Source organism: Sphingobium sp. GW456-12-10-14-TSB1 (assembly GCF_059424385.1).
Map to the genome: position 1 here is coordinate 567,501 of NZ_JBWKZI010000002.1, position 57,435 is coordinate 624,935.

50 protein-coding genes, 1 tRNA gene, 2 rRNA genes and 2 pseudogenes (2 of these 55 running past the window's edge) are annotated in these 57,435 nt (G+C 60.0%); 18 read left to right on the plus strand and 37 right to left on the minus strand.

Annotation, left to right across the window (positions count from 1 at the left end; genetic code table 11):
• The 3 genes from AC07X9_RS19825 to AC07X9_RS19835 form a co-directional block, all read left to right on the plus strand.
• Positions 1-2,476: ribosomal RNA gene (locus tag AC07X9_RS19825) — 23S ribosomal RNA — on the plus strand; it begins 321 nt to the left of the window's first position.
• A gap of 157 nt (positions 2,477-2,633) precedes the next feature.
• Positions 2,634-2,748 (plus strand): 5S ribosomal RNA (rrf, locus tag AC07X9_RS19830).
• An 87-nt stretch (positions 2,749-2,835) separates the two neighbouring features.
• Positions 2,836-2,912, plus strand: a tRNA-Met gene (locus tag AC07X9_RS19835).
• On the opposite strand, the gene AC07X9_RS19840 is transcribed toward AC07X9_RS19835, so the two are convergent.
• Positions 2,869-4,545 (minus strand): recombinase family protein, encoded by a 1,677-nt coding sequence (locus AC07X9_RS19840; RefSeq protein ID WP_086486411.1) that lies wholly within the window; start codon positions 4,543-4,545, stop codon positions 2,869-2,871. The genes AC07X9_RS19835 and AC07X9_RS19840 overlap by 44 nt on opposite strands.
• 18 nt (positions 4,546-4,563) lie before the next feature.
• Positions 4,564-4,749 (minus strand): hypothetical protein, encoded by a 186-nt coding sequence (locus AC07X9_RS19845; RefSeq protein ID WP_086486112.1) that lies wholly within the window; start codon positions 4,747-4,749, stop codon positions 4,564-4,566.
• Positions 4,750-5,347: 598 nt separating this feature from the next.
• Between AC07X9_RS19845 and AC07X9_RS19850 the strand changes: the two genes are divergently transcribed.
• Positions 5,348-6,934 (plus strand): hypothetical protein, encoded by a 1,587-nt coding sequence (locus AC07X9_RS19850; RefSeq protein WP_086486111.1) that lies wholly within the window; start codon positions 5,348-5,350, stop codon positions 6,932-6,934.
• A gap of 448 nt (positions 6,935-7,382) precedes the next feature.
• Here the strand turns inward: AC07X9_RS19850 and AC07X9_RS19855 are convergent.
• The 3 genes and pseudogenes from AC07X9_RS19855 to AC07X9_RS19865 all read right to left on the minus strand — a co-directional run bounded on the left by AC07X9_RS19855 (position 7,383) and on the right by AC07X9_RS19865 (position 9,453).
• Positions 7,383-7,889, minus strand: a pseudogene (locus tag AC07X9_RS19855) (adenosylcobinamide amidohydrolase).
• Between the two features lie 262 nt (positions 7,890-8,151).
• Entirely contained in the window at positions 8,152-8,391 is a 240-nt protein-coding gene (locus AC07X9_RS19860) for a hypothetical protein (RefSeq protein ID WP_176342145.1), read from the minus strand.
• 39 nt (positions 8,392-8,430) lie between these two features.
• The gene (locus AC07X9_RS19865) at positions 8,431-9,453 is read right to left on the minus strand and encodes a fatty acid desaturase family protein (RefSeq protein WP_086486110.1); all 1,023 of its coding nucleotides are present in this window, start codon (positions 9,451-9,453) and stop codon (positions 8,431-8,433) included.
• Positions 9,454-9,989: 536 nt separating this feature from the next.
• Between AC07X9_RS19865 and treF the strand changes: the two genes are divergently transcribed.
• A complete protein-coding gene (treF, locus tag AC07X9_RS19870; RefSeq protein ID WP_254908124.1) occupies positions 9,990-11,582 on the plus strand; it encodes an alpha,alpha-trehalase TreF in 1,593 nt (530 codons plus the stop codon).
• A 255-nt stretch (positions 11,583-11,837) separates the two neighbouring features.
• On the opposite strand, the gene arsH is transcribed toward treF, so the two are convergent.
• The 6 genes from arsH to AC07X9_RS19900 are packed head-to-tail and all read right to left on the minus strand — an operon-like array spanning position 11,838 to position 15,529.
• Complete coding sequence (arsH, locus tag AC07X9_RS19875; protein WP_086486109.1) at positions 11,838-12,617, minus strand: arsenical resistance protein ArsH; 780 nt, start codon at positions 12,615-12,617, stop codon at positions 11,838-11,840.
• A gap of 2 nt (positions 12,618-12,619) precedes the next feature.
• A complete protein-coding gene (gene arsB, locus AC07X9_RS19880) occupies positions 12,620-13,690 on the minus strand; it encodes an ACR3 family arsenite efflux transporter (protein WP_086486108.1) in 1,071 nt (356 codons plus the stop codon).
• On the minus strand, positions 13,687-14,223 hold the full coding sequence (locus tag AC07X9_RS19885) for a GNAT family N-acetyltransferase (RefSeq protein ID WP_086486107.1): 537 nt from the start codon (positions 14,221-14,223) through the stop codon (positions 13,687-13,689). Before AC07X9_RS19885 ends, arsB begins: the two co-directional genes overlap by 4 nt.
• Positions 14,224-14,226: 3 nt before the next feature.
• Positions 14,227-14,661: an arsenate reductase (glutaredoxin) gene (gene arsC / locus AC07X9_RS19890; protein ID WP_086486106.1), complete on the minus strand. Its 435-nt coding sequence runs from the start codon at positions 14,659-14,661 to the stop codon at positions 14,227-14,229.
• A complete protein-coding gene (locus AC07X9_RS19895; RefSeq protein ID WP_086486105.1) occupies positions 14,658-15,179 on the minus strand; it encodes an arsenate reductase ArsC in 522 nt (173 codons plus the stop codon). The genes arsC and AC07X9_RS19895 overlap by 4 nt, the downstream gene beginning before the upstream one ends.
• Positions 15,176-15,529 carry an ArsR/SmtB family transcription factor gene (locus AC07X9_RS19900; protein WP_086486409.1) on the minus strand — a complete coding sequence of 118 codons (354 nt, stop codon included), beginning with the start codon at positions 15,527-15,529 and terminating at the stop codon, positions 15,176-15,178. The genes AC07X9_RS19895 and AC07X9_RS19900 overlap by 4 nt, the downstream gene beginning before the upstream one ends.
• Before the next feature lie 335 nt (positions 15,530-15,864).
• Here AC07X9_RS19900 and AC07X9_RS19905 point away from each other — a divergent pair.
• The 4 genes and pseudogenes from AC07X9_RS19905 (at position 15,865) to AC07X9_RS19920 (ending at position 22,116) form a co-directional block, all read left to right on the plus strand.
• Positions 15,865-17,168 (plus strand): annotated as a pseudogene (locus AC07X9_RS19905) (alkaline phosphatase).
• 110 nt (positions 17,169-17,278) lie between these two features.
• Positions 17,279-18,322 carry an ArsO family NAD(P)H-dependent flavin-containing monooxygenase gene (locus AC07X9_RS19910; protein WP_086486408.1) on the plus strand — a complete coding sequence of 348 codons (1,044 nt, stop codon included), beginning with the start codon at positions 17,279-17,281 and terminating at the stop codon, positions 18,320-18,322.
• A gap of 484 nt (positions 18,323-18,806) precedes the next feature.
• Positions 18,807-20,117 (plus strand): SIR2 family protein, encoded by a 1,311-nt coding sequence (locus tag AC07X9_RS19915; protein WP_254908123.1) that lies wholly within the window; start codon positions 18,807-18,809, stop codon positions 20,115-20,117.
• Positions 20,107-22,116, plus strand: a complete 2,010-nt coding sequence (locus AC07X9_RS19920; protein ID WP_086486102.1) for an ATP-binding protein — start codon at positions 20,107-20,109, stop codon at positions 22,114-22,116. The genes AC07X9_RS19915 and AC07X9_RS19920 overlap by 11 nt, the downstream gene beginning before the upstream one ends.
• A gap of 203 nt (positions 22,117-22,319) precedes the next feature.
• Here the strand turns inward: AC07X9_RS19920 and AC07X9_RS19925 are convergent, their stop codons facing one another.
• A complete protein-coding gene (locus AC07X9_RS19925; RefSeq protein WP_086486101.1) occupies positions 22,320-23,348 on the minus strand; it encodes a hypothetical protein in 1,029 nt (342 codons plus the stop codon).
• A 248-nt stretch (positions 23,349-23,596) separates the two neighbouring features.
• Here AC07X9_RS19925 and AC07X9_RS19930 point away from each other — a divergent pair, with 248 nt between their 5' ends.
• Positions 23,597-24,607, plus strand: a complete 1,011-nt coding sequence (locus tag AC07X9_RS19930; protein ID WP_086486100.1) for a hypothetical protein — start codon at positions 23,597-23,599, stop codon at positions 24,605-24,607.
• Positions 24,608-24,724: 117 nt separating this feature from the next.
• On the opposite strand, the gene AC07X9_RS19935 is transcribed toward AC07X9_RS19930, so the two are convergent.
• Positions 24,725-25,510 carry a Fic family protein gene (locus AC07X9_RS19935; protein WP_254908122.1) on the minus strand — a complete coding sequence of 262 codons (786 nt, stop codon included), beginning with the start codon at positions 25,508-25,510 and terminating at the stop codon, positions 24,725-24,727.
• A gap of 195 nt (positions 25,511-25,705) precedes the next feature.
• On the opposite strand from AC07X9_RS19935, the gene AC07X9_RS19940 reads away from it, so the two are divergent.
• A complete protein-coding gene (locus AC07X9_RS19940) occupies positions 25,706-25,843 on the plus strand; it encodes a hypothetical protein (RefSeq protein WP_495197996.1) in 138 nt (45 codons plus the stop codon).
• Between the two features lie 509 nt (positions 25,844-26,352).
• On the plus strand, positions 26,353-26,859 hold the full coding sequence (locus tag AC07X9_RS19945; RefSeq protein WP_176342142.1) for a hypothetical protein: 507 nt from the start codon (positions 26,353-26,355) through the stop codon (positions 26,857-26,859).
• On the opposite strand, the gene AC07X9_RS19950 is transcribed toward AC07X9_RS19945, so the two are convergent.
• The 22 genes from AC07X9_RS19950 to AC07X9_RS20055 all read right to left on the minus strand — a co-directional run bounded on the left by AC07X9_RS19950 (position 26,856) and on the right by AC07X9_RS20055 (position 48,723).
• A complete protein-coding gene (locus AC07X9_RS19950) occupies positions 26,856-30,566 on the minus strand; it encodes a conjugal transfer protein TraG N-terminal domain-containing protein (RefSeq protein WP_086486098.1) in 3,711 nt (1,236 codons plus the stop codon). The genes AC07X9_RS19945 and AC07X9_RS19950 overlap by 4 nt on opposite strands.
• Positions 30,567-30,588: 22 nt before the next feature.
• On the minus strand, positions 30,589-32,010 hold the full coding sequence (locus tag AC07X9_RS19955) for a conjugal transfer protein TraH (RefSeq protein ID WP_086486097.1): 1,422 nt from the start codon (positions 32,008-32,010) through the stop codon (positions 30,589-30,591).
• Positions 32,011-32,101: 91 nt separating this feature from the next.
• Positions 32,102-32,683, minus strand: a complete 582-nt coding sequence (locus tag AC07X9_RS19960) for a hypothetical protein (RefSeq protein ID WP_414711423.1) — start codon at positions 32,681-32,683, stop codon at positions 32,102-32,104.
• On the minus strand, positions 32,680-33,588 hold the full coding sequence (locus AC07X9_RS19965) for a conjugal transfer protein TraF (RefSeq protein ID WP_086486095.1): 909 nt from the start codon (positions 33,586-33,588) through the stop codon (positions 32,680-32,682). The genes AC07X9_RS19960 and AC07X9_RS19965 overlap by 4 nt, the downstream gene beginning before the upstream one ends.
• Positions 33,585-34,181 (minus strand): S26 family signal peptidase, encoded by a 597-nt coding sequence (locus AC07X9_RS19970; protein WP_086486094.1) that lies wholly within the window; start codon positions 34,179-34,181, stop codon positions 33,585-33,587. The genes AC07X9_RS19965 and AC07X9_RS19970 overlap by 4 nt, the downstream gene beginning before the upstream one ends.
• On the minus strand, positions 34,153-35,025 hold the full coding sequence (locus AC07X9_RS19975; protein WP_336969626.1) for a type-F conjugative transfer system pilin assembly protein TrbC: 873 nt from the start codon (positions 35,023-35,025) through the stop codon (positions 34,153-34,155). Before AC07X9_RS19975 ends, AC07X9_RS19970 begins: the two co-directional genes overlap by 29 nt.
• Positions 34,997-36,055, minus strand: a complete 1,059-nt coding sequence (gene traN / locus AC07X9_RS19980) for a conjugal transfer protein TraN (protein WP_254908179.1) — start codon at positions 36,053-36,055, stop codon at positions 34,997-34,999. The genes AC07X9_RS19975 and traN overlap by 29 nt, the downstream gene beginning before the upstream one ends.
• Positions 36,056-36,099: 44 nt before the next feature.
• Positions 36,100-38,031, minus strand: coding sequence for a hypothetical protein (locus tag AC07X9_RS19985; protein ID WP_086486092.1), 1,932 nt, complete (start codon positions 38,029-38,031; stop codon positions 36,100-36,102).
• Positions 38,032-38,278: 247 nt separating this feature from the next.
• Positions 38,279-39,295 carry a TraU family protein gene (locus AC07X9_RS19990; protein ID WP_140159620.1) on the minus strand — a complete coding sequence of 339 codons (1,017 nt, stop codon included), beginning with the start codon at positions 39,293-39,295 and terminating at the stop codon, positions 38,279-38,281.
• Positions 39,292-39,888 (minus strand): conjugal transfer protein TraW, encoded by a 597-nt coding sequence (locus tag AC07X9_RS19995; RefSeq protein ID WP_086486405.1) that lies wholly within the window; start codon positions 39,886-39,888, stop codon positions 39,292-39,294. The genes AC07X9_RS19990 and AC07X9_RS19995 overlap by 4 nt, the downstream gene beginning before the upstream one ends.
• Positions 39,889-39,938: 50 nt before the next feature.
• Positions 39,939-40,205 carry a hypothetical protein gene (locus AC07X9_RS20000; protein WP_140159619.1) on the minus strand — a complete coding sequence of 89 codons (267 nt, stop codon included), beginning with the start codon at positions 40,203-40,205 and terminating at the stop codon, positions 39,939-39,941.
• The gene (locus AC07X9_RS20005; RefSeq protein ID WP_086486090.1) at positions 40,202-40,561 is read right to left on the minus strand and encodes a hypothetical protein; all 360 of its coding nucleotides are present in this window, start codon (positions 40,559-40,561) and stop codon (positions 40,202-40,204) included. Before AC07X9_RS20005 ends, AC07X9_RS20000 begins: the two co-directional genes overlap by 4 nt.
• Positions 40,561-43,080, minus strand: coding sequence for a TraC family protein (locus AC07X9_RS20010; protein WP_086486089.1), 2,520 nt, complete (start codon positions 43,078-43,080; stop codon positions 40,561-40,563). The genes AC07X9_RS20005 and AC07X9_RS20010 overlap by 1 nt, the downstream gene beginning before the upstream one ends.
• Positions 43,077-43,742 (minus strand): TraV family lipoprotein, encoded by a 666-nt coding sequence (locus AC07X9_RS20015; protein ID WP_086486088.1) that lies wholly within the window; start codon positions 43,740-43,742, stop codon positions 43,077-43,079. Before AC07X9_RS20015 ends, AC07X9_RS20010 begins: the two co-directional genes overlap by 4 nt.
• The gene (locus tag AC07X9_RS20020; RefSeq protein ID WP_414711425.1) at positions 43,742-44,992 is read right to left on the minus strand and encodes a TraB/VirB10 family protein; all 1,251 of its coding nucleotides are present in this window, start codon (positions 44,990-44,992) and stop codon (positions 43,742-43,744) included. Before AC07X9_RS20020 ends, AC07X9_RS20015 begins: the two co-directional genes overlap by 1 nt.
• A 95-nt stretch (positions 44,993-45,087) precedes the next feature.
• The gene (locus AC07X9_RS20025) at positions 45,088-45,885 is read right to left on the minus strand and encodes a type-F conjugative transfer system secretin TraK (protein WP_086486087.1); all 798 of its coding nucleotides are present in this window, start codon (positions 45,883-45,885) and stop codon (positions 45,088-45,090) included.
• On the minus strand, positions 45,869-46,507 hold the full coding sequence (locus tag AC07X9_RS20030; protein WP_086486086.1) for a TraE/TraK family type IV conjugative transfer system protein: 639 nt from the start codon (positions 46,505-46,507) through the stop codon (positions 45,869-45,871). The genes AC07X9_RS20025 and AC07X9_RS20030 overlap by 17 nt, the downstream gene beginning before the upstream one ends.
• Positions 46,508-46,519: 12 nt before the next feature.
• Positions 46,520-46,786, minus strand: coding sequence for a type IV conjugative transfer system protein TraL (locus AC07X9_RS20035; protein ID WP_086486402.1), 267 nt, complete (start codon positions 46,784-46,786; stop codon positions 46,520-46,522).
• Between the two features lie 120 nt (positions 46,787-46,906).
• A complete protein-coding gene (locus tag AC07X9_RS20040) occupies positions 46,907-47,224 on the minus strand; it encodes a hypothetical protein (protein ID WP_086486085.1) in 318 nt (105 codons plus the stop codon).
• Between the two features lie 174 nt (positions 47,225-47,398).
• A complete protein-coding gene (locus tag AC07X9_RS20045; protein ID WP_086486084.1) occupies positions 47,399-48,199 on the minus strand; it encodes a DsbC family protein in 801 nt (266 codons plus the stop codon).
• On the minus strand, positions 48,196-48,471 hold the full coding sequence (locus AC07X9_RS20050) for a hypothetical protein (protein ID WP_278373517.1): 276 nt from the start codon (positions 48,469-48,471) through the stop codon (positions 48,196-48,198). Before AC07X9_RS20050 ends, AC07X9_RS20045 begins: the two co-directional genes overlap by 4 nt.
• A 54-nt stretch (positions 48,472-48,525) precedes the next feature.
• Positions 48,526-48,723: a hypothetical protein gene (locus AC07X9_RS20055; RefSeq protein WP_140159617.1), complete on the minus strand. Its 198-nt coding sequence runs from the start codon at positions 48,721-48,723 to the stop codon at positions 48,526-48,528.
• A gap of 60 nt (positions 48,724-48,783) precedes the next feature.
• On the opposite strand from AC07X9_RS20055, the gene AC07X9_RS20060 reads away from it, so the two are divergent.
• The 6 genes from AC07X9_RS20060 (at position 48,784) to AC07X9_RS20085 (ending at position 53,241) form a co-directional block, all read left to right on the plus strand.
• Positions 48,784-49,203: a hypothetical protein gene (locus AC07X9_RS20060; RefSeq protein ID WP_140159616.1), complete on the plus strand. Its 420-nt coding sequence runs from the start codon at positions 48,784-48,786 to the stop codon at positions 49,201-49,203.
• Between the two features lie 211 nt (positions 49,204-49,414).
• A complete protein-coding gene (locus AC07X9_RS20065; protein WP_086486082.1) occupies positions 49,415-49,837 on the plus strand; it encodes a helix-turn-helix domain-containing protein in 423 nt (140 codons plus the stop codon).
• Between the two features lie 8 nt (positions 49,838-49,845).
• Entirely contained in the window at positions 49,846-50,475 is a 630-nt protein-coding gene (locus tag AC07X9_RS20070) for a GntR family transcriptional regulator (RefSeq protein ID WP_086486081.1), read from the plus strand.
• A 171-nt stretch (positions 50,476-50,646) separates the two neighbouring features.
• Positions 50,647-50,781, plus strand: a complete 135-nt coding sequence (locus AC07X9_RS20075; RefSeq protein WP_254908118.1) for a benenodin family lasso peptide — start codon at positions 50,647-50,649, stop codon at positions 50,779-50,781.
• A 67-nt stretch (positions 50,782-50,848) separates the two neighbouring features.
• Positions 50,849-51,493, plus strand: coding sequence for a lasso peptide biosynthesis B2 protein (locus tag AC07X9_RS20080; RefSeq protein WP_086486080.1), 645 nt, complete (start codon positions 50,849-50,851; stop codon positions 51,491-51,493).
• Complete coding sequence (locus tag AC07X9_RS20085) at positions 51,493-53,241, plus strand: asparagine synthase-related protein (protein WP_086486079.1); 1,749 nt, start codon at positions 51,493-51,495, stop codon at positions 53,239-53,241. The genes AC07X9_RS20080 and AC07X9_RS20085 overlap by 1 nt, the downstream gene beginning before the upstream one ends.
• 28 nt (positions 53,242-53,269) lie before the next feature.
• Here the strand turns inward: AC07X9_RS20085 and AC07X9_RS20090 are convergent, their stop codons facing one another.
• Complete coding sequence (locus AC07X9_RS20090) at positions 53,270-55,339, minus strand: Atxe2 family lasso peptide isopeptidase (protein ID WP_086486078.1); 2,070 nt, start codon at positions 55,337-55,339, stop codon at positions 53,270-53,272.
• Positions 55,339-57,435 carry the 3' portion of a TonB-dependent receptor gene (locus AC07X9_RS20095; protein WP_086486077.1) on the minus strand. Its footprint extends 477 nt past the window's final position, so only the last 2,097 of its 2,574 coding nucleotides appear in the window; the start codon falls outside the window, past its right edge; its stop codon occupies positions 55,339-55,341. Before AC07X9_RS20095 ends, AC07X9_RS20090 begins: the two co-directional genes overlap by 1 nt.

Here is a 57,435-nt window from a genome sequence, read left to right on the forward strand (position 1 = left end):
CTGTGATTAAGCAAGCAGAACATTCTGGAAAGTTTGACCATAGCGGGTGACAGTCCCGTATGCGAAAGCAAGATCACAGGACTTGAGTAGGGCGGAGCACGTGAAACTCTGTCTGAACATGGGGGGACCACCCTCCAAGCCTAAATACTCGTACATGACCGATAGTGAACCAGTACCGTGAGGGAAAGGTGAAAAGCACCCCGATGAGGGGAGTGAAACAGTACCTGAAACCGGATGCCTACAAGCAGTGGGAGGGTCCTTGAGACCTGACCGCGTACCTCTTGCATAATGGGTCTGTGACTTAGTGTATCAAGCAAGCTTAAGCCGTTAGGTGTAGGCGCAGCGAAAGCGAGTCTGAACAGGGCGACGAAGTTTGATGCATTAGACCCGAAACCCGGCGATCTATGCATGACCAGGTTGAAGGTGCGGTAACACGCACTGGAGGACCGAACCGTTCAATGTTGAAAAATTGTCGGATGAGTTGTGCTTAGGGGTGAAAGGCCAATCAAGCCGGGAAATAGCTGGTTCTCCGCGAAATCTATTGAGGTAGAGCGTCGAATGATTGCCGTTGGGGGTAGAGCACTGGATGGATGCGGGGGTCGCGAGATCTACCAACTCTAACCAAACTCCGAATACCAACGAGTCTAGTTCGGCAGACAGACGGCGGGTGCTAAGGTCCGTCGTCAAAAGGGAAACAGCCCTAACCTACAGCTAAGGTCCCCAAGTCATCACTAAGTGGGAAAGCATGTGGGATTTCCAAAACAACCAGGAGGTTGGCTTAGAAGCAGCCATCCTTTAAAGAAAGCGTAACAGCTCACTGGTCTAAACAAGAGATCCTGCGGCGAAGATGTAACGGGGCTAAAGTGATGCACCGAAGCTTAGGGTTCAGTCTTTGACTGAGCGGTAGCGGAGCGTTCCGTAGGCCGTTGAAGCGATCTGGTAATGGGTCGTGGAGGTATCGGAAGTGCGAATGCAGACATGAGTAGCGATTAACAGTGTGAGATGCACTGTCGCCGAAATTCCAAGGGTTCCTGCTTAAAGCTAATCTGAGCAGGGTAAGCCGGCCCCTAAGACGAGCCCGAAGGGGGTAGTCGATGGGAACCACGTTAATATTCGTGGGCCTGGAGGTGTGTGACGGATGGCGTAAATGGTCTGGGCTTATTGGATTGCTCCAGGCTGTGAAGTCGTCCCAGGAAATAGCCCCTCCGTATAGACCGTACCCTAAACCGACACAGGTGGAATGGTAGAGTATACCAAGGCGTTTGAGAGAAGTATCCTGAAGGAACTCGGCAAATTGCCTCCGTACCTTCGGAAGAAGGAGGCCCCACATATGCGCAAGCACTTGTGGGGGGCACAGGCCAGGGGGTAGCGACTGTTTAGCAAAAACACAGGGCTCTGCTAAGTCGGCTTCAAGACGACGTATAGGGCCTGACGCCTGCCCGGTGCCTGAAGGTTAAGAGGAGGAGTGCAAGCTCTGAATTGAAGCCCAGGTAAACGGCGGCCGTAACTATAACGGTCCTAAGGTAGCGAAATTCCTTGTCGGGTAAGTTCCGACCTGCACGAATGGCGTAACGACTTCCCCACTGTCTCCAGGATATGCTCAGCGAAATTGAATTCTCCGTGAAGATGCGGAGTACCCGCGGTTAGACGGAAAGACCCCGTGCACCTTTACTGCAACTTCAGAGTGGCATTAGGAAAGAGCTGTGTAGCATAGGTGGGAGGCTTTGAAACTTGGGCGCCAGCCTGAGTGGAGCCATAGGTGAAATACCACCCTGCTGTTTTCTGATGTCTAACCTCGCACCGTTATCCGGTGCAGGGACCCTCTGTGGTGGGTAGTTTGACTGGGGCGGTCGCCTCCTAAAGAGTAACGGAGGCGCGCGATGGTGGGCTCAGGACGGTTGGAAACCGTCTGTTAGAGTGCAATGGCATAAGCCCGCCTGACTGCGAGACTGACAAGTCGAGCAGAGACGAAAGTCGGTCATAGTGATCCGGTGGTCCCTCGTGGAAGGGCCATCGCTCAACGGATAAAAGGTACGCCGGGGATAACAGGCTGATGATTCCCAAGAGCTCATATCGACGGAATCGTTTGGCACCTCGATGTCGGCTCATCACATCCTGGGGCTGGAGCAGGTCCCAAGGGTTTGGCTGTTCGCCAATTAAAGTGGTACGTGAGCTGGGTTCAGAACGTCGCGAGACAGTTTGGTCCCTATCTGCCGTGGGCGTCGAAATTTGAGAGGAGTTGACCCTAGTACGAGAGGACCGGGTTGAACATACCTCTGGTGTACCTGTCGTCACGCCAGTGGCGCAGCAGGGTAGCTATGTATGGACGGGATAACCGCTGAAAGCATCTAAGCGGGAAGCCTCCCTCAAGATAAGATTTCACAGGACCGTGGAAGACCACCACGTTGATAGATCGGATGTGGAAGTGCGGTAACGTATGAAGCTAACCGATACTAATTGTCCTATTCGCGCTTAAACGGTTCATAACGAACCGCAGAGTCCCACCATCAATGACAGCTCTGGACAACAGATGCCTGACAGACATGGTCGGTTATCAAGCCAGCCAGATACACATCTTACAAACAAACGTGCACGGTATCGATTGAAACCCCTTATATGCGCCTGCTTCATTGCTTGGTGACCATAGCGTCTGTGACCCACCCGATCCCATCCCGAACTCGGCCGTGAAACCAGTCTGCGCCGATGGTACTATTGCTCAAGCACTGGAAGAGTAGGGCGTCGCCAGGCATTGAAGCACGCGCATATCAGGACAAAAACCCATTCACAGTTCATCAAAGGGCGGACCCAAAAGGTCCGCCCTTTGTCCTTTGGTGACGCGGGATGGAGCAGCCCGGTAGCTCGTCAGGCTCATAACCTGAAGGTCGTAGGTTCAAATCCTACTCCCGCAACCATCTGAAATTGCGATACCCCACCGGAGGTCGCAGCCTTCGAAGAACCCGCCCTCGAGGCGGGTTTTTTGCGTTCCACCGCGATCGCGAGGATGCCCGCCAGATCGCCGCGCACATCGATCTTCAGTTCGCTGCCTTCAGGCACCAATATGATCGCCTCGATGAGCGAACGAATGACCTCAGCCGCCTCGAAGCGCTTGTTCTCGTCGTCATGCTCCAACGCTCGATAGAGATTGTCGAGTTGAGACCGATAATGGTGGGCCATGTTGGGATGGAGCAGGGGAGGGGGCTCCTGAGCCTGGGCGAGGTCGCGCTCCAGTTCCTTCTTGCGCGCTTCGAGCCCTACCATTTTGGCGTTGATCTTGTCTGCGGCACCGCCGCGCAGGATCAGGTTCACCAGCATGTCGAGATCACGGTCAATTTTGGCAATCTCTGCCCGCGCCGCTGTGATAGCAGCGCCAGCGTCGCCCCTCATGCGGTTCATCTCCCTGGTGAACTCGTCGCAAAATTCTGCGAACAGGGCCGAGTCCATCAAATGATGGCGCAAGGCATGAAGCACGCGCCCTTCCAGACGATCGCGCCGGATATTGAGGCGGTTGTCACAGGTACCCTTGTTCCGGGCTGCCGAGCAGCCCAGCATCATCGCTGAAATCATCGAATATCCACCGCCGCAGCAACCGCATTGCAACAGCCCGGACAGGAGATATTTCTGGCGACGGCGATCGCGGAAGTTTGCGGAGCCCACTGCGGGATTTAGTTGATCCACCTGGCAGGATGCTTGTCGTGCCTTAACCTGCTGCCAAAGAGCATCATCAATGATGCGCAGTTCGGGCACGTCCTGCATGATCCATTCGGATTCCGGGTTGGGCCGGGCTTGCCGTTTGCCAGTATCGGGATCCTTGATGAAGCGTTGCCGGTTCCAGATCAACTTTCCGATATAAAGCTCATTGTTGAGGATGCCGGTGCCGCGCTTGGGATTGCCATTGATGGTGCTAAAGCCCCAGGTGCCACCGGTTGGTGCCTCGATACCCTCTTTATTCAGCTCGGTTGCTATCCGTTTGGCCGATTTGCCAGCGACATAGTCGCGAAAGATGCGCTGGATGACGCTTGCCTGTGCGTCATTGATGGAGCGGTCGCCGCGGATCAGTTCGCCGTTGGCATCGAGCCGTTTGACGACGTCATAACCATAGCTGTTACCACCGCCCGACTTGCCTTGCTCGACACGGCCGCGCTGGCCACGCCGCGTCTTGTCGGCGAGATCTTTCAGAAACAGGGCGTTCATCGTACCTTTAAGGCCGATATGCAGATGGGTGATCTCGCCTTCTGACAGGGTGACCATCTTCACGTCGCCATAGGCCATGCGCTTGAACAGCCCGGCAATATCCTCCTGATCGCGCGACAGGCGATCCATGGCCTCGGCCAGCACGAAGTTGAAGCGGCCGCGATTGGCGTCTGCAATCAGCGCCTGAATGCCGGGACGCAGCAACGAAGCGCCTGAAATGGCATGATCGGTATATTCCTCGACAATCTGCCAGCCCTGCTTTTCGGCATGCAGGCGACAGATGCGCAACTGGTCGGCAATGGAGGCGTCACGTTGATTGTCGGAAGAATAGCGGGCGTATAAAGCAACCTTCACGGAACGGAACTCCTCGTCTCAGGAGCGGGTCGTGCGGCGCTCCTCCAGCATCTCCAGATACGCCTTCCGCGCGGCACGACGGGCAAGCAGGCGAACCAGCTTGACCAGACGCGGATCGGGGCCGCTGCCGCAGGAGGCCAGATTGAGCACCGGCTCATCAGGCCGGGATGACTTCTTTCGCTGCTGACGGCTACCGGTTGCCATCGTGAATCCGATTCCAGCAGATTGCAAGATGCTTTGGGTTCGGTTCGTCCCGCCGGACCGCTAAAGCTGGCCGGCGAAGCGGGATGCTTTCGTTTCGGGATAAATCTCGCCGAAACCCGGCGATCGATGAAAAGATAATCACTTGGCATGCCCTACATTGGGCCTGCCCGCCACGCTTCCGATCATGCCTTGGAATGCGGCGTTCTGCAACGGCCTCAGTTTTGCAAATTGTTGCTGACACCGACATCACTCGGATAATCCAGCGGGTGATGGTGGCGGAGTAGGGCAATCATCGACCCTTCCAAGACGTTCAGCCGCCGATTTCCTCTCATCAAGTTCAGACAGGCCGCTTTTCCATCCCGCTGGCGCAAGATGGCAGCTAGCGGACGGGAGCATCCGGGCGCTCCAACGAAGGAAGCAGTCATCACCTGCGGATCTTGGGGAAGGTTCATCCGGGCTGCTGACTGGCAATCGGCTGTTGACGAGGTGGCCTGTGGATCGAGTAGTATGATATCCCATCGGATACTGTGGGGTTGTCGTCGCGCCGCCGCTAGTTGTACCGGTCACGCAAACGCCGTGCGAGAAAGGAACATCAATCGTGACGCCACGTGCCGCCATCCAGCAGATTGCACGCATGGTTCGGGACGATATCCGCTCGGGTGAACTGTCGCCTGGAGCCCACAGCGTCGGAGATATGTTAGCGGCGCAACCCGAAGCCTTACTGCTGATCGTCGATCTCACCGGAGCCGAAGGTCGCAAGAAGCGCCCTGACGCAATGATGCATCACGCATATTCGTTCATGCTTGACCAGACTCTCGAGCAGCTACGTCAGCGAAGCGAAGCCGGCAACGGCCATGCGACCATGGCCATAAAGAATGTCAGAACCGCGATCGCTCAGCAGATGCGTATTGGCAAGCTCGTGCCGACCGCAGCGATGGCCCTTGTCTCGGCATTTTCACGGGCCGGGATCGAGGTGGGGGAGGAGATACGCAGCGCAATGGATCAGGCGATGATCCAGACCGGAGCTGGCCAGCAGACTCTCCCGACGCCCGATGTCGACGAGATGTTGCAGGACTTGGTGAAAGCCTGTGAGGGTGACCCGTTCCTGATCCAGAGCCAGTTCGCCGAAATGACGGCAGCCCTTCCTGCCGCGCTGCAACTCAGTCTGCTGGAAGGACTCGTCCTCGCCGACGATTCCAGTCTGCGCGAGGCCGCTATCGGTTGGCTTCTTGCAGAATCTGCGATCGCTACGCCGTTAGCCTCCATGATCGAAGAGACGGCCAGACAAGGGCTTGTATCCGCAATGTCGGTCACGAACCTCATGCTGATCCGTAACTGGGTATCGGAAGATCGTCGCCGTGCGATCGACGCGATCATCAGAGCCGCGCGCGCTGTCGGGTCGGTGCAAGAGAAGCGTCCCGTAATTCAGGTCAGGGAACTTCTTATATCCGAGCGCGATGGGGCGGGAGCGCAAAGCATATTCGCATCGATCAAGCAGGGCAGAAAGAACGCGTTGGTATCGATTCTGATCAAGCAGGGCCATGGTGTGCGGGACGCCTGGGTAGCGGGCTCACTAAGCAGGCCCGAGATCGAAGACATGCTTGACCATATTGCGTCCGAGATGTCGGTCCATGAAACGACAGCCGAGGACGCGGCCTTGATCCTGAGCAGCGCCCTGGCGGACGGCCCGGCTAGCTCGCCACCCCCGTTCGGCCTCATTCAGGCTATCACGCTTATCGGGCTCTCGGATGTCGCGTCCAAGTTTGTATCGGTGGATGATCTCGTTGCCTTGATGCTCTCGGAAGCCGAAGCTGCGGTAACCGATGCCAAGGCGGTAGAAAGGGCAGTGCGCGCCTCGGGCCGGTGGCTGGCGACCAACCCTCAGCTCAATTCCTGGTTTGAGAATGGCGATGACGTCGCCGTAGCGATCAAAGGCAAGCGCAAGATCGAAGACCGAATTGTCGCGATTATCGAGACGGTGCTGGAACCGAAGCGGACCTATTGGGCCAGCGTCGTCGCTTGGAGTGCATTTGCACAGCGCAGTGATGGAAATGATTCGGACTGGATCTGCATGGCGCTCGTCGCTCGGGAGATGGCTTCGGAACGACCTCTGAGCCAGATTCCACTAGCGCGCTTCATCGCCGTGCAAACGGCGGAAGCTGCCCGGGCATCATCAGCGAATTAACTCGGCGCTAGATGCGCCATGCGGAACCTGCCGGTCGGCGATTGGGAATCACTTACAACCAGCTCGACAACCGGATAGGGCGCGTAGCTGACGTCCCGCCGTCGACCCTTATGCGACGTTCAGCCTTTGACTTCTCATCCTCAGCTGCGGCCTGTCGGCTTTCCCTCATCGACGGCGCAAGACCGGCCGGTTGCGAAGGGGCGCTTATGAGCGCGCCGACCAGAATGATACGTTGTCGGTTTTGATGGCGCCCGGCGCACGCCGCGCAATACACCCTATATGTAAGCTTCGCCCCCTGCGTGCCTGCGCCACTTGCAGTTCGGCGCTTTGCAATGGCGTCGCAGCGCTGTCCCTAAGCAGTTCAATCGAAAATGCCGTAACGGCACGCCGGGAAAACTGATGCCGCGCGGGGCAGTTTTTTCGTTTGGCCAAGTCTTTCTTGTCAAAGTCAATCAGCGGGCGCCAATGCGCATGTAGATCGCAATTCGGGCCGCTGCTGTTCGGCGATCCAGACATTTCCACCCGACCAGACTGCGTCATAGACGGCCCGACCGACAGCTGCGCCTATGTCGGTGTGCAGGCCAGCAAACCCTTCCATGTCTGTATGCACAGGAGTTGCGACGACGATGCAGTCGGTCCCAGTGCCCGTCACGGCCACTCCAGATGGTTTCCAGGGAAGGTCGATCATTGCAACCGTGCGCGCCTGGGCAACAATTGAAATGGTCTCCACGAGCGCCGCTTATGACAAAGGGCGATCGACATGAACGAGGAGGTTGATCGTCCCGACACCTTGATGAGCGAGGGGTGCAGAACCGATGCGCACCGCATTACCAAGGCCGACGGTCGCAAGGCAGGTGGCCGTAGCCCGCCCGAAGGACGCCTGAGACTTGTGATGCTTGGTGATATCTCGAGATGTCATGAGGTGGACCGCATCCGTCAATCCCGCCGACTGCATGCTTTTTCAAGCAGCAAGGCTGGATCGACATCCATGCTCAGATCATCATCCCGGACATATAGCCATGCGACACTGCTGACTACGGCGAAACCTGGCCGCGTCAGCGACCAACTCAAAACGGCATGTGGTTGAGGGAACGAGGCAACAAGGAAAGGCTGGTACAGTGAACGGAAAACGACCCATCAAGCTGGGCTCTCACACGGCCGTACTGCGCTTGCAACACTAACTATGCCCCCTCTGTGAGTAGGTAGGTATGCGCGCCTCAAGGCCACCAACTGCTCCAGGTAAAATTGCTTTCCCAAAACCAAAAATCCCTTAATCTGGGCTTGTTGTACCAGACTTCGCCTGCCCAATCATATCCATAGACTCTGGAAAATAGGCAACAAATATCGGCGCTTTGTTGGAATATGCGGCAAAGAATGTTTGAGAGTTTTTTGATGTTTACAAACATACCATTGATGCCGCCTTCGCGATCGTGGAAACGTCTGCGTGTGGCAATCATGTTTGCTCTATCCACCGGCAAAAGGATGGCGCAGTCGCGTCAGCGAGATGTTTGGGCAGCCGCGTCACACACGCCCCCGTCACTCCCGCTCACGCCACGCGTCGGCATGAGTTCCCTGATCATGCCCCAATATCCGCGCGTAACATGCGCGTCCGCCGCATAGGTCGGGTCGGTCATCAGATGGACGTGCAGGCGGCGCAGATTGTGCCAGGGGACTGACGGGAATAGGTGATGCTCCAGATGATAGCTGACGTTGAAAGGCCCGATGAGGAGCCGGTCGAGCAGGGTCGGGATAACGGTGCGGGTGCCGTTGAGTTCGTGGTCGTCGGGAAGGCCGTTATGTTCGGCCATGGCGCGGATGCGATTGAAGACATTGACCCAGAAAAATTGCGGGATGAGAATGAGGCCCAATATCTGCCAGCGGAAAGGCGACCACAATATCGCGCCATAGACCAGCAAGGCCCACGCGACATAGCGTAGTCGCAGGGGCAGGCGGTAATCGAACCCGAAGCGTTTGGGATTGTGGAAATTGGCGATGGGTGCCCAGATGCGTCCAGCGCGCGCCACCCGATAATAGTTGAGACCGGTCATGCTACGCACCAGCAGCCAGAACATTGCGCGCGGGGATTTGGGAAAATGCTGGTCCGGGTCGCGTCGCTGGATGCGATGGTCATAATCATGGTGGGTGTTGGTGTGGCGGTGATGCTGCAAATGGTTGGCACGATACAGGTCGAGGCTGAGCATCAGTGGATAGGCGACAAAAATATCCCCCACCAGATCGTTCATGCGGCGATTGCTGAACAGCAGGCTGTGACAGGCATCATGCATCATCACCGCCAGACACTGAATGCGGGTTCCTATGATGAAACCTGCCACCAGATAGACCGGTACGCTGTCGATCTGGATCGCGACGGCCATGGCCGCGACAATGATCACCCATTGGAATGCAAGCAGCAGCGCATTGCGGCGGTTGTTGATGACGGACAATTGCCTGATAAGCGGCAAGGTGCCCCGGCGCGAATAGCGATAACCAGGCGGGCGCTCCTTGGCAATGTCGTCCATCGGCGCAGCCTCCAAATGTACCACCAGCCTGTGGCGGATGCTAGAAACCGCGTAAACCGGCGTCAAGCATAAGCCCGGGCGCGCGTGGAATGTGTGGCAGAACGGCCTAAAAGTGGCGCGGTCTCGCCTCCTCAGGGGCATGGCCAGCTCATTTCGCACGGTGAACCGATAAGCAGTGGGTGGGTTTCGGCTCGTGGCGGTCGTTCCGGAGCAAAATTCGCGTTACCGGCATCTGCCGCTTGTTCATCTTAGCATTCAGCGCTCCGTCTCGCCGTAACCGGATGACCCGCAAAATTAGCTGTCACGCCGCGCTGACAATGAGACAATTCGTTACCAAATGCCGGGAAGCAGCCTCGCAACGACGCGAATATATGCAGCAACGTCCGTCACCCCTTTCCATAAAACCGTTGGCTGGCGCTGAAGCGGCGCTGCTTACAAAGCGTGTACGGTGTCGTAGATGAGGTTGAGCTTGCAACCCTATAATACGATGCCCCCATCACGGCAGGGCGTCCGATACAGGGCAAGAGAGGTGGTAGATGATGAAAATCCATTCGTTCGTTTCGGCCTCCGCCGCATGTCTGATGCTGGTGTGCGTAGCGCAGGCGCAACCTTCCCCGGCTGAGGTCTATGGACCGCTGTTCGAGCGGGTACAGATGGAAAAGCTGTTCTCCGACGGCAAGACCTTCGTGGATGCGACGCCCCGTTCCGATCCGGATACGATCATGGCCGCCTATCGCCAGCAGCAGCCACGCGATAAGGAAGCGCTGCGCGCCTTCATACTCGCGCATTTCGTCGTTCCAGGCATCAATGATCATGATGCGGCGGGTCTGCGCGACCATGTCCGCAATCTCTGGCCCACGCTTGTCCGCCAGCCGGTCGAGCCCAAGGTCGGCAGTTCGGCGCTGCCGATGCCCGCGCCCTTCGTCGTTCCAGGCGGCCGCTTCCGCGAGATGTATTACTGGGACAGCTATTTCACCATGCTGGGCCTGGCGGTGGACGGTCAGCAGCCGCTGATCGAATCGATGCTGGTGGATTTCACCGCGACCATCGAAACGCAGGGCCATATCCCAAACGGTATGCGGACCTATTATCTCAGTCGCTCTCAACCGCCTTTCTATGCGCTGATGCTCGATCTGTCGAAAGACGACAGTCCCGCGCTGGCCGCCCGTCGCTTGGCCGCGCTGCGCAAGGAACATGATTTCTGGATGAAGGGCGCATCCTGCCTTGATGCGGATCGCGCCTGCGCCCGCGTGGTGAAGATGCCCGACGGCAGCCTGCTCAATCGTTATTGGGACGATCTCGATACGCCGCGCGATGAAAGTTGGGCAGAAGATGTCGCCACCGCTGCGCAGGCGCATGCGCCCAAGGCCGTCACCTATCGCCATCTGCGTGCCGGCGCCGAGAGCGGCTGGGACTTCAGCGCACGCTGGTTCGCCAACCCGCAGAAGATTTCGACCATCCACACCACCAGCATCGTGCCAGTCGACCTCAACAGCCTGATGCTGGCAATGGAACAGCGGATCGAGGCGCGTTGCCGCGCAGCGAATGACACCGTTTGCGCGGGGAATTATGCCGCGATGGCCAAGCGCCGAAAGGCAGCGATCAACCGCTATCTCTGGGTCGGGCATGAGGGTCGCTATGCGGACTGGGACCGCATAGCCAGAAAGCCGACCGCCATCGTTTCGGCCGCCACCCTCTATCCGCTGTTCGTAGGGGCGGCCTCGCCGGACCAGGTGAAGGCCATTTCGGCCACCGTCCGCACGACGCTGCTCGCCAGCGGAGGTCTTCGCACCACGCCCATCCGTACCGGTCAGCAGTGGGACAGCCCCAATGGCTGGGCGCCGCTGCAATGGGTGGCGATCGATGGCCTGGCCCGCAATGGCGAAACAGCGCTCGCACGCGATATCGCTGGCCGCTGGATGGGCACGGTTGCGGCAGCCTATGCCCAAACCGGCAAGATGCTGGAAAAATATGATGTAGAGGAGCGGCGGCCGGGCGGCGGCGGCGAATATCCGCTGCAGGATGGATTCGGTTGGACCAACGGGGTCGCCAGCGCGATTCTGGACCGCTATCCCGACATCCTGGCCGGTTTTCAGGCCGAACCTTCGAAGGAGGCAACCGCAAACTAGGCTGCAAGCTGCCTCCTCACGCAACCCTTTGCTGAGGCGAAGCACGCAACTCGTTTAATCGACCCATGCCAGACGCTCAGCGTCCAGCTTTCTCTTCCTAGGAGCGGTCCGACCGCTTTTCGATTCTACCCGTCCTACTTTGAGGTGTAGCAGTCGCTTGATCGGCTCTGGCTCCACCAGCTTCGACCTTCAGCCAAAACGGTAGTTGGACGGAGGGTTCTGCACAATCTAAGCTAAGAAGATCGCTTGCCCGAGTTAAGCGCCGGTATTTTTCGCGATTCCTGCCTTTTCGACATGCGTAACAATAGGTTCGTCGCGTTCCTTGCGTTCCGAATAGCGATCGACCAGCTGGTCGGCATGGGGGCGTAGCAAAACGGTGAAGCGGACAAGTTCCTCCACGACATCGACGATACGATCATAATAGGCCGACGGCTTCATCCGTCCCGCTTCATCGAACTCCTCATAGGCCTTCGCGACGGAGGACTGATTGGGGATCGTGAACATCCGCATCCATCGTCCAAGGACACGCAGCGTATTGATGCTGTTGAACGATTGTGATCCCGCCGACACCTGCATAACCGCGAGAGTCCGCCCCTGTGTCGGTCGCAACCCTTTATAGGCCAGCGGCAGATGGTCGACCTGCGCCTTCATGATCCCGGTAATCTGGCCATGGCGTTCCGGGCTGCACCAGACCTGGCCTTCCGACCAGAGCGAATGGGCACGCAGTTCGTGGACAGCGGGATGATCGTCGCCAGCAACCTGATCGGGCAGCGGCAGGTCGCTTGGATCGAAGATGCGCGTCTCGCATCCGAAATAGTGCAGCAGGCGCGCCGACTCCTCGACAACGAGCCGCGAATAGGACCGATCCCGCAGCGATCCGTAGAGCAGCAGGATACGGGGTGGCGGATCCAGTTCGCCAAGGCCGAACGCCGGACGGCGATGCGCATAGTCCGGGTTCAACGCCGGCAGCGCGTCGATATCGGTCAGGGTGCGAAGATAGCGGAAGTCGGCTGCATTCCAATTCTGTTCCGTCATGGTCATGCCCGATCTCTCGCAGGAACCGTATCCGGGAACCAGCGGCGTCCGAACCAGAAGGCGACATTGACCAGCAGGATCAGAACCGGCACCTCCACCAGCGGTCCGATCACCGCGGCAAAGGCCACGGGGGAGGCAAGGCCGAACGCGGCGATGGCGACCGCGATCGCAAGCTCGAAATTATTGCCCGCCGCCGTGAAGGCTACCGCCGTGGTGCGTGGATAATCGCTGGCGATCAGCTTGCCCATGAAGAAGCTGATCGTGAACTGCACGACGAAATAGATGGTCAGCGGGATGGCGATGCGGATCGCGTCGCTGGGCAGCGTGACGATCTCATTGCCCTTCAGGCTGAACATGGCGACGATCGTAAACAGCAGGGCGATCAGCGTGACGGGACCGATCCTTGGCAGGAATACGCCTTCATACCAGTCATCGCCTTTCGCCCTGACCAACAGTTTGCGGGTCAGATATCCCGCCAGGAACGGAACGCCGAGATAGATCAGCACGGCCTCTGCGATCGTCCAGAAACTGACGTCGATGACGCTGCCCTCCAGCCCGAACAGTGGTGGCAGGAAAGCAAGGAAGAACCAGGCATAGACGCTGAAAAACAGGATCTGGAAGATCGAGTTGAACGCCACCAGCGCCGCGACATATTGATTGTCGCCCTTGGCCAACTGGTTCCAGACGATGACCATGGCGATGCAGCGAGCCAGGCCGATCAGGATCAGACCCGTCATATATTCCGGCTGGTCACGCAGGAAGAGAACCGCCAGCGCGAACATCAGCACCGGCCCGATGATCCAGTTCTGGATCAGCGAGATCGCCAGCTCCCGCCTATCCTCGAACACGCGCGGCAGTTCTTCATAGCGCACCCGCGCAAGCGGCGGATACATCATCAGAATAAGGCCGATGGCGATCGGGATGTTCGTCGTGCCCCAGGACAGGCTGTTGATCGCTTGCGGCAGCCCCTCGACGCTCGTACCCAGGCCGATGCCGAGCGCCATGGCGAGGAAAATCCACAAGGTCAGGTAGCGGTCGAGGAACGACAGGCGCGGACGACAGGTCTGGGTCATTGAGGTTCCTTGAGCGGAGGGGCGGAATCTCCGGCACCCAGCGCAATCTGCATGTAGATGGTGTCGAGCCAGCGACCGAACTTGCGCCCCACCGAGTGCATGCGACCAGCGTGCTGGAAGCCGAGGCGGGCATGAAGGGCGACCGACGCCGGTTCGCCACCCCCGATGACGGCGATCATCTGGCGAAATCCGGCCGCCTGTGCCTGCCCCAGCAGGGCACCCAGAAGCGCTTTGCCGATGCCCTGGCCCTGACGGTCGGGATGAACATAGATCGAGTTTTCGCAGGTCGACCCGTAAGCAGGGCGGTCACGGAATTGCGTAGCATAGGCATAGCCCACCACTTGCCCGTCCTGCTCAGCGACCAGAAAGGGCCAGCTTCTCGCAAAACATTCCGCGATCCTGCCTTCGGTTTCGACCAGTGAGCGCGGCACGGTATCGAAACTGGCCGTGCCATGGCGGACATGATGGGCGTAGATGGCGGCAATCGCCGAAGCGTCGGCTTGAATTGCCTGACGGACAGCGGTAGCCGCCATCGTTCAGGCCGCGCCCACGCGGGCACCAGTGGCATCCACGACCTGCTCGCCATCCTCCTTGGCAAAGGCGCCTTGCTGGGCTGCCGGGATCAGGTCGAGAACGGCTTCGGAAGGACGGCACAGTGTGACGCCCAGCGGCGACACCACCAAGGGGCGGTTGATGAGGATCGGATGCGCCATCATCGCATCGATCAGCGCGGCGTCGGACAGGCTGTCATCGCCCAGCCCCAGCTCTGTGAAGGGCGTGCCCTTTTCCCGCAGCAGAGCGCGGGGGGCGATCCCGGCACGCGCAATCAGGCCTTCCAACATGGCTCGGGATGGCGGCGTCTTGAGATATTCCACGACATGCGGTTCGATACCCGCGTTACGGATCATAGCCAGCGTGTTGCGCGACGTACCGCATTCCGGGTTGTGATAGATGATGATGTCCGGTGTCATAGGTCCGCTCCCGCCTTGGTGCTGGCACCGTCGCTCTGTCCGATTTCCTTGAGCTTGCGGCGTGTCGCCATGTCATCCAGGCTGGAGAGCGGCAGTGCCAGGAACAGGGCGATGCGGTTCTGCAGAAAGCGCAGCGCCTGAAGGAATGCGTCGCGCTGCCCATCCCCCTCGACCGCCGCGGGATCTTCGATGCCCCAATGCGCGGTCATCGGATGACCGATCCACACCGGGCAGGTCTCGCCTGCCGCATTGTCGCAGACGGTGAAGATGAAATCGAACTGCGGCGCACCGGGCACGGCGAACTCGTCCCAGCTTTTGGAGCGCATCCCCTCGACGTCGAAGCCCAGCCCCGAAAGGACGGACAGCGCCATGGGGTGGACTTCGCCCTTGGGCTGGCTGCCTGCACTCCAGGCGCGAAAACGGCCTTCGCCCAGCTTGTTCATCAACGCTTCGCCCAGAATGGAGCGGGCGGAATTGCCGGTGCACAGGAACAGGACGTTATAGATCTTGTCGGTCATGCTGGGGCTCCCTGGGAAACTGCATCGCAACGGATGGATGAAAGAAGGCTGTCGCACATCTGGGGATCGCCCTGGCAGCAATCGGCCATCAAAAAGCCGAGCAACGCCTGCATCCCGGCATAGTCCGCAGCATAGTGAATGAGACGGCTCGTCCGCCACGAGGTGGCAAGTCCGGCCTGCTCCAGCTTGGCCAGATGGTGGGACATGGTGGACGGCGGCACATCCATTGCCTGCGCAAGCGCGCCCGCAATCATGCCATCGGGACCGGCCTTCACCAGCAGGCGGAACACCGAAAGCCGTGTATCCTGCGCCAGCGCGGCAAGTGCGGCGACAGCTTTATCCTGATCCATTGCTACCCTCGATTCGATCATCGTCGAATTATGGTCCCACAAGACGGCCGTCAATGATATTTCGAGAAACGCAAAAATATCGAATCATTGTAGTCTTTATGTCATCATTGCGTGGAAGGAGCTTCTCCCAAAGGAGACCTTTCATGCTGGCAGCCCGCCGTTTCGCTTGCCCTTTTATCGTTGCGCTACTCATCACCGCAGGTCCGGCGCTGGCCCAGCACGCCACGACGACGGACGCCTATCGCGCGCAGGCGATGGCTGAACTGGAGCGTATCAAGGCGGATGCACCGGTGATCGGCAAGGCGCGCAACATCATCCTGTTCATCGGCGACGGCATGGGCGTAAGCACCCTGACCGCAGCGCGCATCCATCAGGGGCAGCGGCAGGGCGTGGATGGTGAATCCTTCGTCCCCGCCATGGACCGCCTGTCCAACACCGCGCTGATCAAGACCTACTCCCATGACGGGCAGGTGTCGGACTCGGCACCAACCGCCACGGCGATCCTGACCGGCGTCAAGACGCGCAATGGCGTCATTGGCGTCGGCCCCGAAGTGGCGGAAAATGACTGCGCCGGCAGCAAGGCGCACGAACTGCCGTCACTGTTTGGCTTTGCTCAGGTGCAGGGCATGGCGACAGGCGTGATCTCCACCGCCCGCATCACCCATGCGACGCCTGCCGCCACCTATGCCCACACCGCCAGCGCGACTGGGAAGCCGATGGCGACCTGTCCGCCGACGCCCGCGCGCAGGGCTGCATCGACATTGCGCGGCAGATGATCGAAGGCGATGTCGGTTCACGGCTCGACCTCATCCTGGGCGGTGGCCGCGCCAACTTTCTGCCGACGACCAGTCGCGACCCCGAATATGCCGCTGCCAAGGGAAAGCGCACCGATCGGAAAGACCTGACCAAAGCATGGCAGCGGCGCAATCCGCGTGGCGCCTATGTCTGGAACAGCGACGCCTTTGCCAAGGTCGATTTCGCCAAAACCTCGCGCCTGCTCGGCCTCTTCGAGCCAGACCATATGCAATATGAAGCCGATCGCGCGAAGGACTTCGGCGGAGAGCCCTCGCTGGCGGATATGACCCGTGCGGCAATCACCATGCTGGGCAGCCGCGAAAAGGGGTATGTCCTTTTGGTGGAAGGTGGCCGGATCGACCACGCGCATCATGCTGGCAACGCCCGCCGGGCGCTGGAGGACACCATCGCCATGGACGAGGCAGTCAAGGTCGCGATGGAGGTGACCGACCGCACAGATACGCTGGTGCTGGCAACCGCGGACCATAGCCACACCTTCGCGATCAGCGGCTACCCCGGTCGCGGCAACCCGATCCTGGGTACGGTGACCAATGGCGGTCAGGCGCTCAAGGCGAAGGACGGCAAAGGCTATACGACGCTGGGTTACGCCAATGGTCCGGGCGCAACGATCGACACGCCGCGCGCCGATCCGCTCCAGACCGACACGACGGCGCTCGACTATCGCCAGCAGGCGCTGGTGCCGCTGGGGTCGGAAACGCACGGTGGCGACGATGTGCTGGCCCGCGCATCAGGGCCGATGGCGCATCTGGTCAAGGGCACGATCGAGCAGCACAGCCTCTATTACATCATGCGCGAGGCGCTTGCAGGGTCGTCCGCCGAATAGCGTTCGCAACTAGCGCCGCCCTCCATCGTCTATCGTCACAGGTGACATAATAGCCCATGCAGGACTGACCCGGCACGATCCCTTCTGCCGGCTTGAGTCAGGACCAGGCATTGAACAGGCATGACATCATCATCGTCGGCGGCGGACAGATGGGCCTGGCGCTCGGCTATTATTTGCGCCGCGCCAAAGCGGACTTCCTGATCCTCGATCGCGAAGACGGGCCTGGCGGTGCGTGGCGCCATGGCTGGAATTCGCTCCGGCTGTTCTCGCCGGCTGGATATAGTTCGCTTCCCGGCTGGATGATGCCGCCGCCCCATCATGAAGGCTATCCGACCCGCGACGATGTGCTCGCCTATCTGCGCGCTTATGAGCACCGCTACGACCTGCCGATCCGCCGACCTGTCCGTGTGGAGACGATCGAGCCAGGCGGCGCAGGGCTGGAGATCGCCACGAACCAGGGCAAGATGACGGCGAGGATGGTCGTCAGCGCGACCGGCACATGGTCGCATCCCTATGTGCCGGACATAGCCGGACGCGCGTTGTTCGAAGGCGGTCAGGTTCATTCCGCGCACTATGTTGGCCCCGAAGACTATGCCGGTCAGACCGTGCTGGTGGTCGGCGGCGGCAACAGCGGCGCGCAGATCATAGCCGAGATTGCCCCGATAGCCCGTACCCTATGGGTAACGACCCAGGAACCGATCTTCCTGCCCGATGACGTCGATGGCCGCGTGCTGTTCGAACGGGCTGTCGCGCGCATGAAGGGCGACGCAAATGATATGCCGGTCGGAGGCATTGGCGACATCGTCATGGTTCCGCCGGTCAAGGCCGCGCGCGACCGGGGCGACTTGTCTTCGGTAAGGCCTTTTGACCGGATGACGCCCACTGGCATCGTCTGGCCGGACGGATCGGACATGGCCGTCGATGCCATCATCTGGTGTACCGGGTTCAGGCCCGCGCTGAATCACCTTTTCGAACTAGGCGTGGTCGAGGGAGATGGCCGCGTACTGTTAAACGGGCAACGATCGATCAGGGAACCGCGGCTTTGGCTTGCGGGCTATGGTGACTGGAGTGGGGCGGGATCGGCGACATTAATGGGGGCAGCACGCACCGCGCGAGATTTGGCGGCAAGGCTGGTTGAGCAGTCGGGAAAATGAGAGAGTGCGACTGTTTCATTAGCAGGGCGAATTCGGCCTTGAATGCATATCAGCGTAGGCCGTCACCCGGCTGCGATCGCGACCCATGCCGGTCGCTCGGCGCCAGATTTGCGATTCCCAGCGGCAGACATTCCGCTTTTCCGGCAGCTGTCGACCAAGATGCCTCGTTTACGTTCGGACTTGGATAGACAGCTCCTCCTAGAACTTGCTGTCCGCTAAATGCGAAGCCGCCAGATAGCAATGTGCCCCAATACTGGCAGTTGCATTCAGCGGTCAATCAGTGGTGACCCCTTGCCCATACTGAACGTACGATTGGTCGATGCCGCCCCGTGTTTATCATCCCAATGATTGAGGGTGAAATGGAAGGGCGAAGGCGAAGCGTCAGAGGTCGAGAAAAATCCTGTGCCACCTCGCCCGTCGCAACGGTTGTATTACTCGGCTGAATGGTGTCGATATGCTATCGTAACTGGATCAGGGATGACGCGTGAGCGAAGCGGTAAATACTCAGGACGAAAATCTGGCACCGGCGCCAGCACCGACCTCAGGCTTTTCTTTCATTCGACAAGGTGATCACGCCGCTCAGGACTTGGACTGGGAGAAGGGGCCCGATCAGGTACGCAAGGCCCTTGCCGAGGCGTTGGGTGCACGGAACGTCGCGTTCTTGCTCGGCGCAGGCTGCTCCTCGATGGTGGTCGATGATAAGGAGCGCGGCATCTCGACGATGCTGCCATTGGCCAGGGAATTCTGCGCTGCTCCAGAAGGTGCCGAGCCTTGGGTGTTCGACGCGTCGGAGCGAAGCTGCCTTGCCGGCTACGGTTTGAGCCTCGAAGGCGAGTATGCACGCAACCTCGAACGCCTGATGGAGACCCTACACGCGCTGCGGTTCGTGCTGAGGCGCAGTGACGATGATGGCGACGAGGAGGAGGCCGCCAAGATCGAGAAGATGATCGGGAAGGTGCAGGCCTTCCTGTGGGAGAGGTGCACCGCAGGCCTGTTCTCGAAGGGCGACGACTCCGTGCTGGGAACGTACGAGTCATTCTATCGGCGGCTGATCCTTCGCGACCGATCACTCCCACGACCGTGGATATTCTCCACGAACTACGACCTGTTCAACGAGCGAGCGATGGACCGTCTGGGTCTGCCATATGCCAACGGCTTCTCGGGCGTGGTCGAGCGCCGGTTCAACCCGTCCACCTTCAGATACGCGATGGCGGAGCAGCTCGACATCACCAACAGGAAGTGGTCGGCGGTCGACGGCTTCGTCTATCTGTGCAAGCTGCACGGTTCGATCAGCTGGACCGAGGACGATCACGGTCTCTTCCCCATCCGGGAGCTGTGGCCGCAGAGCGAGCCGTCGAAGGTGATGATCTTTCCGACACCTTCGAAGCAGAACTCGAGCCTCGGTTCACCTTATTCGGATCTGTTCAGGGAATTCCAGTCGCGCATCGTACGCGAGCAGAGCGTTCTCATCACGATGGGATTCGCATTCGGCGACGAGCACATCAACAATATCATATATCAGGCCCTGACCGTCCCAACCTTCAGGCTGATCATTTTCGCCGACCCCGAATCGGAAGGCGATATCGCCAAGTTGCGCGCCCTAGGCGATCCGCGGATATGGATCATCGGCGGACCAGGCCCGAAGGACGGTGCGCCAGCTCATTACTTTTCCACGATCGTGCAACACCTCCTTCCACGTCAGCCGTCCGACCGGATAGACGACGCCGTGAAGCTGGTCCTTCAGAAGATGGCCAAAGGCACCGGCTCGGCGCAGGACGCGACCGATGGCGACTGACGATCGCCGGCGGGCGATCGGCTCGGTCGTCGCGGTTTCGGCCGACAAGTTCGTCATCGAGATGCGCGGTGGGACAGACAGCTTCACCGTGGTGGGCTTCGACGACCTTCATTACGTCGCGCGGCTAGGATCGTTCGTGATGATACCGGCGCAGGCCGAGTATGTGGTCGCGGAGATCGTCGGCCTGCGCGAGAAGGATGCCGGGTCGGGTGGAGACATCGACAAGGCGGCGTCCGCCAAGTTCCTCGACGTGGTGCCGGTCGGCATGCTGCCCATCGAAGGGGGGCGGTTCAGGTTCGGCGTATCAGTTTTTCCTTCCCTCTACGCAGATGCGCTCTACGCGCTGGATCATGAGCTGGATCGGATATTCGACACCAACCCGGCGTCGGAACCCTCTGCCGGCCCCGATGAGGGGCCCTGCGTTCCCCACGATGCGACACGCCTGCGCATTCTCGAAATCGGCAAGTCTGTGGTTTTCGACGGCTATCAGGTCAAGGCGCGGATAGACGACCTCTTCGGGGGGCATGCCGCCGTGCTGGGGAACACGGGCAGCGGCAAGTCGTGTACGGTAGCGTCGATCCTGCAGGAGCTTTTCACGAAGCCAGCCGAGCATCACGCCCGTGGCGCAACGTTCGTCGTGCTCGACGTCAACGGCGAGTACCATCAGGCATTTGAGGACATCAGGAAGGCCGGAGTGATCGGGGTCGACCGTCTCATTCTCGACGGCACGGCCGACCCTGGCCGGTTCCGAATTCCGCACTGGTTCCTCGACCTGTCAGAATGGGAGCTGCTGCTCCAGGCCAGCGAGCGCACGCAGGTGCCGATCCTTCGTATGGCCTTGGGACTGGCCACCCTGTTCGACGGCGGCGCCGGCCAGCAGCTGACCAAGATCCGCAACCACATCCTCGCCAAGTGTGTGGCCGGCATCCTTTCCGACGAGAGTCCACCGGGTGCGAAAGAGACCCGGATATTGGGAATCCTCCAACGGTTCCGCACGGACGAGATCAACTCTGCCACCATCGGCGCCATGATCCACGTCCACTATGGCAACATGAATGATGTGGATGGCGCGTTCGCCTATCTGTCGGGTGACGATGGCCAGGGCGGATACGTCATCAACGACTTCAGGCTACCTGACTATTCGAACCGGCCATTCGACTTCGACACGCTGGGCGAGGCGATCGATCTCGCTTTGCTCTATGAAGAGGCACACGGGAATCGGCAGATCCGCGACTATTGCTCGCAAATGGTTACGCGATATAAGGCCCTGCTCGAACGCCAGGACTATGCGTTTCTTCGTCATTCGGCAGCGGAAGATTCCAAGGAGACGGGGCCGTTTCTGGGAAGGCTGCTGGGCCTCGCTTCCGTCCAGGGCGCGAGCGCCAAGACTTCCCAGATTATAATTATCGACATGAATGCCGTCGAAGACGAGGTCGTCGAACTGGTGAGCGCGATCGCCGCGCGGATGGTGTTTCGCCTTCTGCGGCAGGCGGAGCCGCGTAACCGCTTTCCAGTCCACCTGCTGCTAGAGGAGGCGCATCGATACATTTCCGCGACACCGTCGCGCTATGCGCTGGACGCCGGGCGGATCTTCGACCGCATAGCCAAGGAGGGAAGGAAGTACGGTCTCTTCCTGATCGTGGCATCGCAACGCCCGAGCGAGCTGTCGAAGACCGTCCTTTCACAGTGCTCCAACTTCGTGGTGCACCGCATCCAGAATCCGGACGATCTGTCGCAGATCCGCCAGATGTCCCCGTCGATTTCCGAGGGCGTCCTCCGGCGTCTACCGACGCTGCCCAAGCAGCATGCGCTTGTGTTCGGGAACGCGGTGAACCTGCCTACGACATTCAAGGTTCGCAGTGCGAAACCCCTTCCAGCGAGCGACGACGCGAAGATCGTCAGCCTATGGTTCCATGAAGCCGGTAGAACGCCAGGTATCGCGCTGAATTTCGCACCGGGAAATCTTGTCGCCGAGGAGGATGACAACCCTCTCGCGTGACCGAGGGCCGGCTTTAGCCCATCAGTCGATGGTGCGGGCCAGGCGAACACACGCCCTCGCCGTGCGAATTGAGAGGCCTGATGCTGCTGTCCAACATCCTTTTTCTCAGTCAACCGAAGATAGTAGTGTTCACTGCGCAAAGGTTTCACACCGCCAATACCGCGCGCTGACGAGGGGACGCGGTTTCGCCGCGATACAGCTGATCAATGGTAAAACGCGTTCGGCATCGTTTCCGACGAGAAGGGCACGTCGATATGACAGCGCCCGTCATCTTCGGTGTGGAAGATAAGCCCACCATCGGCGAACACCTCATGGGCGAAATCGATAAGCGGTTCGAACGTAGCGATGCTCGGGTCCCATGCGCCTTGGCTGTCCCAAAGCTCTCGCAGGATGGCGTGAAGCTCGTCGATCAAATCGTCATAGCCAGCATTGACGATCGCCGCCCTTATGCCTGGGACATCGGTCCAGTCAAAGCCTTCCCCGTCCATCCCGCCCAGCAGATAGGCGCCGATCTTGATCGGTTGGACCAGCGCGGGACCTGCTTCGCCAACAAGCTGGTCAATATCAGCGTGGGTGCGATAAGCCTTGATAGCCGCATTGGCGCGGTCACGGGCGATCGCGACGGTCCCGATCATAGACTCGCCATGGTATCGGGTCTGCTGGCGATTGAAGAGCGCCGACATTCGGCAGGCGGCATATTCGTCCCAGCAGACCTCGGCGATCTGGAACATCACCGAACGCTCATAGCCTTCGATCCGAGTACCGAAGCGCGCCTCGGGGATTGCCGCCTCTTTCTGGGCCGTGACCTGCACGTGCGCGCATTCATGCGCGATGATTCCGATGGCCGCCGCTTTGTCTTCCTCGGCCGCGATGTCGGCTGTAAGGCCTGCGACCATCTGGGCGTTAAAGACGAGGTGTGTTTTGACCTGACCGTCGCGCATCACCGCCGGCGACATCGCGACGCCCTGCATCTCGGCGGTGTTCGAGCGGGTAAGCGGCCTTAGCCCAGGCAGGCCGCGGTCGAGATCGGCTAGGGCTTGATCATAGTCGATCGCAACCGTGACCCCATCAAGCGTCGACAGGTTCATGAAGCGGCCAAACAGCCTAATGGCATCGAGCACCGCATGACCGAGTTCGCGCGCGCCCTCCTCGTTTTCGAACCCTTTCACAGTGAGTCCCAGATCGGTTGGGATTGTCGTCGGCGGCAGATTGTCCCAGTCGATTTCGGTCATGATCCGTGGTCCTCTTGCAGAGCAGTAAAGATCGTGATGCTATCGCAACGATACAAGTACGGCACATCCCGACATCCGCGACCATAGAAGAGCTTTCCGAACTTTTCGGGACGACATTTCCAAATTGCCTCGAAGCACTCCGCAATGATCAATCTCGTTCAGCCTAGGCGAACAAGGTCAGCGCAACTGGACATATGCCCTCCATTCGTTCATGTTATGTACTGAACCATCAACATCCGAGCGGCTGCATGTTTGAGAACCTCCAACACGAACTTGACCGCCTCTCCCGCCTTCAACAGGTAGAGGTTCCTTTGGAAGCCGATTCTGAGGGATATGCCGATAAGGAATGCCCGGCTGAAGCATGCCTGTTCCAATTCAAGATAGTTGCTGAAGACTGGACAAATCTCGTCCGCGATGAGGAAGTGTTCTGCCCATCCTGCCGACATGCCGCACCGGCAAAGTCTTGGTACACGACGGAGCAGATAGAAGCGGCCAAGCAGTACGCGCGCGGAGTCGTGATTAATCGCATCAACGGGGCGATGCGAGCAGATGCCGCGGCTTCGAAGCGGCGACAGCGGCCAGGCTCGTTCCTAAGCATCACCCTAAACGTGAAAGGTGGCCGCAACGCAGTGTTGTTGCCGGTTGCATCCGCAGAGCCCATGCGCTTGCGTACCAAATGCGATTCTTGCGGCTGTCGCTATTCATACGTAGGTGCCGCATATTTCTGTCCTAGTTGCGGGCATAACTCTGCCCACCACACATTTCAGCAGACCCTCGCCACCATCAGGACCGCCGCTGGGCTACGTGAAACTCTACGCAACACGTTAGGCCCGGACGAAGCTGAGTTGATGACTCGCACACTGCTGGAAAAGGCTATTCAGGATACGGTGATGTCGTTTCAGCGCCTAGCGGAGCAGATTTACGAAAGCCGGGCCGGCGTATCGGCCCGGCGAAATGCGTTTCAAAACCTCGATGCGGGATCCAATCTGTGGGATACGGTGGCGGGGTCGTCGTTTGAGAAAATTGTAGGCACGGCAGCTATGGATCGTCTCCGAGTTTTCTACCAGCAACGCCATTTACTTGCTCACCAACAGGGCATCGTAGACGCAGACTACATTACGCGGAGTGGCGATGCGACCTACGCCGTTGGGCAGCGGCTGGTAATCAAAGAGTCGGCAGTTCTGGAGTTTGCTGGACTGATTGAGCAGTTAGGTTCGGCTCTACTGAAAAGCTCGCCTTTCCATTGCGGCGATTCGTAAGGTCGAAAACGGTAGCGACAGCGATGGCCATCCCTAACGTCTGCTTTCCACGCTTCGACGCTCCGAAGCCGACATTCGGGAAAGTCCCAATCCAAGCCATTGAGTTAAGCGTAGCAATCACCCTGCGTTCCAGATTTGTTGCCATGCAGCAAATTCCGACGGACGAACCAGGTATCGCGCGAAATTGCCCTCGTGCAAGCCCAGCAACTCTGTTTCTGCGACCTCGGCAAACTGGTCCTGATCGGCCGTTGGGATGAATTGACGGGACGTCGTGACCAGATGCGCGCGTGTCGCCTGTCGGCTCATGGCACCGCGCACAACATCCCGAACGACATCGCGCAACTGTTCCCGATAGCGCAGGCGAAACGGGTCTGGCTCACCCATTGATTGACGAACGGCGGCGTAGCGCGCTGCGGATCGCTGATAGGCCCAAAGGAATACGTCGCGGAGCAATGTTATGTCGTTGCGTTCATAGACGCCAAGCGTGGCGCGCGTGTAAAGGTCGCCTGGAACCTCGGTGAACGACAACGGCGCAAGGTTCGCCCGGATCATGGGAATATTGGCGGCGAGGCGTGATACGCGCTTATTCACATCGTCAAAGGGCTGAAGATAAGGAAGCTGCACCATTATGAAAAAGGCCTGCTCGAATGGATCGTCGATGGCCGCCGCTGTGGCAAGGATTTGATCGAAGCACTCCTCGATGAGACCCGGACCTTCCAGTGGATGAAAAGTTGAACCGTCTATCCCTACGATGATGTGGCGCAGTCGCCCCACCGCCGTCGGGTCAGCTAACAGATTGTTCGCCAATAGCGCATGCAGGTTGAGTATCGTATAGCGATTGAACCCGACATCGTTGGCGTTGGCGACGAGAAACTCGATCGCATCTTTATGATTGAGGATCATCTGCGCTTCGCGCGGTCCGCGTCCCTCGGCGGCTTCCCCGAAATCCAGCAGCCGCCGCGTATCGAGCAGCGAATATGTGTTGCCTTCGAGACGGCTGGAATTCCATGCAAGGTCGATAAGCAGCCTATTCAGTATCTGCTTCGCGTAGGTTCCTGCCGCTGCGGCCTCAATCTGCGGCTTGCCGATTGTAGCCAGATGATCGCGCTGCTGCTGGGTCAGATAGAAGGTTTCGTTGGGCCGGTAACGATCCAGGAAGGTGCGGTCATAGCCGACCGGTTGTCGCACCGCGACGGGCTGGCGCACATAGGCAAGGACAGCTCTGCCTTCAGGTGATATCGGGACGATGTCGGCTGGGTCAGGCTGGGCGATGATCTCATCACCATGGTGATATCGGGCTGCACGCCCGTCGCCGGTAAGGCGTAGCCGACCCGCGTCAACCAATGCGCGAAGACGATATTGGAGGGTACGACGGGCACCAGGTTCCGCGAGCGCGTCAGTGATCTGCGCTGCTGACGCACCATCCGGGAATTGGGCCACAGCGGCCTCGATCGCTTGTAGGTCAGCTTCAGGTATTAGTCGTGCCACATAACTTCCTTATTTGCGCAAAAGATAAATCGCGCAACTATAAGAGTCAATGCGCAACTAACCGCGGTTGCGCGCAATTTCGCGGGAATTTGCGCAAGCTTGCAAGCGGTGGCTGGGTTCTGCTTGGAAGGCGGAGCAGGCGGCTCTTAGGATCGGCCCTTCTTGTCATTTTGCTCTCATGCGCTTTGCGAAAATTGGAGCATGGGTGCCTTCCGACCAACCTTTCAGCAATTATCCAAGGGGAGGAGAGGGGGAGGGTGAATGCTCTCATTTTGGGAGTGATTTTTTATCTGCGGAACCCCGGGCGTGATAGTATCGACCAGAAGGAGCATCGCATGAACGGAACGGATGACAAACCCATTCCAGGTGAACCGCCGCAGACCCCAGATCTGGTAAAGCCTGAAGCAGCACATTGGCTCTGGCGGCCATGGTATGCCAAGTCATGGTGGACAGCAGCTGCAATATTCTGGTTGATTGCGTTTTTCGCGCCCAATCTCTCTCTCAATGCAGAACATATCACCCCCATCATCCTGCTTTTCCATCCATTCTTGATCGTGCCAGTGCTGGGTTTTGGTTTTTTCCGCGCGTGGATACGCTATCATTTTGAGGTGAAGGCGGAGCACGAGCCAGATTCGAGTGCTCGCCGCGTACACCAGTTTCCTCGAATGGATCCTACCGACCCAGCTGATTCAAGCTACCATTGGCATCCTGGCAACCCTGCCAGCCAAGCGTGGCTCGATAAGCATGTCAGGGGGAAGCATTAGCGGTCCTTAAATGTCGGGTCGCCATCACCAACACCCGCGTTACGATCGCCGCTAAAGCGACCACTATCCAAAATCTTGCTTTGTTCGAACGATGTGAGTGGCGCAGTGAGATCCCATGTGCCTCGTCCCGCGTCTGCTTCCCTCAAATAGCGATTGCGAAGACCGTCGTGCCCAAGAATTTGGCGTTGGAGTTCGGTAGCAAATGTAACTGGGGGATTTGTCGAGCGGGATGCCGACAATTCAGCTGCCGCAATAGCATTCCTGACATCATAGTTGACGATATCGATGCCCGCTGTGGCGTCGGTAGAACCCAGTCCTGCATCGGACGTTTCTAGTCCCGCCTGACCGCTCAAATGACCACTCGTCTGACGCGAATCTGGTTTGCCTTGAGTTTGGCTTTCGACGCTCCCTCCCAAATTCGCGCCAAGTGATGTTCTATTCGACACTTGGTGGCTCGCACTACGCGACAGCGACCGGGTCCACCCTGTCTGCGCCATGATCGCCTGAACGTCACGCTGAAGCGTGTCAACAACTTGCGGCTTCAGTCGCCACTCCCCCTTGCGATCCATCTCGAATCCGCCGCGCAGCCAGTTTGCCATCATGGCATGGCCTTCCGCCCCGCCGCCCAGGAAATGCTCGACCGTATCTGGCCCAGCCTGTTTGCCTGCCTCGAACCGCGTACTGGTGTCCGAGCGCGCCGACTGGCTGAACCCGGTGCTGCTCGATACCAACAGGTCGTTATGGGCAAAACTCAGCCGCGCCCGCCCGCCCTTGGCAATTGCGCCCAATTGGCTTTCGTTGATAAGGCCCGCCTGCCACATCTGCGCTGCGGTCTGCGGCGTCAGATTGAGGTTGAGGTCGCCATTCTGGTCCATCGCGATCTGCCTTTTGGTAAGGTTGACACCATTGTCGCGCAGCAATCCTTGCATCCGGGTCAGCCTCTCATTCTCGACGATGCGGCCAAGCCGCTCGTTGCGCGCCCGATCGGCGATGCCCGCCGTGCCGTCCTCGGCCATGTCGACCTGGTTCCCGGCGGTACGGCTGAGCGCCTGGATGAAGCTGTCGAGCCGCGCGGCCTCGCGCACCGAAGCCCCTGCCGCAGCCGCCCCTTGTGCAAACCCAAAATTCTCGCTCTGCCGCCGCTGTTCGCCAATGCGCGCGGCCGAGCGCGTGCCGTCCGGGCCAACTTCGCGCTGCGCGTCGAGCTTTCCCGACCGCTCGGCAAAATCATAGCCCGCCGCTTCCCGCGTCCGTCCATAGACGCTCGTGCCTTCACGCGCGGCCTCCGCAGTCGCACCATCGGCTGTTCCCACCTGGGCTGCGGCATTATAGCTTTCCAGTGCATGCATGACCTGCGCCTCATTGCGCCCGGTCGCACGCGAAAGCTGGGTGATGGCACTCGATCGTGCTTCTCCAGACAGCGCGTTGATGAAGGATACACGTCGCCCGGTTTCGTCGATCGACAGGCCGAGCATAGAGGCTGCTTCTCTTTGCCCCGCATTGCTGCCCGTCCGCCAGCCCTGCTCGGTTGCCACATTGCCACGCTCCACCTGGGTGACATGGTCCCCGGCATAGTCACGGCGACCTTCCATCGCGCCGACTGTCACCTGCGCTGCGGTCAGGTCATTGCGCAACATCTGCACCTGATCGAAAGCATTGGCGCTGAGCTTGGCGAAAGTCGGATCAGCAGCAGCCTGCCCGATCAGGGTCGAAGCCTTGAGCGCTGCGTCCTTCGCATCATAGCCGTTGCGCTCAAAATGGCGCTGGGTGCCAGACAACATCATGTCATAGGCACGATTGTCGCCGAACGCCTTCCACTGCACCATATTCTGGGCGAACGCCGCAAACGCCCGCTCGCCCGATTGCCCTTCGCCAAAATAGCCGGTGCCAAGCGCCCGCAACGCATCCTTCTGGGCAAAGTCATGAATAGCGCCGGTCGTGGCGCTGGCGCGAACCGCTTGTGCCGTCGCGGGATCGGCAAGGTTGCGCCCGACAAGCGCTGGCGACAGCCCGCCCAACTCTCGCGCCGCATCAATGCCGCCCAGCGCCATCGCGCTGTTTCCAGCGAGCCCACTGCCATGATCACCGATCACGCTGCCCGCTGAACCAAAGGCGCGGTTGCCGCCAAAGGTTGAGCGCTCACCAAAGTCCCCGAAGCTCGATGCTGCACCGCGCCGGGCCATCGTCCCGCTAGCCGATGCCTGCGATTCCAGCGCCGAGGCAAATCCTTCCCGCGTCATAAGGGGTGCGGCCGCCGCGCTACCCTGGCCCTGTGCCTGCAACGCGCCACCGGTGAAGGAAGAGAAGACATTGCCCGAAAAGCGGAACACCGTGAACACGAATGCGCCTGCAAGGCCAGCGGCAGCCGTGCGAAACGTCCCGAATATCGCCAGCGCCTTCATCGCCGAAGAGGGGGCGAGCATCCAGGCATTGACGGCTACATGGTTGGACCGCATTTCGGCCAGCACCCCCATCGCCCGGCCCACGGTGAGCTGATAGATGCCCGCATCGATCACGCCCCACATTGCGACGAATACGAACAGTCCGAGCGCAAAACTGGCTACCCGAAGGTTGATGGGGGTAAGGATGAACAGCAGCGCGATCGGCATCATGAACAGCATGATGCCAAAGACCGTAGCACGAATGGTCGGCATCCACTGATTGGCAACCGACATGGTCGAAAGCCCGCTTGAGATGACTGCCCGGTTCGCCATGACCCGCGCGGCAGTTGCTGGACTATCCTCGTACAGCACCTCCCCCACGCTGTTGCCCAGCAATATGTCACTCATGAACGCTTGGAGCGTGAGCGGCGTCCCCATCATCACCTCGCCCATTTGTCCAAGCCGGGTGCGACAGCGCGCGAGCTGACTGGCGTCTGCCACATCATAGCCTGTGCTCTGGCACACTTGGCGGGAATATTCCTCAAACAAGGTGGAGTCATTGAGACGCGACTGGATATGATCCCAGCTTCCCTGGCACGTCATGGTCGTGCCCGCCTTGTCGGCCGAGGTGAACACCGTGCTGAACGTTGCTGGTCCCGCCATGGCGGCGAAGGCTGCGGGAAGGTCGGTCGTCCCGCGGAACAGCTGGTCGTCATCCACGCCATAGGCAGGCGATATGCGGGCCACCGGATAGCATTGCCGGACATAATCCTTGATCGTGGCATCGAGAAAGCTGTCGGTCATCGGCCCGCGCGGTGATACTGCGTTCAAGAACAGGTCGAAGGAATGACCGCCTGCGCCAAATTCCAGTTTGGCATTGGGATCAAGACTATTGTCATCGATGGTTTCGGCAAGCGCCCGTTCCATTAAATTGGTGACGCCTGCGACCAGGACGATCAGGTTGGGCACATCGCCGACTGCCTGATAGGCATTGCGTACCCGGTCATAGACATGGACGGTACCGGTCGTGGCGATCAGCCCGACAAAGAGGCCAACACCCATCAGCATCTGGAAGCCGAACCCGACAAGGCCCATGCCCTGGCCACGAATGGAAGCCAGCACCACGCCCAGCGCTAATCCTACGACTGCGCAGATCAGGACCAGCGTTTCATAGCGTGGGTCGCCAAAGATCATCGAAACCAGGCGGAACGCATCGACCGTTTCGGCAAAGCCATCATAGGTATGGAAACTCGATTCCAGCGCAAAGGCCTGCGTGGAGCCAAATAGAATGGGAAGGGCGGATAGGGCGCGAACAAGGCGACGCATCGGTGGAGCCTTTCTGGGATGTTCAGCGATTGGTGCCGGAAACGGTGCCGGTCGCCTCGCGCGCGTCGCGATCGCGGGTGCGTAGCAGGCTTGCATAATTGGCTGAGAGATTGGCCTGTGCGAGCGCGGCCATATAGCTTTGCCGCATCTGCGCGCGCTGGCGCAGCACTTCGTCGCGCAGGTCGCGCAGTTGCTCCATGCCCTTGGTAAGGATGCGCGTCTGGCAGATATTGGCATTCGCGCCATCGGCTGCGCCTGCCACGTTTGCTCCCCGTTCGGCATTCGACACTGCAAAGTCGATCGAGCGGGTGAGGTCGTTGAGCATCTGATAGGCAAGCGTCAACGCGACAAGTTCGTCCGTGTCGGCGATAACGCTGTCGGACACGCCCTGGCGCACCCCCCATTCGAGCAGGCGATAGACGGGCAAGGTGCGCACATTGGCGACAAATTGTCGTTCCTCGGCGGACAGCGCTGCGCGTGTGCGGATTTTCGTAGCGATTGAGTTCATGCGCGCCTGCGCCAGTGCGAGCGCACCCTTGCCGCCGTCTGCGGCGCAGTCTGTGGCGGTGGGCGGTATGGCGAGCGCCCGGCTCTGGACTTTGCCGGCCAGAAAATCCTGCGAACTCTCGCTGTCCTGGTGCGGGCAGGCCGGGATGGCCGAGAAGATCGGCACCTTGTCGGTCGCGTCCCAGCGCATATAGACGTCGCCGACCCGCGCGCGCATGACGCCTGCCCAGTCGCCTGCACCCACGCGCGTGGCTGCATGCGACAGCAGCGAACCGGTACGGAAGATGTCGGTCACCTCGGCGGGACAATTGGCCAGCGCGTCCTTCAAATCCTCGGTTGGATTATTCTGGTTCGCCTGGATCTTCTCGCGGCTTTGCTGATAGCTTTTGGCAAAGCCCTGTTTCACCGATTTATAGCCGGTCATTTCCTCGATGATGCCCGACATATTGTCATCGCCTTTGGCGATCTGGACCATGCGATTGGCGAGGCGGCAGTCATTGACCTGGATGGAATTGAGGAAATTGGTCGCAGCCTCCATTTTCGAGATGATATTTCCCATTTTTTCGTCGAGCGTTTCGAGCAGATACTGAAACGCGACGGCGGGCGCGGCCTGGAGAATGCTCTCCAGCTTCTGCACCAGATAGTCCGGGTCAAGGAAGGACATGCCACCCAGGAACATGTCGATGCCGCCACAGCCTGCCTTCACCTTGGGCAGGGTCAGCGACATAAGATAATCATCATGGACATCGACGCGCCCGGACATGCCGCCAGCCGTCACATAGCCGCGCGTCTGGTCCTCAAAGGAACCAGGAGCGGTGTAGGTCACATTGTCGAACCAGCTTTCCGCCCAGCCCTGGGCATAGGCAGGAGTGGTCGCACCGCAGGTGGCGAGCAGCGCGCAGACCGTCAGTGAAAGGCGTTGGGAAAATGAACGCATGGCGGGCTTCCTTGAGAATGAGCAGACAAGGAGGCGTCCGCCCGCCAGCGGGACGCCTTCGCGAGATTGAGATAAATATGGTTGGAGCGCCTCAACGCGATGACCCCGACTGCGCGGGTGGAGCGCCTACGATTCCGGTAAATTTCGCCATGGCGCGCAGGCCCACGGCCGGGCGAACGCCGGTCAGCATTTTGGCGGCGAGATAAGCGTTGCGCGCGAGATTTTGCGGCTGGTCGGTGCCGATCGCTATCGGGATGATGCGATTGGGGTCGCTGAGCGGTCGGACCCAGGCGACCGGGTGGCCGACCCATGGAAGCCCAAGGCGACCCGATCGCAGCAGGGCTTCCTGACCGCTGATGGTACGGACCTGCCAGCGATAGGTGCGTGAGAAGCGGCCAAGCTTTGCCCAGAGATCAGCGCAGGGGAGACAGGCCGGGTTGGTGGTCATTTCGATGACGTAAAGCGGGGCTTGTTGTGCCAACGTCGCTGCAAAATCGGCCGGGAAATCCCGCGTCACCGGCACGCGTGCCAGCCATGTCTGCATGGCAGCGCTGGTAGCAACCGGATGGATGGCGGCGCGCATGGCGTCGTCGCGCGAAGGCGAACGGGCTTGCGCCGCTGTCCATGGCGCGATGATCGCCGCCAGGACGAACAGGAAGCGCCGCCACATCATGGCTCAACCATCCCACCGGTCGCCGAGATTTGTTCCTCGACGCTGCTCGTAGAGACTGGCCCATTGGCAAGCGCATCGAAAAAGCCGTCCTCTTCACCGGCTCCGGTGAGAAACTGCTCTGGCCGAATATCCCCCGACAGCAGGCGCACGGCCTGATAGGCGGTCTGGATGAGATTGGGATAGGCTTCGACCCCGGTGGCGATCACCATACGCTGCGCGCTGCCGCGCCGGATGACCATGGTTGTCGGCGTTACCTCGACCCCATAGCGCTGGGCAATCTCTGGCCGCCGGTCGAGTTCCTGGAGCGTCACCTGCCAGCCCATCTCGTCCTGGAACCGCTGGACCATGGGCCATTGCACCCGGCAATAGCCACAACTGGCGCGCGAGAACATGACAAGCGCAAACTCCTGAGACCGTGCGCGGAGATAAGCGCGGCGCACCCCGTCCTTTTGCGCCAACATCTGGTCGCGCGCATCGCTCACCATCGGATTGGCGGATTTGGCGTTGAGTTCAGGATGCTGGAGCATGGCGATCTGGGTGACGCCGGCAAAGGCGCGGGCCTTGCGCCGGGCAAAATCCTGCAAGCGCCAAAAATCGGACACGGCGTCGACGCTCAGCACGGTTGCGGCATAGTCGCGCTGGTCCTCGATCAGCTTGCGTATTTTGGGTGGGGTCCAGCGCGCCAGCTCCGCCATGGGCGGAATGACGGGCTTGCTCAGGGTGTCGGGTTCAGCCGTGTCATTGGTTTTCTCTGGCGGTGGGGCATACCACCAATAGCCCTGCTTCATGGCCGGGACGGATGGCGATGCTGTCGCAGGCGTCGGCGTACCGGTGGAGTGCTGTGCATATGCAGGCTGAGGCAGCAAAAGAGCGGCCCACAGCGAGGCCGTGAGCACGCGCATCATAGCAGCTTCTCCATCCGGATAAGGCGCGAGATGGCCACTGGACCATAATAGCGGCTGTCGAACCCGTTCGCATGGGTCGAGCCGACATAGATATGCCCCGCAGCGATGCGCGAGGCGGTAGGTTTCCAGTGGGTAAGCCGCTGGCCATCTTGTCCGATCGCCTTGCTGATGCCGAGGAGATGACCATTGCAATAGTAGCGGCCATCCCAGGCGCCCGGCGTCATTGAAGGCGTCTCGACGATCTCTATCCGGTCACCGGGGAAACAGAGCGCATATTTGGTGACATCGACCGGCGCGGGTCCGGCCAGCGGATGGACGAGTTTGAACGAGACCAGATCGCCGCGGTGGATAGGCCCCGGCGCTTTGCGCACCAGCCAGGCGTCGATCGAAGGGGACATGATGAGCGTCAGTTGCGGGAGCCCCCATGCGGTGACGGCCGCAATCGGGAGAATGATCGCGCAGGCTTTGGCCAGCTGGAGTGTGCGGCCCGGTTCATCAGATCGCGCCGCTCCAAGCGCTAGCGCGGCTTCCTTTGGCAGCGCGCGCAGCCGTGGCGCGATACCTCTAGCGGCGTTCCAGGCGAGCCTGAACATCGGCGACCTCCCTGGCTCCGCCCAGACGGGCATATTCTTCCAACAATCCCGACAGTGCCGCATCGCCATAGATGAGGTGCTGGCTTTGCGGGCTATTCTCCTCGCGTTCACAATAGGGCTGGGTCGGATCGGCAGGGATGAGACCCAGCGCAGGTACGCGTATGATCCCGTGCTGGCGGAACACCAACGGATCGACGATGATCTGCACATTGCGCATCGCGCAGGCCGGGCCTTCGCAACCTGGGTCGATCCGCAGAATTTGGGCGCTCAGCTTTGCCATCGGCGCGACCTGCGACAGTCCGCCGGGCATGCCGCGAAAGGCGATCACACCGCCGACGCGCTCAAGCTGGGCAGCATAGGAACGTAAGATCGCAACAGGCATGGAGGATGAGGCAAAAAGCAGCGGAGCCCTGCCTGATTGTACGGGCGGCGCTATGACAGCTGCTACCGCCTGCATGTCCGGCGCTTCGAGGCCCAATGCCTGTGCCAGGCGTTTTGCGGCAATTTCGCGTTCGGCAGCTAAGCCTGCCTTGCCTTTGTCGAGAGCCGCGCGCGCCCGTGCATCCATGACCGGCGATGCGCCATGTTTTCGTAACCCTTCAAATGCCCGCCGCCGCTGATCATCGGGCAGTGCGGGAAGTTGCGTCGGCCCGGCGGTGGTATCGGGCTTGCGCCTGGCGATACTCTCCTTCAGCCGGTCCATGGCAACAGCGCCTTGCGCTTGCGCCTGGTCGCGCCCGTTTGGCGTGAATGGTTTATCCTGCCCCATCGCGGGCATAGCGATCAGCATCAGTCCCGTCGCGCTCCAGGCGCAGCTAGGGATTGACCGTCTGCAGATACGCATCGATCCTGTCCTCCATATCGATCTGAATATCGCTCTGGGCGCGCGCCTCGATGTCGGCATAATAATCCGACAGATCCATCCGCGAGAAATCGAGCGCCTGAAATTCCTGGGGGGTAAAGCCCCGGCAATAGGGTTGTTTTGCGGTTCCCCAGCCCAGCGCATTAAAGCTTTTAAGCTGAGGTCGGCCCTGTTCCTGAATGATCCGGCCAAGCTTGCTGTTGAAGCAGCAATGCCCTTTGGCCTTCTGCACGCAGACGCCAAGGATGCTGGAGGCGCAATAGGTGCCGACCTCATGGCACATGCCTGAGTCCCTTAGCATGCCCACTTCCATATCCTGTTGGTCACAGCCCGAGAGCAGGAAATCCATCATGACATTGATGGCAAGGCTGATCGCGATCGAGGTGGGATCAATGCCGATGATGATTGCGTTGGCCCCGGCGCTGGCCGCCTGACTGGCTGTCGCGCCTGCCTTGAACGCGGTATAGGCCGCCTTCATGCCGGTCCAGACGCCTTTGGCGACAGCGATCTTGGTGCCGATCGAAGAGAGGGACGACCCCATGCCGTCCTTGACGATCTTCCCTTGATCCTTGCAGCAATTGGAAAAGCTGGTGTTGAGGCCGGCGGGACGGCAGCGCACAGCACGGCCCGAAAATATCTCGATCGTACCCAGGCAATTGCCGTCGGCATCGACAACACCGTCATTTGACGCGCCAGGATCATCGACCAGCGGCGCCTCAACCACCACCGCTCCGCCGACAACGGGCGTGCAGGCATGGGGCGAACAGGCGGGCGTTCCGCCATTGACCGGCGTGCGGCAGGCATATTGGTTTCCCAGCGGGCAGCTATAGGTGCCGCCGGCATCCTCGACACAGCTTGCCTGCTGAATGGGGCATAGCGCGCCACTACCCGTCGCTTCGTCGCATCTTGCTGTTTCACCGGGATCGGCAGCATCGCCATTGCCATTGAGGTCGGCCGCGCAAATCTGTTGGGCAGTCGCCGCAGACGGAGCAGCAAACAGGCTGGCGGTCATCACCCATGCGGCGATAGCGAGCCCGGCAGGAAGAGTGACGCGCATCACCGGGCTTCCGCTCTGCAGACTAGGTCGGCACCAGACAGACGAACCGTCTGCATCATGACGACGGCCTCGGGAAAATCATCGAGGCAGCCACAGGCCGAGATCAGTTCTTCGCCTTCGCCCAGCGGACAAGCGTTGTTAGTTGTGCAACTATGAAAATAGATGTCCCACCCGGCCGGATCATTCTGTCGGGCGCCCACGACCCCATCGACTGCGACATCGCTATTGGCTTTGGGCGCGCGGGTCTTGCAGATGGGTTCGCACGTAGCGAACGATCCCTGGTCGGGCAAGGTGAAGGGCCGAGTCGATGTGGCGACCGTCCCATCTTTGGCGCTCGTGCGGTCGGCGAGTAGACTCTCGGTGGAATGGTCGATGATATAGGCGCCACGGGTGAGATCGGGCTGCATCGCGCTGCCCAAATCGAGCGTGCAGGCATAGCGTCGGCTGCGCTCGAAAAAGTCGCGCATATATTGGACGCTGCAGGCGCCGGTACCAAACAGCCTGGCTGAGGGCAGGGGTTTAAGACCGGTGTTGACGCCGTTGCGCAAGGTCGTGACGCCATCGACCGTCTCGCTGGCAAGATGGCATGCCGGATCGGCGGCATAGCCTGAGCACAGGTCCACCAACCTTTCGCTGATCTCGCAGGCAGTATCCACCTGAACTTCGAGCGTGACATAGCCCCAATTGCCATCGCCGCCGCCGCGCACGCGGGCGCCCACGATCATGGCACCTGCCTTAAGCTGAGCGGTCACATCGATGGTGGTATGCTCAACCCAGGGATCGTCGCTGATCCGGCAGTCGCCGGACGGCAGCGCCTCGCCCGGCCAGGGTCGCTTACCGGCGGAACCGATAATCTGGCCATTGACCCGCGCCTGTACCCAGTCGTCCGCGCCCATCTCGGTGATGCGCGCGGACAGGATCCGGTCAGGCGCGATGGGGTCGAAGGTGGCGCTATGGATGGGCGGACTATTGCCACAACTGCCCGGTCCCCGGATCTGGTAGCGGCGGCACCCCGCGCCGCAACTGGTGACCGACGCAATCGAGCCGCCAACGCCCATAATGTCGTCATAGCCCCAGGACTTGACCCCAATGTCGCGGGTGATCGTGCAGGCGCGGATTTCCTGGGCCTTGCCGCTGCCGATCGCGGAACCGGCTAGGCCCAAGAACAGGCTGCTGGCTTTTGCTGTATTATAGGCGTCACCCTGTATCGCGGCAGGATCGCTCCGGTAGGCGGTGGCGATGACCGACGGATTGGCGGTGCAGGCGGTCGTCTGCGCGCCGGTATAACGGATGACCGGCCCATCGATTTGTGCCTGAGTGATGCCTATGCGCGGATCGGCGGTGGTGAGCGCGCCTACCACCCCGCCGCCCAGATCCTTCAGGACTGAAGCCATATTGCCCCAGACCAGATTGTCGCCGCAGCTATTGTTGACGCAATAGCAGCCTGCCAGTGCGGTGAGCTCGACCTGGGCCAGCCTGACCTCGCCAGCGCCGCCGACGGTCCACTGGAAATTGCGACACTGGTCCCAGCTTGCCTGATTGCAGGCAATGACGCCATTGGCGCAGATGCCTGAAATCGGCACGGGCACATTGAGCGTCTCGTCGAACGTGCCGTCCAGATCCTTGTCGCGCGTCAGGCGCAGGGTCGTGATATCGCCACCAGGTCCAGGCTGGGCCAATATTTCCAGCGCCGTTGCCGATTTCTGGCAGGCAAGGCTGGGGGTGAACTGCTGGCTGTTATCGATGGTGGCGATCGGCTGACCACCAAGCCCTGGGGTCAGATAGTTGCTTTGCAAGGCGTCGCTGTCGCTGCTCTTTTTGCGGGAGGCTTGCGCGGCGGCGCGTGCACGCTCCTCGATCGTCTGCGCTAGAACATTGCTGGTAAGGCAGGCTAAAGCACAACCGCCGGCGAGGATCAGGCCCCGCTTCATGGGCACACCTTTAAGCAGGCCCAGATAAGGTGGGTGGTCAGCACGGTCGCTGCGACGCCAGGACGGAGAGGGGCATTGTCCGTTATCGCATGGGGTTTTGCGGCCGTGCTGACCATAGGTGGAGCGACAACGTCGGGGGACGACGCCATCGCTCCGTCCTCGCACCGTGCGGGACCGCAACCACGGCTGTGGCGGGCAGGCGCGGAACAAGCCCGCACCGGTGCGAGGGAGGGGAAAGGAAGACTGCTCATGGGGTCGAGATCCCGGCGCAGCAGATGACCTTCTCAAACAGCATGAATTGGGCATTGTCTTTGCCCGGCGCATGTTTGGCGCTTGACCAGAGCGCGCCGGGACGCCCGATATTGACGCATTTGCCGCCCTTGACCGGCTCCATAAGCTGCAGCTTGTAGCGGCTCTTGGTCCAGATCGGCTGCGGTTTGAACGAACAGCCATCAGGCGACGAGATGGTCAGCGCGCCAAGCCGCCCCATCATGAAAGTGCCGCGCGCGGCTAATCCCGCCCAGGCCTCGACACTGTCATCGAAATGAATGTCGCCTGCGATCGGATAGGTCGCACCCCAGCTGCCCATGCACCAGAAAAGCGGATCGATCACCTTGCCCGCTGCCGCGGCGGCGCTGTCGGCCATGCAAGCCAGGCCCGCTGCGGGGTTGCCGAACAAGATGCCTTCAGGTTGAATGATCGCGCCAAGCGTGCCTGACTGCCAGGTTGGCAGGACCTCAGTAATCATCGCGACGTCGAACCCTTCATCTTCGATGCAGGGCAGGTCTGTGAACATGTCGAGCATCTTCCAGACCGGCGCGATATAATAGTGCATCTGCGCGAACATCTTGCGACTATTGGTGCCGTCGGCGATTGAGGACTGGCTGCCCTGGAGCTTGCCGCCGGTCGGCATCAGATCGGCACCCAGCGCCATCATGCAGCCTGGTTCTGTTACGACATCGACCATGCGATTGGGAGACCAGAAGCTGACCTTCACCCCAAACCAGAAGCTGGCCCCCTTTCGGCAGGCGCATAAAGGTTTTGAGGCCGACTGGGCATCGAGTGCTTTGTCGAGCTTGTCAAAACTGCCGACCCGGACGCCGCCGATGGTGATCGGGAAGATGCAGTTCCAGCGGACCTTGGTTACGGGATTGAAGATCGTGTCTGCCTCACATTTGGAGGCGAGAGCCGGTGTCGCTGGCGAAAGCAGGGCGATCGCCATGCCAATCGCGGCCGAACGCAAAAGGGTGCAGGCGCGGATCATCGGCTTGCCTTTGCGCCAGCACGAGTACCAACCCGCACTTCCTGCAACTCAAGGCGCTGCCCCATCTGGCGCACAATGACCGGCGCGTGGGTCAGGCCGAGCCGCTCTTTCACCCTATCCTCCAGGATGAACAGCGCGCGGCCATGCCGCTCCCCCAGCGTAATAGCGTCCGCGTCGCCAGCAATACCGGACGCCAGCAGGATGAAATCGGTCAGCGCGGCATGATCGAGCGCCCATGGAAGGTCGCGCGGGGTGACGATCACCAGCCTTTGGGGCAACGACACATAGGTCAGCGGGTTGAAGGTGAACCCTTTGGGGTAAAGTAATCTGCCATCGGGAAGGCGGATCTCCTGATCGAGGGTGTAGAAGGGCACGACGTAGCGCGTGCGATCCTGTATAACCGTGGCCAGAGGGGCGGACTGCATCGCCGACCAACCGGAACGCGGCCCGAAGCTGGCTGCCATATTGGCAGGCTGGCGCGCGGCCTGGGCTTCGATTTCAGCCAGCGCATCGGGCTCGGCGATCGGCCAGGTCCGTCCGATCGTAGCGCTATTGGCCAGTGCCGCGGCAGGGAAAGCCGTTGCGATTAGCATGATGGCCGCCCGGCAGCGCGCTCGGCCAGCGAAATCCGACAGCATGCGCTTCATCGCCCTGCCTCCCGCATGGCGGCGGTGGCGTGGCCGCGCCGGGGTCGCCAGACCTCTCCATCACCGCCGCTTCCACCATGAACAGCGCTTGCAAAAGCGAACAGGGCAAGCATCGCGGTGCCGCCCAAGATAAGCCGGAGCGGCATATCGATGATGCTTGTCGACCAAGCGAGGAGCCCTGCCTCAATGATGAGCAGCAAATGCGCGCCGATCATCAACCGGATCGCGGTCTGGCAGGGCCGGGGCGAGAATATCCCGTTCATGGCCGCCGCCATGGCAGGATCGCATCGCTGCGCCGTGACCGCCATTGGCGGGTCCTGGACAAAAGCTTGCCCATTAAGCCGGTCAGCAAAATGAGCAGGATGCCCGTACTCAGGCACGTCGCACCAATCAAAAGCGCGCCGCGCGCAATGATCGCGGTGGGCTGGTGGAGAACCAGCCCGGTGACGATCACCATCGTGGTGAGAAGCACGGTTTCCACGATCATCAGCCGGAACCGCCAGCGTACCGCCTCAGCCTCGGCGCGGATCGCAACCCGCGCCTCGATCATGCGCTCGATCTCGGCATCCCTGCCAAATCCGAGCGGCAACTGGTCAGGATGGGGGGCTGTCCGGCGCATCAGACGATCTCCTCGCCGGATCGGGAAGGCAATATCTGCGCCGGATCGACGCCTGCCAGTTCGCACACGGCTTCCAACGGACTGCGTCCCGCGCGGATCAATGCGTCGAATGCGGCCACCTCATTGGGGGCTGACGTATTGATCCAGTAGGAAAAGGGATCGACCACGAGGCGGGCCACGCCAAGGCCCAGCGGGGAGTCGATGAAGACCTCACTATAATGGGGCTTGTTGTTGCGGACCGATTTCAACAGATTGAGCACGAACCCGGAATAATCGAGGATCTTGTTTTCGACCGCCTGGGCATAGGTCGAGCCCTGCAGCAGGAAACGGGTGGCGGCGTTTTCCAGGATCACCTGGCCGGTGCCGCCAAAGAGCAGCAGGTCATTGAGCGACTGGAGCACCACCCCGAAACTGCCCTGATATTTGCGCGCCCGCCTGTAGCCCTGGCCGAACGCTTCGGCGAGCCGGGAGAGATCCTGGCCTTCGCTCCGCGTCATGAACTGGGCGGCTTCATCGCACAGGACAAAGCGGGGCCGGTCACGGGCCGAAAGATACAGTTCCTGCGTGACCGCATTCACCACTACCATGACGATGACGTTGAACAGGTCTGGCATGGATTTGAGCCGTTCGAGCTCCAGCACGACAAATTCGTCGCGGCTTATGTCGAAGGTCGACGGTCCGTTGAAGAAATGGCCGTACGCGCCTTCGCTGCCAAAATCGCGCAGATTGAAGGCAAGCTCGCGCGCGACGGGGACCAGATGATCGACCCGGTCGAGATCGGAAGTCGCAAATTGCGGATAGGCGCCCAGCCAGGCACGGACCGCATCAATGCCTTCTTCGGCATGGCCCTCATCGATCGTCCACTGGACGGCGGATTTGAGCAGATTCCATTCCGAGGTCGAGACGCCCTTGCGCGTGGCGGCATTGGCCATTTCTGCGACGATGGCGACCGCCATGGAAATGGCCGACTGGCGGTCGTCGCCATCGAGCGCAAACCCCATATCGAAGGGATTGAGAACCAGGCGCTCCTCGCCAATGTCGATATAGCGTCCTGAACACAGCGTGCAGAGTTTGCGATAGCTCCCGCCGATATCGATGATGCGGATGAGCGCGCCTTGGGCATAATATTGCTGGCACAGATTATTAAGCAGGAAGCTCTTGCCCGCGCCGCTTTCGGCCGAAACGATGAAATTATAATTGTTGATGCGCGGATCGAACAGGTCGAGCGTGATAAGCTGGCCCTTGCGCCCCGTGTAGAGCAGCGCCGGGCGCCCACCACCGCGAAAGTCACTCTGCACCGGGGCCAGGAGCACTGCGGCTTTGACCGGCATGCGAAAGTCGCGCTCCAGCAAACGCATCATCCGCTTTTCCGGGTAAAGCCCAAAGGGCAGGCTCATCGGCAGCAGGACCGGATTGAGATAGCTCTCCTCCTGCATCATCCAGGGAAGCGGTTCGCTCTCCCAGAGCCGTTTGGCGCGCGCGGCCATTTCGCGCGCCTGGGCGCTGTCGCGACCAAACACCCAGACCATAGGTATCACTGAGAGGAAGCGGCTATTGCCAGCCTCATCCAGCACCCAGCCAATTTCTTCGATCTGCTTACCGACCTCGACCGCGAAACTGCCTGCGGCCTTTTGTGCGGACAAAATCTGGGCGCGTTTGTGAATTTCAAACTGGCTATGATCAAAGAGGATGTTGAGCGTGATGAGGAAGGGACCACCAATCTGATCGCTATCTTCGGCAGCGCCGCGCATGCCGCCCAACAGCCGGTTGGCGCGCTCGGCGGTGATACGCCGCGCGGGGGCCCGCGGCGTCAGGCAGCGCGCGACCTGGCACCCAAGAAAGACCTCGGACCCGTCGAATAGCAGATCGGGTCCGGCATCGATGATCTGCTTGCGGATAGGGGGCGCGGGATGACCATTGCCGCCATCGGCAAAAATGCCAGGTGCAGTCGCGAAGAGACCGTTGAATATCCGGCGATAGAAGCGCACCAGTTCTTCTGGCGGCAATCTGCGGATGCCAAGCTTGGACAGCTGCTCTTCGACCTGCCGTCGCAGATCCGAGCCCAGTTTCACCCGCGTCTTGATCGAGAGAAATAGCCGAAAATTGCGGACGGGAATGCCGTGCAGCGCGTCCAACCCCTGGGTACCGGCGCGCATGTAATCGGCGGTGCGCTGCGCCGAGGCCTGGATCAGCGGATCGGGCCGGGTCTTCAGATCCAGGAAAGCGTCAAGCGCGTCATCGATCAGCGGATCGGCAAAGCCGTGGAGCTGAAGAACCGTGCCATCTGGAAAATGGACGTTGAGCAAACCCAGAAGCGCCTGATGGACATGGGCAAACATATAGGCCGATGGCACAAGTTCCCAGGCGTGGCCCCAGCCATCATCGATGCACAGGAACGCCTCTTCCTGCGCGTCCCAGGCGACCATCGGCAGGAAATCGGAATAGGCGTCGCGCGCAACCGCGCGGTGCAACGCTGAGATGGTCAGGCCGCCGCCATTTCGCGCGCCGAGCGGGCTCATGGCTGTGTCTCCACAGGCAAAGCAGGCACGGCGGCAGGTTCGCCTTGGCTGGCGCGATCAACTGAAGGCCGCTCGCGTATCTGTTCTAATATGGGGACGCGGGCTGCAGGCTGGACTGGATTGACAAGATAATCGCCGACCACCCATTGGGGTCGTTCGAGAATGGCATAGACATAGCGCGGCATGTAGAGCCGGTCGGGCCGCTCGCGGTCGGCATAGGGCAGGATCAGCGTGCGGACCGTGCGCCCAGGCCGGAGCATCGGCGTAACTGGCGCTTCGACCAGACCCTGCAGCTCTCGATACACGCTGTCGCGATAGCCGTTGAAGGGAGCAGCGCCGTTGCTTCTGCGCTTGCCCGCACCGCTGTTGGCAGGACTATTGGCCTTGTCACGCAGCATCGCCTTGTCGTTGGTCACCGCCGGGTCGGAACGCGACGGCACATCGGCGACCGCGTCGGCATAGGCTTTGTCCGGGTGGATGCACTGGCCATGATCGCTATTCTTGCAGCTGAACTTTTCGCTATAGGGCGACATCAGCGAGCCGACAGTTGTGCAGGCGGGCAGCAGCAACACTGCGCCAGCCAGGAGGATGCTGCGTCCGGGGCACCTCGATGCACGAGGCAGTAGCGGCGCGGACGCTTTATTTTCGCTAAGGATCGACATCAGAATTTGCTCCCCGCTGTAGGTTTGATTTCGAGGGTCACGCCCTCCTGGATGACGACCACCACATCCTTGGCTGCACCGACCTCGACGATGGGTCCGGCCTGGCGGGCGAGGTCGAGATAGAAGTCGGTGAGCTTATCGGAGGATTTGGAGAGGCCGCCTGCCAGCCCGCTTTTGGCGGCATCGCCCGCATCGAGCGATCGCACCGATCCGAGCGCTGAGGTCGAGAGATCGCCAAAGCTGGTCTCGACCGAACTGGTAAAGCCGCTGACGGTGCCCGCGATAAAGGTTCGTGCCAGCGCAGCGCCGGCGCGTGTCACGACTTTGCCTGACAGACCCTTCTTGCCATCGGTATCGACGAAAAAGCCTTTGACGGGCATGTCGACCACCGAATGTTCGTCGAAATCGACGCAGGACAGAGAGACCAGCTGGACCTCGACCCGCTCTTTGGCGAGGCTGCCCGTCGCATTGCCGATGACAAAACAGCCGGCCAGATTGGCTTTAACATCATTGGGCAGGACGGCGGGGGCCTGGACGCGAGCGATCAGGGGTTCCGGATTGGACGTCGCGTCGCGGCTCGCCAGCGCGTCGATACCGGTGAGCAGTCGCGCCTTCATGAAACCAGGCGGCAAATAGATCGTCCGGGTCTTTTTTCGCGCTGCCGACGGCGTCCCCTCCTTTCCCGTTACGGCCGAAAGGGTGGCGGTCGCCGCGCCGATCGCGCCGACGGTCTTTTCCACCGGTGGCGCTGGAGGCGCCGGTGGTGCGATTGGTGGGGCAGGGGGCGGAATATCGCCCAGCGCGCTGTCCAGTTCTGCATTGCCCGGAGGGTCTGGAAAAGCGGGCGCGCTGCCTGGCAAGGCGGAGGGAAGGTCTTCGCCGTCCGACAAAGAGCCCGGTGGCTTGCTGCCGGGGATGACCTTGCCCTCTTCAATCGCGGTGATGCGATCGCCAAGCAATGTCTGGCCGTCGAGAATCTTGCGGACATCGCCGCGCAGCTTGGTTTCGAGGCTGTCGCCGCGCAGTCCCGCGCCCATATCAAGCTTGGAGGCAGCAGGGATGACCGGCTGATCGGTCGCGCTATTGCCCGAAGCTGTATAAAGACCATAGCCCAGCACCGCCACAGTGGCGGCAAGGCCTGCCTGTTTGGCCCGCAGCTTCTGGCTCGCCGACATTGCGGCCCAATGGATCTTGAGGTCGAGCAGCGCTGGACCGCGAGAGATTGGAGGGCTAGGTTCGGGGGGTGCGATCTGGGAGGCGTCTGTTTTGTAAGGCTTGTCGACTTCGCTGGCCTGCGGTTTGAATGGGGCAGCGCGGCTGCGGCTGCGCGGCGGGACTTTCTCGCTCACAGCCCCTCTCCCCGACGCACAATGATGACTCGTGCTGTTTCACCAGCCTTAAGATCCAGTCTGTCGGCGGTGACCGAGAATATCCGTGCGCCCAGTGCTGAATCGAGGAACAGCCGTTCATCCAGCTGGGTCGCTGTGGACACCTCGACTCTATATTCCGATGCGGAAAGACCAGAGCCCTCGACCGCTACACGGCGTATTTCGCTGATGCGGGCGTCAGGCAGGGTGGCGACATGGATAGGTCCGGCACGCGGCGCGACGGCCGAGAAGCTCGCCGGAATACGGTCCTGGAGCATGGCCAGCGTGATCGAGACGGTACGCTCTTCCTCGACCAGCGGTGCCAACAGCTCATCATTGGCTCTGGCCCGCTGGGCGCTGCCTGGCGCAAGCGTGACGGTCTGGGCCGGAATATCCGATGGCTCGGCATAGAGCGGATAGATGGCGCCATTGCAGGTGACGAAAAATTCTGACGCCGTTGTCACGAAGCTACGCGTGACGGCACCTGCGTCATCGACCTCCTTTACCAGAAATTTGATCCAGGCGTCCGAACCGCCTTTCTCGACACTGATCGCTTTCTCCGCCGAGAATTTGACATCCTCGATTTCGCCGCCAACGCAGACCAGATGATTGACGTCGCGGTTGGAGAGGCGGATTGTGCTGGTCTGATCGGGCAGAGCGGTGATCGACTGTCCGAAGGCAGGCATAGCCATGACAAGAGCAAGGCAGCAGAGTGGCGTGCGTGCGCGCAGCGCGCAGGAGAGCGGCGCACGCGCGCTTTTACCCAAGTTCGGCATCGAATTTCTCCTCGGACAGGCGGGTGAGCCAGAAGCGGCCATTTTCGATGGCGTAGCCAATGCGCAGCGTGCCGCGGAATTTGCGGATGACGCCGCCGATGACACGAACCTTTTCGACCGGAACCATGATCTGACTGTCGGTCCAGCTGACGGGCTGATCGGGCCGGATATAGGTGGCGATCGACAGGGTCGGATTGGTCGAGAGTTCGTCGAGCACCCCGTTCAGCGTGTCACGCATGCTTTCATAGGCGGACGGGTGCACTATCGAGAGCAGTTCCTGGAACTGGCGATCGGCGGAATAGGCCGAATAGGTGCCCGACAGCGTGACGATGTTACGCGTCATCGCCCGCAAATAGCCGCTTGAGGGTGTGGAACCGGTCACATAGAGATCGCCGCTGGCGCCGAAGGGCACGACGACCGTGCGCCTGTTCTGGTCGCTTGAATAGACGACCGCGCCCAGCACTGCGGTAATGCCGAACAGACCGACAATCGCAAATTTGAGCAGGCGGTTTTCTTCAAAGAGGTTCGAGGAACCCTGAAGATAGCGGTGAATGCCAAAGCTGGCAGGCTTGCCGATCAGCGGATCGGGCGGAGCACCGGCCTTGCGGCTAAAGAGCGACATTTGCCTTCTCCCTCACTCGTAGAAGCGGGTCTGGGTGGGCCCTGGATAATGGGGAAAGGACAGCAGTCCCCAGCGCCAGGCGAGATGCGGCAGGAAGCCGCGGGGTTTGGACCGCTTCCAGGGGATGAAAAGGAGAAGGGCACCAACGAGCGACCAGCCGATCAGTCCGCCAACGATTAGTCCGACGAAGATGGTCGACATGACCAGTATAAACTCGTCCGACCCAAACCAGAGAATCTGGACAGGCCGATGCAAATACTGGGGCAGACGTTCGTCCATGATACCCTTCTCCTCAGGCTTCGCTACCCGCACGGCGGGGCGTTCTGAAAAGCCACCATTGGCTTTCCAGCTCGGAAGGCATGGCGTTCGGGCGAACGCCCGAAATCCGTGCCAATCAGGTCAGATGGTCATCCCGAAGGACTGGAGGATGCTGTCGGCCTTGATGAGGCAGACCGCCGCCACGATGGTCGGGATACCGATCATGATATTGGAAAACAGGCGCGATACGCCAAACAGGAATGCCGCAACGCCGCCAACAAAGCCCAGCGGTCCCTTGACGCCCTGGTTCACCACGATGTCGTAGATATCGTAGCCAAGGTCGCCGGCGGCGGGCGCGGAAAAAGCATGGGCGATACCGGTCATGGCGAGCAGCGCCACAAGGGCAGTGGTGCCATGGTCGGCAAGGGCAAGCGCGCGGTTGCGCGATAGGGTCATCATCTTTGGTCTCCATCGAAAAGGGAGCCGTCCGCAGCTACGCCTCGCCCGCGAATGATCTCGCTGGCACGCCGAAGGTCGCATGGGACAGCTCCATGAGCGCGCGACCGCCGGCATTCCGGTCCGCCTGTTCCCGCACGCGCAGGAGACAAGGGAGCCATGGCAGGATGAGAGGCATCACCGGTGTGCATCGGGCAATGCCTTCGAAGGGGTCTTTCCCAGTGGCCTACTTTGTGGCGTATCGAGAAACGCCTCCAGCTGCGCCTGCTGGAACCCCGAAATGATCGTGCCATTGGCGATCAGGGTGGGGGTCCCGCTCACGCCGATCTTGCGGACCAGCGCGCTATCGGCTTCAACCTTCGCGCGTCCTTTGGGACAGGTCTCCAGCTTTGCCGGTTTCGCGCCATCATATAGGGCTTTGAACGCAGCTGCCGGTTCAGGTGAGCAAAAGATATGCTCGGCCTTTGATGCAGCGTCCGGGTGAATGCCCGACACGAAGAAGATGAGGCGGCGCACCGGCTTCCCTTCGGCAGCCTTAGTCGCCCAGAAGCGGTCGAGCGCGCGGCAATAGGGACAGTCGGGATCGGTAAACTCGATGATTATGGGCGCATTCTCCGGGCCAATCGCCAGCGCCTGCGCCGGATCGATCGCGGATAATTGCTTGCGCGCCCGGTTTTCCTGATCCAGCGCAGTGAGGTTGAGACCATTGCGATCATAGATGGTCGCAAAGAGGATATGCTCGCTTTGCGGGGCATAATAGATAAGCCGACCACCGGCACTTGCCTGATAAATCGGCCCTGCGACCGGCGATGGCCCAAAATCCTCGAACTGGAGATTGGTGAAGGTCTGGCGCAGCTGTTTCTCAGCGGCTTTTGCAACAATGGCAAGGCTGGGTTCCGACGTCGCGTCCTCAGCCTGGCTGGGACCGGCAAGCGCAAAAATGGAGGCGAAGGCGGTGAGCGCAGGGGCGTATTTCATCGGGCCAGTTCCCCGTAACGCCGGGCCTGGGCTTCAATGAGGCGTGCATCGATCATGATCGATGCGCCAATCGGCAAAAGATCAGCCGAGGTCGGGGATGCAGCTGGTTTGGGACGGATCACAAATTGCCCGTTCGCCTCACCGATATCGAGATGCGCCAGGGGCATAAGGGCCACCGGCATTTTCGCCGGGCGTGACCATCCTATTGATGGTGCCAGCAAGGCAGCCGATACCATCCCTGCCGCAACGGCAGGCCCAATTGCCAGTTTCATATAGGTCTCCTGTTGCGAAGGCGTTTAGCCCTCCGGTGCGACGCAAGATGACGGTCAGGCTTGGGCTTTTCTCTGCCGCAGCAGCCTGAAATTTGTCGTCCACATCGCGATGGCCATCAGTTGCGCCAGCTTTCTCATGGTCGCAATGGGGAGGGCACTGAGATGCCGAAAGCGGCACTGAAGTGCCGAAATCGGCATCTCAGTGCCGTTTTTTGGCAAATTTGAGAAAAAATTGGCGGTGAGCGACTTCAAATTCGCGCTCGGTCGTCTTGATCAAGGGGTCATCCACCCGAATCGCAAAGGGCTTGAGGCATGACAGGGCATCGTTCGCGGACGTACCGGCTGCGCTTGTCGGAAGAGGGGACAGACCTGTTCCTTGCCCAGCACCACCGTCTCGCCCGGATCGCCAGGAGCTTCATTCCCTATGGCGCAACCCTGGGCGTTGCTGTGATGCTCATGGAAAAGGTGGAAACCGACGCGCTCGTAGCAGAGCTGACCATGCCATCGCTCAAGCGTCTGGCAGGCAAATGCGAGCATTTTGTCGGTGCAACCGCTGCGCTCAATGGCGCGACGGACTCCATCCTCAGTCGGCTCGCGGAATCGGATTTGATCGGTGTCCGTCTCTCTGTCGGAGCATTGCACAATCTGGCGATCATGCTGATGGAAAGCTGTGAAGATCATGAGCTAGCCAAGGCCTGGCAGCGCGTGCAGGCGGGCATCGCAAAAAAATAGCAGGGTCGACCGACAGCGAGAGATATGATCCGATCAGGACAATTGCGGCACTGGAACGCCATGTCTGCCTATCCCGAGCGCGACGGTGCTATGGGGGAAATCGATAGTCTCAAAATGGAAACGAATATATTTGACGCGTTGCGTCATCCACGCGAATCTGCGGTCGTTGGAACGTGCATGGACGCTTTGAGACGCGATCAGGGAGGACCTGATGATCTCATCTCAAGGTGGCGCCTTTGAAGAGGGGGCGTCGATACTGGCCGAGGTCAAGTCGATCTCTGGTCGCCGCATTGAAGAACGGCGCAGGCGCCATCGTATAACCCAACAGCAACTTGCCGCCGATGTCGGGATCGGCGTGCGCTGGCTGCGCGAAATCGAAGCGGGCAACCCGAAGTCCCGTTTCGACGATCATGTCGCCTGCACGCACGCCCTTGGCCTTTCGGCGGCGCATCTCCTCATTCCAATGCTGTTTCTGGAGCATCATATGCACTTTCCACGCCATTTTTTCCTCGATGACATGTATGAACTCGAAGCCCGCTGCATAGAATTCATATCTGGCCTGAGCCTGAGGACCTTTCTCCGCCCGACTGGTGGTGGGCAAAATGGTCCGGCAGACTCAGGCACTGCAGCATAGGTGGCGCCATGGCGCCTGACGCCTATACGGCCGCCCGGGTTCACCGGGAGATCAAGCAACTGATCATAGCAGGCAGGTTCCAACCGGGCCTGCCATTGGTCGCCCAGACCCTTGCCGAGAGGTTTGGGACCAGTATTTCCCCAGTCCGCGATGCTTTGAACCGTCTGGTCGGCGAGCGACTTGTCGACATGCAGGGCGGTGGCGGCTTCGCGATTCCGACCCTTAGCAGACGCAGCGCCTTTCATCTCTATAGTTGGCATGCCGACATTGTTCGCCTGATCGTGAAGGTGATGATCCGTTTCGAGGAAATCGGCGCTCCGCCCGTCGCCCTAGTCAGCAAGACAGCCGATGGTGCTGCCATCGCGGCCGCTGCGGCCGAGTTCTTCTCCTTGCTGGCAGGCTGTTCGCCCAATGGCGAGCATCTCGACGCCATCATCCAGGCCGGAGAGCGACTCGCCATCCTGCGTCTCCATGAGGGTGGCATCGGGCGGCAGGGTGAAGAACTCGCGACGCTTTGGAATGTCACCCGTTCGGGCAACAGAAATGCGACGCGTATCGCAATGTGGCAATATCACCGTCGACGTCTGTTACGCGCTGATGAGATTTCATTGGCTGCCACCAGAGGAGTGAGGATTTAGCAGCGGCGCTAAATGAACGGCTTAACAAGCCGAAGACTAAACGACTGTGAGTCGATTGACGGATCAAGCTTATAAGCTCTCAGAATGGGAGCATATAAGATCGGATATATGTCATCTGCCGCCTACCATTATGGACGCCGCAAATAGTGCGGCTTTGTGATGGAGATGAACATGACGAACATCATCGAACATGACGAACTGGTCGTCGATCTGGGCGCTGCCTCGGTCGTGACCATGGGTGCCGGCGTCGGCAACGCCGACAGTCTGGGCACCGAAATCCGGCAAATGGGCATTGCCGACGACTGATCGTGGAAAGGCGCGCATCCCTGGCGATGCGCGCCTTTCTTCTCGCCACTCAGCAATAGGTGCGAGCATGGCTTACAGGCTTCGCGACGGTCTTCATTTTTGCGTGTCCGACGGCCGCACGATATTCTTCGATGTGCCCGGCGACCGCTATTTCGCGCTCAAACCGGAATGGGACAGCGCCTTTCAAAAATTCTCGCAAGATGAAAAGCCCGTGCCTGAACTTGCGGAGCTGGAGCGCGCGCGCATTCTCATCCGCTGCGATGGCGCCTGCGCGCCAATCCGCCCGGCTGCTATCGAAAGGCCAACCAGGGATTTCAGTCTTAAACCGTCATCGCCCTTTGTTCGCTATGCGATGCGATGCATCCTCTGCCAGCTTCGCGCAATTGTGTGGCTGCGCCTGTCCAGTTTTGAGGTGATTATCAACCGACTTGGGACGCGCCATCCGGCCAATACCGCCAACCGCGCGGAGGATTTCATAGGCTTTAGCCAGGCATTTGCTGCGACTGCGCCATTGCGCCCCCGGCATCGCCATTGCCTCTCAAGCTCGATCGCCTATGTCGATATGGTCCGTGCATCTGGCATGGCCGCGACGTTGGTGATGGGCGTAAGTGCCCAACCTTTCTCTGCGCATTGCTGGGTGCAGTCCGGCGATACCGTCCTCAATGACCGACTTGAGAATATTCGACCCTTCCAACCAATTTTTTGCGTCTGATGCTGCGTCAGTTTCTCATATTTTCGAGTTCGGCGCAGGTTGCGCTCGACGGGCTGATCCAGCGAGCGCAGAGCGCGACCGGCCTGCGTCACGCCATCCAGCAACAAGGGCTCGCGATCCTTGTCCGATCGATCGAGGATGTTCTGATCATACCGGGTGGCAGGGGATATATCCTTGGCACCCTGTTTGCAAAATATGGGCCTGCCAGCAGAATAGCACCTGACGATCTGCAATGGCTCGAGCCTTTGGCGCAATCTGATCCTAAAGGGTCGCTGCGTGACCGCTTTTGGGGTGGATATGTCGCCCTGCTTGCCGATGGCGGCGGTTTGACAATGATGCGGGATCCCTCCGGCGCGATGCCCTGCTATATTATCCCGCTATCGGGTGGCTGGGCAGCGGCGTCCGACGTATCTCTCTTCGTGTCCGCCGGTATTTTGAAGCCGACAATCGCTTGGGACAAAATACCGCGTTATCTCGCTGCAAAAGATTTGCCTGCTACAAGGACGGCCATTCAACATGTTCGGGAGATTTTGCCGGGAACCTATGAGCGTCTTGAGGACGAGCAGAGCAGTGTAACTAGCTTCTGGTCACCCTGGGACCATATATCGCCGGTAGAGCGGCCTGGCGCGGCGGCGATGGAGGAGCGCCTAAAGCGGACTGTGGATCATTGCGTTGCATCATGGGCGTCAACCACAGGCGCTGCACTCCTGACCTTGTCGGGTGGCCTTGATTCATCAATTGTCGCCTCGGCTTTGAGAACAAGCAAAAGGCCCTTTAGCTGTGTTACGATCAGCACCGGGGATGGGCTTGGGAATGAACGGGACTATGCCCATGCTATGGCCAGCGCTGTCGGTGCTTCTCTGATCGAGGCGCACTATGATTTGGCTGACATCGACCTTTCCGTGTCGAGCGCCAGACATTTTCCCAAGCCGATTGGCCTGATCCATGAGACCGCTTTTCACGCCGCCGCGATGCGTGTGGCAGGGGTGGCGGAAGCCGATGCAATCTACACCGGCAGTGGCGGAGACAATGTCTTTTACAACAGCAATTCGCTGCGCCCGTTGCTTGATTGCATAAGAGCACGAGGCCTTGGTGCCGACGCCTTGCGAACATTGCACGATATTGCCGGAAAATTGGAGTTATCGGCATGGACGGTTTTGTGCCAGGCCGTGCGTCAATATCGACAGCTAAAACGCCCCTATGCCTGGCAGTATAATCTCCAATTCATGACGCGTGAGGCCCGGCAAGACATAATGTCCAGGCCGCTATCCCATCCGTGGCTTGAAGAACAGAATGGCGCGCGCGCAGGCAAGGTTGGGCATGTTGCCTTTCTGCTGCGCATCCAGAATCACCTTGAGGGCTATCTGCGCGCCTTCGACATGCCGCTCATAAATCCGCTCATCTCCCAGCCCATTGTCGAACTGGCGCTTGCAATACCCGCCTGGCACATGGTCGAGGGCGGCCGCGACCGCGCCGTCGCACGCAAGGCCTATCATGATGCATTGCCGCCGATCATCCGGGACCGGCGGCGCAAGGGCAGTCCGAGCAGTTTTGCAATCGCTCTTCTCCGCAGCAAAAGGAAGGAAGTTTGCGACCGCCTGATGGACGGCCAGCTGGTCGCGCGGGGCATGGTTGATGCCGACACTCTAGCCGTGGCCTTGGCATCCGATTCCGGCTTAGAGCTGAGCTATATGCGCCTATCGGCTCTGCTCGACATGGAAGCTTGGATCGAACAATGGCGCGGATGATGTAGCGGCTATGTAGCGCGCTGAGCATCTAATCCGATGTCGGCAAATGTATTGGGTCTTGTTTCCAATCTCTCCTCATCTGCGCCCAGCGCGACGCTTCCTCACGCTCGATGCCATCGGCGGGCATCTTGTCCATCAGCCAGAAATCGAACCATCGTAGATTGCGGCGATAGACGTTCAGGCGGTGGATTGGCTGGCGCTTGATATGGAGTTCGTCAGGGAAGATATAGACATCAACCGGACTATTGGCAGCGCGCAGCGCGCGTACGGCTTCCAGCGTGGGGTAAAGCTCACCATCAGCCACTTGCATGAGAATGGGGAAAGCAACGCGGCTGGCATTGCGGGAAAGCGACATTTGCGACCAGATGGCTGAACTGGCGTCTGGCGAAGCGGGCCAGCCTATGCTTTGATAATGTTGCTGGATGGCGGCACCCAGAAGCCAGGTCTGGGAGGGCTCCCAGCAGCAGCCGCTAATCGATGCAGCCTTGAACATTTGGCTGTGCAGCGCCGCAAATTGTGTCGTTGTCGAGCCGTCACTGAGTCCAGTAATCCCGATCCTGTCCGGATCGACCAGGCCTGCGTCGATCAACTCCAAGACCTTGGTCTCTATGGTCGACAGGATATTGCGTCGTGCGAAAAAGTCGGCATTTTCGCGCCTTTGCCGTTCAAGTGGCGTAAGATGCTTGGCGGAGACGGGCGATTGGGGGCGCTCGATGTTGAGGACCAGATATCCTGCCTTTGCGAAAAGCTGGATGGGGAATTCATCGCCCGTGCCCCCGCGCAGAAATCCCCTACTTTCATATTGGGTGATAATCAGCGGATAGCGGCGGCTCGGCTGGAATGTCGGTGGATAGACAAGATCGCCAAAGCTGCGGATTCCCATCGCATTGGTCCATTGCAGCCGCTCAACTCTACCGCGGATGATCATTGCATAATCGGGATTTGGCTCGAAGATGGGCCTGCTCTTGCCGTCCTGCAGACTGATCCTGTCTATATATCGGGGCCGGGTCGCGTTTTCGCGCACACACAGGGCATCATCGTCGATGGGTACGCATCCCCTGAGTAGGTCGCTCGTCTGGAAAAGGCGGGCAGGATCTGTGTCGCCGCCCTTCCATTCGTAAATGGCAGCGAGGCTTCGGCCCCATCCTTCTCGCCGTACGAACCGGATATGTCCGGCCTGCGTGACCCATGGCTGACCTTCGATGTCGGTGCAGCTGGCGCGGCGACAAAACTGCGCCGCCGTCCCGAACACCATATGGATCCGGCTCATACCCTCGGCATCCGCTTTGACATCGACCATTATCGCGCCGCTGCGCAGAGCCGCGGATCGATCGTTGGTGAAGGCGGCGATCTCCGCCTGGGTTGCTGGCCCGCGAGCGCTGCCGTCCAGATCCACTCTATAAAAACGATAGGAAGCACCACCGCGCGGAAAGGGCGCGCGCGACGCGAATGGAAAGAAGCGATCATCGAGACGGTAGCCCCGTGCCGCTTCCTGGTTCAGCTCTTCCGTCGACGAACCATCCGCGCGCTGCTTGTACACCAGGCTTTTGCCGTCGGCCCCGAAGCGAAAATCGACGATATCATCTTCTGGTGCTGCGACGGGGCGACTATGGCCCCCCACATCCCAACGCCACAATTGCAACCGATCATTGACGAGCTTCAGAAAAGCCAGATTGTCTCCGTTTGAAGACCATAAAGGCGTGATGACCTTGGTGATGCCAGTAGGAAATCCTCGCGTGCCAAAGAAATTATCATAGCGCCAGAAGGCGACGCCGGGTCCCGCGTCGATCAGCGATGCTTGCCCATCCTGGTTGACGATATAGATGCCGGAGCAATAGCTGTTGGACCTCCCGTCGGCCCTTCGCACGGCAACAGCGAGGCGTGATTGATCGGGCGAGAGGGTAAAAACAGGATCGCTTTCCATCCCGCCATTGGAGCCGATATCCAGAGTCTCGATGAGATCGGTGGCCTCGATGGGGCGAGTGGCTCCCGCCGGCCGGCGAATCTCTAACATCTTCGCGCAATCCAGATCCGCAGCTACGACCGGCAGGGCGGCCGTAGCTGCGCCAGCAAGGCTCATCGCGAGGGAGATGAGCATTACCAGGCCTTGGAAAGGGTAAGACTGATGGTGCGCCCGATCGCGGGATAATTTGTCGCATCATAATTGGGCAGGGCGACGCTTGTCGTGCGAATAAGCGACGGCTTCCGATTCAGGATGTTCTGGCTCGCAAGTAGGAATGACCAACCAGCCCAGAGGCCGCTACCGTGAGGCTTCCAACCAATGGTGGCGTCAGCCGAATGAAAGGCTTTGACCCGGTAGGTCGTGCTGGTTCGGCTGTCTTTGGTGCCGCCAAGATAATTATAGGCGATCGCTATGCTTATCTCGCCGCGCTTCCAGCTAGCGTTCGCGCTCCCGCGCCAGTGCGGTGGCCGGAATATGGTGCCGGCCTGTTCGAAGACGGGTTGCCCCGCGCTTAGCTGCTGATCGCTTTTGAGGTAGCTTGCATTGGCTTCAAGCTTGAAATCGCTGCTGCCGGTAAAGAAAGCATAGGCGATCGAACTATCCACCCCCTGAATATGTTGACGGGCGACATTCTGATATCCGGTGTAGACGATCGCAGCAAGATTTGCAGGATCATAAGCGGCGCCACTTAGATTTTGAACGCCGAGCGGCAGGCTGGCAGTTGCCGCCAATACCTGATCGAGGGTCGGATTGAGAATGATGAGGTCGGCATATTCGTCCCTGAATGCCTGCGAACTGGACGCTATGGGATAGGTTACGCGGTTTTTGTAGCGGACGTCGAAGAAACTGGCCTCGAGTTTCAGACCCGCTATCGATGAAGGCTCCAACTGGACGGTGAATGTAAGGGTCCTGGCCTTTTCAGGCTCCAGCGCCTTTCGACTTCCGTCGATCTGCAGAACATTTTCGTTGGTTGGAGGCGCTGGCAGGTATCGGCTTGAAGCGTAAAGCGTTGCCTGCGGAGCGATATTTAATTGGCTGAGCGTCGGCGCCTTGAACGATTTCCCCCACGCAGCCTTGAGCGTCAGATCGGCGATCGGCTGATAGGCAATGCCAAGCTTGGGTGTCGCAAGGCTGCCCATCTGGTCATAGCGTTCATATCGCAACGCGCCGGTGATCTCCAGCGCGTGAATGAGGGGCAATGCATTTGCGCCAGCGATGAGCGGCAGAAACATCTCGCCATAAGCGAATAGAGCGGTCTGCGAGTCTGTATAATTTTGGATGGCAAAGGTTGCAGTTGACGTCGTTCTGAAGATCGAGCCATCCAGGCCGTTGGCACGCAGTCCGGCCCCCAGCGCGACACGTGCGTCGCCACCCGGTAAGGCAAAGAGAGGGCCTTCACTGCTGAACTCTGCTGACCAAAGGTCATTCTTGTAGCGCACATCGTTGACGAACAACCGGCTGCTGCCTGAGAAGACTTCCGCCTTGACCCCGCTATCGCTGATAGCGCGCGTGAAGCGGGCGGTCATTTCCCAGTCGGCAGGCAGGTGGAAGGTGAGGGAAGGGCTGATCGACCAACTCTCGACGTCCGGGGAGGCGGTGGCGCCGGACTGAATATTCGTGCCGCTGCCATTGGGCAGTGAGAAACGGGATTTACGGCGGATATAGTGGGCATCGAGCCCGAACTCCATGACGTCGCCCAAGGATTGATGGCCTGCAACCACAGCGCTCAATTGCTTGTTTGACGGAAATATGGTCATTTCAGGGTTCACATCGCCATGCGTGTAGGAACGCTGGCCGGCAGAGACGTCGGTCGCCTTGGCGAAATCGCCGGCGATCATGATGCCGCCGCTATTCCATCGGCGACCCGTCACGCCGCTATATTGCTGCTGAAACGCCCCGCCATCGGTCGCGCCGCCAATTCTCGCGCTGGTTTCCAGGCCGTCGAAATCGCGGCGGAGGATAATGTTGGCGACGCCGCCGACCGCATCGGAACCATAAAGTGCCGATGCGCCGTCAGCGACAATTTCGACCCGCTCGATCGCGGCCAGCGGGATAGCCGAGATATCGATGCCCTGGCTCACCGCGTCATAGGCAAGCCGATGTCCGTTGAGCAGGGTGAGCGTAGCGTCTGCGCCCAGTCCCCTGAGGTTAAGGGCGGACGACGACGTGACATTTTCCGAACCATTCTGCCGAGCGGACACCACGCCTGGGTTCTGGCCGCCATTATAATT

Excerpts from the sequence above, each read along its gene's own strand:
- AC07X9_RS19845 (WP_086486112.1), bottom strand. The coding sequence starts at position 4,749 with ATGGCAACCGGTAGCCGTCAGCAGCGAAAGAAGTCATCCCGGCCTGAT.
- AC07X9_RS19860 (WP_176342145.1), bottom strand. The coding sequence starts at position 8,391 with ATGATTGCCACACGCAGACGTTTCCACGATCGCGAAGGCGGCATCAAT.
- AC07X9_RS19865 (WP_086486110.1), bottom strand. The coding sequence starts at position 9,453 with ATGGACGACATTGCCAAGGAGCGCCCGCCTGGTTATCGCTATTCGCGC.
- treF (WP_254908124.1), top strand. The coding sequence starts at position 9,990 with ATGATGAAAATCCATTCGTTCGTTTCGGCCTCCGCCGCATGTCTGATG.
- arsH (WP_086486109.1), bottom strand. The coding sequence starts at position 12,617 with ATGACGGAACAGAATTGGAATGCAGCCGACTTCCGCTATCTTCGCACC.
- arsB (WP_086486108.1), bottom strand. The coding sequence starts at position 13,690 with ATGACCCAGACCTGTCGTCCGCGCCTGTCGTTCCTCGACCGCTACCTG.
- AC07X9_RS19885 (WP_086486107.1), bottom strand. The coding sequence starts at position 14,223 with ATGGCGGCTACCGCTGTCCGTCAGGCAATTCAAGCCGACGCTTCGGCG.
- arsC (WP_086486106.1), bottom strand. The coding sequence starts at position 14,661 with ATGACACCGGACATCATCATCTATCACAACCCGGAATGCGGTACGTCG.
- AC07X9_RS19895 (WP_086486105.1), bottom strand. The coding sequence starts at position 15,179 with ATGACCGACAAGATCTATAACGTCCTGTTCCTGTGCACCGGCAATTCC.
- AC07X9_RS19900 (WP_086486409.1), bottom strand. The coding sequence starts at position 15,529 with ATGGATCAGGATAAAGCTGTCGCCGCACTTGCCGCGCTGGCGCAGGAT.
- AC07X9_RS19920 (WP_086486102.1), top strand. The coding sequence starts at position 20,107 with ATGGCGACTGACGATCGCCGGCGGGCGATCGGCTCGGTCGTCGCGGTT.
- AC07X9_RS19925 (WP_086486101.1), bottom strand. The coding sequence starts at position 23,348 with ATGACCGAAATCGACTGGGACAATCTGCCGCCGACGACAATCCCAACC.
- AC07X9_RS19930 (WP_086486100.1), top strand. The coding sequence starts at position 23,597 with ATGTTTGAGAACCTCCAACACGAACTTGACCGCCTCTCCCGCCTTCAA.
- AC07X9_RS19935 (WP_254908122.1), bottom strand. The coding sequence starts at position 25,510 with ATGATCCTCAATCATAAAGATGCGATCGAGTTTCTCGTCGCCAACGCC.
- AC07X9_RS19940 (WP_495197996.1), top strand. The coding sequence starts at position 25,706 with ATGATCGCGCTGCTGCTGGGTCAGATAGAAGGTTTCGTTGGGCCGGTA.
- AC07X9_RS19950 (WP_086486098.1), bottom strand. The coding sequence starts at position 30,566 with ATGCGTCGCCTTGTTCGCGCCCTATCCGCCCTTCCCATTCTATTTGGC.
- AC07X9_RS19955 (WP_086486097.1), bottom strand. The coding sequence starts at position 32,010 with ATGCGTTCATTTTCCCAACGCCTTTCACTGACGGTCTGCGCGCTGCTC.
- AC07X9_RS19960 (WP_414711423.1), bottom strand. The coding sequence starts at position 32,683 with ATGATGTGGCGGCGCTTCCTGTTCGTCCTGGCGGCGATCATCGCGCCA.
- AC07X9_RS19965 (WP_086486095.1), bottom strand. The coding sequence starts at position 33,588 with ATGATGCGCGTGCTCACGGCCTCGCTGTGGGCCGCTCTTTTGCTGCCT.
- AC07X9_RS19970 (WP_086486094.1), bottom strand. The coding sequence starts at position 34,181 with ATGTTCAGGCTCGCCTGGAACGCCGCTAGAGGTATCGCGCCACGGCTG.
- AC07X9_RS19975 (WP_336969626.1), bottom strand. The coding sequence starts at position 35,025 with ATGCGTATCTGCAGACGGTCAATCCCTAGCTGCGCCTGGAGCGCGACG.
- traN (WP_254908179.1), bottom strand. The coding sequence starts at position 36,055 with ATGACCGCCAGCCTGTTTGCTGCTCCGTCTGCGGCGACTGCCCAACAG.
- AC07X9_RS19985 (WP_086486092.1), bottom strand. The coding sequence starts at position 38,031 with ATGAAGCGGGGCCTGATCCTCGCCGGCGGTTGTGCTTTAGCCTGCCTT.
- AC07X9_RS19990 (WP_140159620.1), bottom strand. The coding sequence starts at position 39,295 with ATGATCCGCGCCTGCACCCTTTTGCGTTCGGCCGCGATTGGCATGGCG.
- AC07X9_RS19995 (WP_086486405.1), bottom strand. The coding sequence starts at position 39,888 with ATGCTAATCGCAACGGCTTTCCCTGCCGCGGCACTGGCCAATAGCGCT.
- AC07X9_RS20000 (WP_140159619.1), bottom strand. The coding sequence starts at position 40,205 with ATGAACGGGATATTCTCGCCCCGGCCCTGCCAGACCGCGATCCGGTTG.
- AC07X9_RS20005 (WP_086486090.1), bottom strand. The coding sequence starts at position 40,561 with ATGCGCCGGACAGCCCCCCATCCTGACCAGTTGCCGCTCGGATTTGGC.
- AC07X9_RS20010 (WP_086486089.1), bottom strand. The coding sequence starts at position 43,080 with ATGAGCCCGCTCGGCGCGCGAAATGGCGGCGGCCTGACCATCTCAGCG.
- AC07X9_RS20015 (WP_086486088.1), bottom strand. The coding sequence starts at position 43,742 with ATGTCGATCCTTAGCGAAAATAAAGCGTCCGCGCCGCTACTGCCTCGT.
- AC07X9_RS20025 (WP_086486087.1), bottom strand. The coding sequence starts at position 45,885 with ATGCCGAACTTGGGTAAAAGCGCGCGTGCGCCGCTCTCCTGCGCGCTG.
- AC07X9_RS20030 (WP_086486086.1), bottom strand. The coding sequence starts at position 46,507 with ATGTCGCTCTTTAGCCGCAAGGCCGGTGCTCCGCCCGATCCGCTGATC.
- AC07X9_RS20035 (WP_086486402.1), bottom strand. The coding sequence starts at position 46,786 with ATGGACGAACGTCTGCCCCAGTATTTGCATCGGCCTGTCCAGATTCTC.
- AC07X9_RS20040 (WP_086486085.1), bottom strand. The coding sequence starts at position 47,224 with ATGATGACCCTATCGCGCAACCGCGCGCTTGCCCTTGCCGACCATGGC.
- AC07X9_RS20045 (WP_086486084.1), bottom strand. The coding sequence starts at position 48,199 with ATGAAATACGCCCCTGCGCTCACCGCCTTCGCCTCCATTTTTGCGCTT.
- AC07X9_RS20050 (WP_278373517.1), bottom strand. The coding sequence starts at position 48,471 with ATGAAACTGGCAATTGGGCCTGCCGTTGCGGCAGGGATGGTATCGGCT.
- AC07X9_RS20060 (WP_140159616.1), top strand. The coding sequence starts at position 48,784 with ATGACAGGGCATCGTTCGCGGACGTACCGGCTGCGCTTGTCGGAAGAG.
- AC07X9_RS20065 (WP_086486082.1), top strand. The coding sequence starts at position 49,415 with ATGATCTCATCTCAAGGTGGCGCCTTTGAAGAGGGGGCGTCGATACTG.
- AC07X9_RS20070 (WP_086486081.1), top strand. The coding sequence starts at position 49,846 with ATGGCGCCTGACGCCTATACGGCCGCCCGGGTTCACCGGGAGATCAAG.
- AC07X9_RS20075 (WP_254908118.1), top strand. The coding sequence starts at position 50,647 with ATGACGAACATCATCGAACATGACGAACTGGTCGTCGATCTGGGCGCT.
- AC07X9_RS20080 (WP_086486080.1), top strand. The coding sequence starts at position 50,849 with ATGGCTTACAGGCTTCGCGACGGTCTTCATTTTTGCGTGTCCGACGGC.
- AC07X9_RS20085 (WP_086486079.1), top strand. The coding sequence starts at position 51,493 with ATGCTGCGTCAGTTTCTCATATTTTCGAGTTCGGCGCAGGTTGCGCTC.
- AC07X9_RS20090 (WP_086486078.1), bottom strand. The coding sequence starts at position 55,339 with ATGCTCATCTCCCTCGCGATGAGCCTTGCTGGCGCAGCTACGGCCGCC.